Genomic DNA, 55,552 nt, shown 5'->3' with positions numbered 1-55,552 from the left:
CACTGGCCTGCTGACGCTTTATGGCCGCGACTTCCTGATCCCGATCTTCGGCAAGGAAGGCTTCGCCACCATCGCGCAGGGCTGCAAATGGCTGCACAACAACCTCGCCTGGGCCTTCATGCTGGGCTTGATCATCGTCACCGTGAACTGGATCGCCCATAACATTCCCAACAAAACCGACCTGAAATGGCTGGCCGCCGGAGGGGGATTGTTCACCAAAGGCAGCCACCCGCCCGCCAAGAAATTCAACGCGGGCCAGAAGATCATCTTCTGGGCCTGTATCCTGCTGGGTATCTCGATCAGCCTGTCCGGCCTGTCGCTGCTGTTCCCGTTCGAGCTGCCGATGTTCGCCAAGACCTTCTCTATCGCCAACTCCACCGGCATTCCACAGGCGCTTGGTCTGAACCTGCCCGTCCAGATGTCGCCGCAGGAGGAAATGCAATACGCACAGGTCTGGCACGTCATGGTGGCCTATGTCTTCATCGCCATCATCATCGCCCATATTTACCTCGGCTCGGTCGGGATGGAGGGCGCGTTTGACGCCATGGGTACCGGCGAGGTGGAAGAGCAATGGGCGCGTGAGCATCACTCGCTCTGGCTGGAAGAGGTGCAGGAAAAAGAGGCGAGTAAAGCAGCGGCCTCTCCCGCTGAATAGATGCGCTGGCTCGCCGTCGCGCTGGCCCTGATCCCCCTGCCCGCGTGGTCCGAGTTCTTTACGCTCAAGGGCCATGGCGGGCCGATCATGGGTATTGCAACCGCACCTGACGGGCGGATCGCCACGGCCAGTTTCGACAACTCGGTTGGCCTGTGGTCGGATCAGATGCCCGAATGGCTGGAAGGCCACGAAGCCGCCGTCAACTCCGTCGTCTTCAACGGCACCGCCATCTACTCCGCCGGAGACGATTTCACCCTGCGCCGCTGGCCGGGCGGAGAGGTCGTGGGCCAGCACAAAGGTAAAATCGTGGGCCTAGCAGCTTCAAAAACCCATGTGGCAACAGCCAGTTGGGACGGCACGATAGGGTTGTGGCCGGTAGACGGCTCCGCCCCGCAGATGCTGGGCCCGACTGGTGGCGGTGTGAACGCGGTGGTGTTTTCACAGGATGGAACCCGGCTGTTCTCGGCAGGCGTGGACGGCAGCCTACGCGAATGGGACGTGGCCAGCGGGCAAGAAACCCGGCGCGTGGTCGAACATGGCTTCGGCATCAATGAACTGGCCCTGAACGAACAAGACGGCTGGATCGCCTACGGCGCTGTGGACGGCGTCACCCGTATCCGCGACCTGAGCACGGATGAAGAGAGGGATTTCACCCTGGACCGACGCCCCATTCTGGCGCTGGCCCTCAGCCCCGATCGCAGCCTATTGGCCGTCGGGGATGGCGAAGGTTACATCATGGTGATCGACACGGTGGACTGGCGTATCGCCCAAGATTTCCGCGCTACGCTACGGGGGCCGGTCTGGGCGCTGGCGTTCTCGGCCGACGGCCAGAACATCCACGCGGGGGGAATTGATGAGGCCATGTATAGCTGGCCCGTAGCCGCCCTGAGGGATCAGGAGCAGATGGCCGCGTCAGAACCCAGCTTTTTGAAAGACCCCGACCAGATGAGCAATGGCGAACGGCAATTCGCCCGCAAATGCTCGATCTGCCACAGCCTGACACCGGACGGGCAGCGCCGTGCAGGGCCGACACTCTACGAAGTGTTCGGACGGCAAGCCGGAACCCTGCCCGGTTATTTCTACTCGGAAACGCTGCAAGACTCTGATATCATTTGGAATGACGAGACGATAAATGCCCTTTTTGATGAAGGGCCGGATCACTACATTCCAGGATCAAAGATGCCGATGCAGCGGATCACGCAAGAACAGGACCGGGACGACCTGATCGCATTTCTGCGCCGCGCAACGGTCGATCCGAACTGAACCGGAGGAAACGATGAAAGCCTTTCTTGCCGCCGCAACTGCAATGGTCGTCATCACTGTTGCCGCCCCCTTTGCACTGAACCAGATCGGCTTCAGCGCGGAACAGGCGACCTCTGGCCCTGCTGTGCGCCTCGACTGAATGTCCGAATACCTGACGACGAAAGAGCTGGCCGACCTGTTGCGGATCGGCGAGCGGAAGGCCTATGACCTCGCCTCCTCGGGTGAGGTGCCCTGTGTCCGCGCCATGGGCAAGCTGCTGTTTCCCCGCTCCGAGGTGATTGCGTGGCTTAACGCCTCCCGCTCCGGTCCACAGGTAGCGGAACCGCCCCTGCCTCCGATCGTTGCCGGTAGCCATGACCCACTGCTGGACTGGGCATTGCGGGAGAGCGGATCTGGTCTAGCGACCTACTACGATGGCTCATTCGACGGTCTTATCCGCCTTGGAAGTCGCAGCGCGCAGGCAGCAGCGCTGCATATCCATGAGGAAAACGGCTTCAACACCCAATCCCTGCGCGATGCTTTGGGCGAGGCCCCTGTGGTTCTGATCGAGATCGCGCAGCGACAACGCGGGCTTTTGCTGTCTCCCGAGACCTCGGACATTGCCGGTTTTGACGACCTCAGAGGCCGCCGCGTCGTCCTGCGCCAGAACAGCGCCGCCAGCCAACGCTTGTTTGATGCCGAACTCACAACCCATGGCCTGACCCGAGACGACCTGACCGCCCTACCCACCTGCGCCCGCACCGAGGAAGAGCTGGCCATCACTTTGCACGACAACAAAGCCGAAGCCGGGTTTGGTCTGGGCGCGCTCGCCAGCCTCTACAACCTGCGCTTCGTACCGACCCACTCGGAACGGCTGGATCTGGCAATCTGGCGACGGGCCTATTTTGACGAACCAATGCAGAAACTGCTGCGCTTCATACGGTCGGATCAGTTCCACACCCGCGCATCCGAGTTTGGAGGCTACGACCTGACCGGCTTGGGCCAGGTCCACCAAAACGGCGCCAGCGGCTAGCGCTTCATCTTTTCAAAATACTCTCGCCGAAGGCATTGGCCGCAGGCCAACCTATTGGGCGTTAGGGAAAAACACCTGCTGTCCTTCCAGCCGGAAATCCGCAATCGCCGCCTGACCGTCCGGCCCAATCAGCCAATCAATGAACCTCTGCCCGGCAGTGGCGCGCGTTTTCGGATGCCGCTCGGGATTCACCAAGATCACGCCATATTGGTTGAACAGCCGCGGATCGCCCTCGACCAGAATCTCCAGATCGCCTCGGTTGCCAAAGGACAGCCACGTGGCCCGGTCGGTCAGCGTATAGGCCCCCATGCCGCTGGCAATGTTCAAAGTGGCCCCCATGCCAGATCCGGTCTCGCGATACCATTCACCCGACGCTTCGGTCGGATCCAAACCGGCATCCGCCCAGTGGCTCATCTCGGCCTTGTGCGTTCCGCTGTCATCCGCGCGCGAGGCGAATACGGCCTCAGCCGCCTCGATCGCAGAAAGCGCGGACAGGATATCTGCCCCCCCTTTGACGCCTGCCGGGTCCGATTTTGGCCCGACCAGAACAAAGTCATTATACATCAGATCCAAACGCTCAACGCCCCAACCATCCGCAACGAACTTCTCTTCCGCAGGCTTGGAGTGAACCAGCAACACATCCCCATCGCCATTCACCGCATTGCGAATGGCCTGACCAGTGCCAACGGCCACGACGCGGACATCAATACCACTTTCCGCCTCAAAGCCCGGCAACAGATAGTCCAGCAACCCCGAATTCTGGGTCGAGGTCGTGGATTGCACCACGATAAACGGCTCTTCCGCTGTGGCTACGCCAGCCATCATCCCAAGCCCAAGCGCCACTGCGCGCAAAATTGCCCGTCTCATCACATGCTCCAATGTTTTTGTTATGTCACCAATGCACCCGAGAGATAGCGGCGCGATGCGTCGCTTTCTGGGGCATCCAGAACCTGTTTGGCCGGTCCGTGTTCCACCACACGCCCGCCTTGCATCATGACAATATCCGCAGCCAACCGCCGCGCTTGCCCGATATCATGTGTCACCATGACGATCCGCACCCCACGCGCCGACGCCCGCAGGATCATACGCTCAATCATCTGCACAGCACTTGGGTCCAGCGCGCTGGTCGGCTCATCCAGAAACAGGGTCTCAGGGGTCATCGCCAAGGCCCGTAAGATCGCCAGCCGTTGCGCCTCCCCGCCCGACAAAGACCGCGCGGGCTGGCGGGCTTTGCTCTCGAGGCCACCTTCGGCCAACAGCTCGGCAATCCGAAGTTTGCGCGCGCGACGCGCCAGCCCCTGCCGTTTTAGCACGAAATCCAGATTGGCGGACACCGATCGACGCAGAAGAACGGGCTGCTGGAACACCATCGCCTGCCGCGCTGTATGAGAGGCATTCAGCGGAGAACCATCCTGCACAACCTGCCCCTGATCTGGTGAGATCAACCCATGCAGACACCGCAAAAGCAGGCTTTTACCCGCGCCGTTCGGACCCAGCAACAGTGTTGGCCCCGGCCCGTCCAACGTCAGGTCGGCCACATCCAACAAGGCCTGCCCATTGCGCCGAATGACCAGATCACGAACCTGCAGGAACTGTGTCATATCAAAAGTCAGATCACGCATGACGCAACCCCTCACGTTCGGCGCGGAGGCTGGCGGCACTGACCATGGCGTTCACAGCCACCGCGATGCCGATCAGGATCGCCCCCAACGCCAGCGCCAAAGCCAGATTCCCTTTCGAGGTCTCAAGCGCGATTGTCGTCGTCATGACCCGCGTGACGTGATTGATGTTGCCGCCCACGATGATCACGGCGCCCACCTCGGCAATGGCCCGTCCAAACCCGGCCAAAAGCGCAGTAATCAAAGCCAGGCGCGCATCCCACAACAACACCGGAACCGAGGCCAGTCGCGACACCCCAAGTGAACGGAGTTGTTCCGAGTATTCCTCGGCCAACATCTCAACCACCTGCCGGGTCAGCGCGGCGACGATGGGCGTGACCAAAACCACCTGCGCGATGATCATTGCGGTAGGTGTATAGAGCAGCTCCAACACCCCCAAAGGCCCCGAGCGTGACAGCATCAGATAAACCAGAAGGCCGACCACCACCGGCGGAAACCCCATCAGCGCATTCATCAGCACGATCAACGCACGGCGACCGGGAAAGCGCGCCACGGCCAGCGCTGCCCCAACGGGCATCCCGATCAGCGCCGAGATCAGCACCGCGAAAACGGATACTTTCAGAGAAAGAAAGACAATCGACCATAGCTCTGCATCCCCATTGAGGATGAGAGAGAGGGCGTGACTGAATTCTCCTGCAAATCCTTGCATTTTATCCCTGCGAATGCACCTGTATGGATGATTTGCGTTAATTTACAAGGAAATACTACTATAGATTCACCAAGAGTACATACACGAAACCGACAGTCGAAACAGAAAACGCGGCCCCGATTTTGGGACCGCGTCTTTGCGTCAGAAATGTCTGACTGGTTTAGTTCAGCGCCGCGTCGGTCACCTGATGTGTCCACGCCCCTTCCGGCTTCGCGGTGATGACCGGATCGGACCCACCTGCGAGCAGCGTGCTGACCGTACGCTCAAAATCAGCCGGGTCCAACGCCCCGTTCGATCCTGCGGTCAGTTTAGCAATCTCGCCCATCATGCGTTTCTGATGCTCTTCGGTCTGCGCGCCGGTGGCGTCATTGTCGAGAACGATCAGAGCCGCCTCATCCGGGTTCTCTTCGGCATATTTCCAGCCCTTCATCGAGGCCCGCACAAAGCGCTGCATTTTCTCAACAAAGGCTTCATCACTCAGGTTCTCTTCCAGCACGTAAAGACCATCTTCCAGCGTTGCCACGCCCTGATCTTCGTACTTGAAGGTCACCAGCTCATCCGGGTTCACGCCTGCATCAATGACCTGCCAGTATTCATTATAGGTCATGGTGCTGATGCAATCGGCCTGACGCTGCAACAGAGGATCGACGTTGAAGCCCTGCTTCAGCACCTCTACACCGTTTTCAGCCTTGCCGCCTGTGTCGATGCCCAGCTGGCTCATCCAGCTCATAAACGGGAATTCGTTGCCAAAGAACCAAACGCCGAGGGTGCGGTTCTTCAGATCCTCGGGCGAGGAAATCCCCGCATCCTTCCAGCAGGTCAGCATCATGCCCGAGCTTTTGAAGGGCTGTGCGATATTGACCAGCGGCAAGCCTTTTTCCCGCGCGGCCAGTGCGGCCGGCATCCATTCGACGGTCACATCCGCACCGCCACCCGCGATCACCTGAGTGGGCGCGATATCGGGGCCGCCCGGCAGGATGGTCACGTCCAGATCTTCTTCCTCGTAGAACCCCTTGTCCTTCGCGACGTAGTAGCCTGCAAACTGCGCCTGCGTGACCCATTTGAGCTGCAACGTCACCTCATCGGCGGCCAGTGATGCACTGGCGGCCAGGCTAAAGGCGGCAACCGCCCCGCTGAGTAGCTTTTTCATCTTCATCTTCTCCTTGTTACGAATTGTGCCCCGTTTTCGGGGTCTGGTTGGTCTTGTTATCTGCGTTGTGAGGGGTGCCAAAAGGTTACCATTTTTTCGAGCCCAGCCACCAAAGCATAGAACACTGTTCCGGCGACTGCTGCTACTGCGATTTCGGCCCAGACGAGGTCGATCGACAGGCTGCCCACCCCGGTTGAGATTCTAAAGCCCATGCCGCGTGTGGGTGAGCCGAAATATTCGGCTACAATCGCCCCGATCAGCGCCAATGTGGTGGCGATTTTGAGGCCATTGAATATGAACGGCATGGCCGCAGGCAGGCGTAGCTTGATCAGCGTTTGCGTATAGCTGGCCGCATAGGTCCGCATCAGGTCGCGCTGCATCGCATCCGCCTCACGCAGGCCTTGCACTGTATTCACAAGGATCGGGAAGAACACCATCACCACGACCACAGCCGCCTTGGAGTGCCAGTCGAACCCGAACCAACTGACCAGAATTGGGGCGATCCCAACGATGGGCAGTGCGGCCACGAAGTTACCGATTGGCAGCAACCCTCGGGTCAGAAAGACGGACCGGTCGATCAGAACGGCCGTCAGAAAGGCAGCAGAGGCACCGATTGCGAAGCCAGTGAACGCGCCTTTGAACACGGTCTGTTTGAAGTCCTGCCACAGAATATCGGTCGAATTCACAAAGGTCTGCGCCACCATCGACGGCGGCGGCAGGATTACGGGCGAGACGCCCAGCCCTTGCACCAGCCCCTCCCACAGGATCAGTAGCGTGACACCAAAGAGCACGGGCACAAAGACGCGCACACCTTTGGAGTCCCGGTAGATCGACCGCGCCAGCCATGCGTTCAGCCACCAGGCACCGGCCCAGAAGACGAGTGAAAAGATCAACCAGCTCATGCGCTCATCCCCATACGTTTCAGGGTCACTCGCTGCAGTATGTCCAGTAAGGTCACCAGAATGCCCGCCAGAATGGCCGCTGCGAACAACGCCGCCCAAATGGCCAAAGGCGTACCGAACTGATCTCCGATCAGAATGCGTGCGCCGAGGCCCGAGATCGCTCCGGTAGGAAGTTCACCCACAATGGTCCCGACCAGGGCCGCCGCGATACCCACCTTCAGCGATGTAAACAGATAAGGCACCGAGGACGGCAGGCGCAGTTTCAGAAACGCCTGCAACCCAGTCGCGTTGTAGGTCTGAAGCAAATCCAGCTGCGAAACAGCTGGCGAGCGCAGCCCTTTAACCATCCCGACCAGCACGGGGAAATAGCATAGGTAAGCCGAGATAATCGCCTTGGGCACCCCGCGCCCTTCGATCCCTAGCTGAGAACTCAGGACGATGATCATCGGAGCCAGCGCCACGATCGGCACCGTTTGGCTGATGATGGCCCATGGCATCAGGCTCATATCCACAACACGGGAATAGACGATGGCCACGGCCCCCAGGATACCAACCGCCGTGCCCAGCACAAACCCCCAGAGCGTGGATTGCAGCGTGATCCACCCGTGATAGATCAACGAGCGTTTCGACATCGCCCGGCCCCTCATCACCATTTCGCCGGTAGTTTTCCAAAGCTCCTGCCCGACTTGAACGGGCGTTGGCAGGCGCGGCCGGTCCAGCTCATAACCACGTGCAATATGCGACGGGTTTTGCACCATCAGAACCCAAACCGAGACCTGCTGACGATCCCTCGACGCCTCGGGCGTCACGGTTTCCCCTGCCCGTTCCGCCTGATCGAGCGAGACACGAACATTCATTGGTGCGACCGCCAGATACCACAGGACCGCAATGGCCAGCAGCACAGTCAGAACCGATAAGACCTGCTTCATGCGTGCCACTCCATCCGGTAGACCGGCACGGTGTCCGGGGGCACGGGAGGCTCTTCGCTTGTTACCTCGAACCCTTCGCGTTGATAGAACCGTTGCGCCGCGGTGTTCGGCGTGTGTGTCGTCAGCCAAAGAAACGCGCGTCCCTCTTTGGCCTTGTCGACAAAGCGCTTGCCTATGCCCTGACCGGTCCGCCTGCAATAAAGTGCGCCGATCTTCTGCTCATTCGGATCTACGGACATGTAGCAATCGACCGGGTTGCCCGTGACCCAGATCTCACGATGATCGAATGCCTCTTCGATCATGGCCGTCAGTTGTTCAACTGGCAGCTCTTCCGGCATCCAATCCGTCTGGCAAGCCCAATCATGGATCACTTGGGCACAGGCCGGCACGTCCTGCAACGTTGCGCGCCTGATCATATCCGAGGCCTTATCAGTCATCATAGGAATGCCCCGCCCGCAGGCCGTCCCGCACCCGGTGTGCTACCTCAATAAACTCAGGCGTATCGCGGATATCCAAGGGCCGCTCCTTGGGCAGAGGGCTGTCGATCACATCCGTAATCCGCCCGGGCCGAGGACTCATCACCACGATCTTGGTGCTGAGATACACGGCCTCAGGGATCGAGTGCGTGACGAATCCAATCGTCTTCTCGGTACGCGCCCAAAGCGCCAGAAGCTGCTCGTTGAGGTGATCGCGCACGATTTCGTCCAACGCGCCAAACGGTTCGTCCATCAGCAGGATATCCGCGTCAAAAGCCAAAGCCCGCGCGATACTGGCCCGCTGCTGCATACCGCCCGAAAGCTGCCATGGGAATTTCCCTCCAAATCCAGCAAGATCAACAAGTTCGAGAACTTTGGTCACGCGCTCTTCCTGATCGGACGCGGAATAACCCATGATCTCAAGCGGCAGCTTGATGTTCTTGGAGATGGTCCGCCACGGATACAGACCCGCCGCCTGAAACACATAGCCATAGGCCCGCTTGCGCCGCGCCTCATCCGGGGTCATGCCGTTGACGGTCAACGTACCGCCCGTCGGGGTCTCCAAAGCCGCGATGCAGCGCAGAAAAGTGGTCTTACCGCAGCCCGAGGGGCCGATAAAGCTGACAAAGTCGCCTTTGTCGATCGTCAGGTTCACATCTTTCAGCGCATGAACCGGGCCGTCATTCGTCTGGAAGGTGAGATCCAGCTGCCTTGCCTCGATCACAGGCTGGGTCGTAGAGTCAGTGTTCATTCCATAGCCTTGAAAAATTTGATTGCGGGCCGCCCGACAAGCGGCCCGAATGCGTCAGACACCCGTCGCCGGAATCCCCGTCCGCTCCACCGGGCGCGGGGCGGTCAGTTCTTTCCAGGTGCTCAGCGCTTTGTTCACATGGGTGTTGGCCTCACGCGCCACGAACTTCCCGTGCCCTTCCTGTGTCTGGATCTCGCCATCATGCACGGCAACCGAACCACGGGTCAGCGTGAACCGGGGCAACCCGCGCACTTCTTTACCCTCGAACACGTTGTAGTCGATCGAAGACTGCTGTGTTTCAGCCGAAATCACCTTGGCCTTGTCCGGATCCCACACCACCAGATCAGCATCTGCACCAACCAAAACTGCACCCTTTTTCGGATAGCAATTCAATATCTTGGCGATGTTTGTTGAAGTAACGGCTACGAACTCATTCGGCGTCAAACGCCCTGTATTCACCCCATAGGTCCATAGCATCGGCATCCGATCCTCCAACCCTCCGGTCCCGTTCGGGATCTTGGTGAAATCCCCCACGCCATACCGTTTTTGCTCGGTCGTAAAGGCGCAATGGTCCGTGGCGACCACGCTCAACGTTCCCGATTGCAGGCCGTTCCAAAGGCTGTCCTGATGTTGCTTGTTCCGGAACGGAGGGCTCATGACCCGCCGCGCCGCATGTTCCCAATCGTGGTGGAAATACTCGCTTTCATCCAAGGTCAGGTGCTGGATCAGAGGCTCTCCCCAAACCCGCTTGCCCTGCATCTTTGCGCGCCGAATGGCCTCATGTGCTTCTTCGCAGGAGGTGTGCACCACGTACAAAGGCACACCAGCCATATCGGCAATCATGATCGCGCGGTTGGTCGCTTCTCCTTCGACCTGCGGCGGACGGGAATAGGCGTGTGCCTCGGGGCCGGTATTGCCCTCGGCAAGCAGTTTGGCACTCAACTCGGCCACCACGTCACCGTTCTCAGCATGTACCATCGCGGTGCCGCCCAACTCGGCCAGGCGTTTGAACGAGGCAAACAACTCATCGTCATTCACCATCAACGCGCCTTTATAGGCCATGAAATGCTTGAACGTGTTGATGCCGCGCGTTTCGATCACCGTCTTGATGTCATCAAACACCTGCTCACCCCACCAAGTCACCGCCATGTGGAACGAGTAGTCACAATTCGCCCGCGTTGATTTGTTGTCCCAACGCTTAAGCGCATCCAGCAAGCTTTCGCCCGGATTGGGCAGCGCGAAATCCACAACCATCGTCGTGCCACCGGCCAAAGCCGCGCGCGTGCCGCTTTCGAAATCGTCGCTGGAATAGGTCCCCATGAACGGCATCTCAAGATGCGTATGCGGATCAATCCCGCCCGGCATGACATAGCAACCGGTCGCATCCAATTCTTTGTCGCCGCGCAGGTCCGGCCCAATCTCGGTGATCACGCCCCCCTCAACTTTTACATCCGCCTTATAGGTCAGATCGGCGGTTACGATGGTCCCGTTCTTGATGACAGTACTCATTTCAAACTCCCTGTTGCGGTCTGCGCCGCTTGCTTAATCTGGCTAAAAATATCCCGGGGGAGTCGCCCCATGGGCGACGGGGGCAGCGCCCCCTATTCCACGATCTCCGCCGTCTCAACGACCGCATGCAGCAAAACATCCGCCCCGGCAGCCGCCCAATCTTTGCTGATCTCTTCAGCCTCGTTGTGGCTCAGGCCATCTACGCAAGGGCACATCACCATCGCGGTCGGCGCGACCCGGTTGATCCAACAGGCATCATGCCCAGCACCCGAGATGATGTCCGTATGGGAATACCCCAGCCGCTCTGCCGCGTCGCGCACGGCGGCCACACAGCCCTCGTCGAATTTGACCGGATCAAATCCACCGACCTTTTCGAATTCAATCTGAAGGCCCATTTCGTTCACGATATCCTCTGCCGCCACACGCAGGCGGTTTTCCATATCAGTGATCACATCCAACTCGGGCGAGCGGAAATCGACCGTAAACACCACCTTGCCCGGAATCACATTGCGAGAGTTCGGGTACACATCGATATGCCCCGCAGCCCCAACCGCATGCGGCGCATGTGACCAGGCAATCTCATCCACTTTCTCAAGAATACGCGCCATCGCCAGACCCGCATTCTTGCGCATCGGCATCGGGGTCGAGCCGGTATGGGCATCCTTGCCGGTTACCGTGATCTGGGTCCAACTTAGCCCCTGACCGTGGGTGACGACGCCGATATCCTTGTCCTCGGCCTCCAGAATCGGCCCTTGTTCTATATGCAGCTCAAAGAAGGCATGCATCTTGCGCGTGCCGACCTCTTCCTCGCCGCGCCAGCCGATACGCTGCAATTCATCGCCGAATTTTTTACCCTCGGCATCCTCGCGGTCATAGGCCCAATCCTGCGTGTGCATCCCGGCAAACACGCCCGAGGACAGCATCGCGGGGGCATAGCGTGTGCCCTCTTCATTGGTCCAGTTGGTCGCCACGATCGGATGTTTGGTTTTGATTCCCAAATCGTTCAGCGTGCGGATGATCTCCAACCCGCCAAGCACCCCTAGAACCCCGTCGTATTTCCCGCCGGTCGGCTGTGTATCCAGATGCGAGCCGACATAAACCGGCAGCGCCTCCGGGTCCGTGCCCTCTCGTCGTGCGAACATGTTACCCATCTGATCCAAGCCCATGGAACAGCCCGCGTCCTCGCACCAGCTTTGGAACAGCGCGCGCCCTTCGGCGTCTTCATCGGTCAGCGTCTGGCGGTTGTTGCCGCCCGCAACGCCGGGGCCGATCTTGGCCATCTCCATCAGGCTGTCCCACAACCTGTCGCCATTGATCCTGAGATTCTGCGCCGGAGCTGCCATAGTCTTCTTCCCTGTTGCTTGCGATTGGCTCGCTTTTGGTGTCTTGATTTGACCATCTGGTCAAACTCACGCTATCACGGGTTCGACATCAGTCAAGAAATTGCGCGCCATCGCTGGAGTTTTCAGCAAAATCCCCTATGAACTGGCGCAAAAACAGACACGTTGGATACATGCCGAAAGACCGCGCACCCACCAGAATACAAAAGAAAAATCGCGCTGCGATTCTGGAAGCCGCGCTCGAGGTCTTTTCGACCCACGGGTTTCGCGGGGCCACCGTGGATCAGATCGCGTCCGCTGCCGGGCTGAGCAAACCCAACCTGCTCTATTACTACCGCAGCAAAGACGCGATTTATGCCGCCCTGCTCGAGCGTCTTCTGGACACGTGGCTAGACCCGATGCGTGCTATCGATCCCGATGGCGACCCTCTGACCGAGCTGTTGGGATATATCCACCGCAAACTGGAAATGAGCCGCGACTACCCGCGCGAAAGCCGCCTGTTTGCCAATGAGATCATTCGCGGTGCCCCGCATATCTATGACGTGCTGTCCACAGATCTGAAAGCACTGGTTGATGAGACCTCGGCCCTGATCCGCCGCTGGATGGCCGAGGGGCATATCGCCGAGGTGAACCCCTATCACCTGATTTTCTCGATCTGGTCTTTGACCCAACATTATGCGGATTTCGACGTCCAGATCCGCGCCGTTCTGGGCGAGGATGACGCCGATCCCTACCCCGAGGCGAAAATCTATCTTGATCAGGTTTTCACGCGCCTTCTGACGCGGTAACCGCTATTTCGCGGGTTTCAGCGCCAGAATACGGCGCAAAAGCACGATCAACATAGCGATCAGAATGGTCAGGTCGCCCATGGTTTTGACCGTATTGATCTTGGGCACCTTTCCGGCATCCTTGACGATCGCGGTGTACATTTTCGGCTGCTGCACCCCATCCATGTGATCCTTGGCCGAGGCCTTCACATAGGCGTCAAAATTCTGCAGTGCCTTGACCTTTTTAACCACCTGCCCAAGGAAGCGTTGGTCCAACTGACGCTCTTCCTTCAGCTTCGCCATCATCTCTTCGAGAGAGCGCTTCAGCTTCTCAAGGCTGTCCACGTCACGTTTGATCTGCTTTTGATGCTGAAGAAAATTCTTGGCGGCCATCGCATCACGTTGCTTGGCCTTGGAGAGGGCAACGTTCTTTTTGGACGTGTCACGGTCAAGCTTGGTGACCTTGTTGCCGCCCTTGCTCCGGCCCGGTGGTGCCGCTGGCATGACATTCTCCTTTGATCCTGTCTGTCAGCGGCAGTGTAGCACCGAACCGGCTATTTAGGGATGAGTGTTTCCCTTACTCCGCCGCTTTCGCCATCGGATTGTTCGGATGCGAGGTCCAGTTGGCATAGTCCGGCTGCACAGTTTTGCCAGTACGCGGATCGACCGCGCCTGCTGCCATCGGCTCCATTGTGATGCAGCCTTCGATCGGACAGACATCGACGCAGAGGTTACAGGCAACACACTCGTCATCCATCACCTCGAACACCCGATCATCAGACATCGAGATCGCCTGGTGGCTGGTATCTTCACAAGCCGCATAGCACCGGCCGCATTTGATGCACTGGTCCTGATCAATCTTGGCCTTGGCCACATAGTTCAGGTTCAGATACTGCCAGTCGGTGACATTGGGCACCGCACGACCAATAACCTGGTCGACGCTGGTATAGCCCTTCTCATCCATCCACTCGGACAAACCCGCCGTCAGTTCATCAATGATCTTAAACCCGTAGGTCATCGCAGCGGTACACACCTGCACATTGCCACAGCCAAGCGAGATAAACTCGGCCGCGTCGCGCCAGGTGGTCACGCCACCAATGCCTGAGATGGGCATACCATGCGTGGCCTCAGCCCGCGCGATTTCGGACACCATCGACAGGGCAATCGGTTTGACCGCCGGACCGCAATAGCCGCCGTGGCTGCCTTTTCCGTCAATCGAGGGCTCAGGGCTGAAAGTGTCCAGATTGACGCTGGTGATCGAGTTGATCGTGTTGATCAGTGACACCGCATCTGCGCCACCATTACGTGCTGCCGCCGCAGGTTTGCGGATATCGGTGATGTTCGGCGTTAGCTTCACGATGACCGGGCGGTCATAGTATGTCTTGCACCATCGGGTCACCATCTCGATGTATTCTGGCACCTGCCCCACGGCAGACCCCATGCCCCGCTCGCTCATGCCATGCGGGCAGCCGAAGTTCAGTTCGATCCCGTCCGCGCCTGTCTCTGCCACGCGCGGCAGGATGGCTTTCCACGCCTCCTCCTCGCAGGGCACCATGATCGAGGCGATCAGCGCGCGATCCGGATATTCCGCCTTGACCCGCGCCATTTCCTCAAGGTTCACCTCTAGCGGGCGGTCGGTGATCAACTCGATGTTGTTCAGGCCCAGCAACCGCCGATCCGCGCCGTAGATCGCGCCATAGCGCGGCCCGTTAACATTCACGACCGGAGGGCCTTCGGCCCCCAGTGTTTTCCAGACAACGCCGCCCCATCCGGCCTCGAACGCGCGGCGGACGTTGTATTCCTTGTCCGTCGGCGGCGCAGAGGCCAGCCAATAAGGGTTAGGGCTGGAAATGCCCAGAAAGTTTGTCGTCAGATCGGCCATAGCTTCTCCCTTCCCGGCTCAGCCGGTTTTTTTGAATATCATTTCAGTCGGGCGAATGCGCCCGGCCTGTAGGTTTGTTACGTAGTTTTGGAACTTCTCAGGTGCCGTCTCGCCCATCATCAGGTGGATGCCCAACGCGGGCGGGCCGCTTTCGGCCATGCGCGCAAAGGCTTCCTCAAAGAAAGCTAGCGCGAACTCCGTGCGGTCAGTCTCAGTCACCAGTTCCAGGCCCGCGGCGCTTGCGGCATCGCGGTAGACATCGGGCGTGTGGACGAAGGACGTCTCGGCCACGGTGGACCATGGCAGAGGAAACGCAAGCGGCTCAGCCGCCTCACCGCCCATCACGTCGAACAAGGCAAATGTTCCGCCTGTCGCCAAAGCCCGAGAGACTTCGGCGAACAATCCCGCCTTGTCTTCGATGTTCATGCCAACATGGAACATCACGGCCAGATCGAACCCGGCGTCGGGAACCGGCATGTCGAGGGCGCTGCCAACCAGAAACTCCGACTTGTCGGAATGTCCGACAAGATCACTGAGCGTCTTGGCCGTTTCGACAAACTCAGGCGTCAGGTCGACCCCTGTGACCGTCGAGTCATACCGATCCACAATATAGCGCGATGTCCCGCCGATACCGCAGCCAACGTCCAGCACACGCGTTGCGTGGGTGGGTGAGAGCTGAGCGAACAGGTTATCGGTCGCCTTCACACCACCCGTATGAAACTCGTCCCCGGCCTTGAGGTCGGCAACGGTGGCTGCATCCGGGTCAATACCACTGGCCTCAAGCGCCGCGCGGACGCGTTCGGTCAGGGCACCGGTTGTGTAGTGTTGGGCAACAGCTTGTTCGATCTGGGACATGACGATACCTCAGCAGCAATAAAAATGGGGTGAATACCCCATCCTATCACGAAACGAGCGTTGCGTGGATGTCCATCGCCGCATCACGGCCTTCGGCCACGGCTGTTACGGTCAGATCCTCGCCACCTGCGGCGCAGTCGCCACCCGCCCAGACACCGTCCAGAGAGGTTCGCCCTGCCCCGGTGACAGCGATCTTGTTGCCGTCCAGCGCCAGACCTTCGGGCGCGCCTTCCAGGGTTTGACCGATGGCCTTGAGGACCTGATCAGCCGGAAGCCGGATCATCTCGCCCGTCCCTTCTAGCCTGCCGTCCCGAGTGGTGGTGTATTCCAGTTCGATATCGACCGCCGATCCATTGCCGTAAACGGCAACCGGCTGCACATTCGTCAGAATCCGCACCCCGTGCGAGGCGGCGAGGTCCTGTTCATACCGGCTAGCACCCATCGCATCGCGCCCTCGGCGATAGGCAATCGTAACATGCTCAGCGCCCAGCAGTTTTGACTTCACGGCAGCATCCACCGCCGTCATACCTCCACCGATCACGACCACATTCCGCCCGACCGGCAAGTGAGCCAGATCTTCGGCCTGACGCACATCCGAAATGAAATCCACAGCAGCCCGCACACCGTCCTTTTCGGTGCCTTGCGCACGCAGCGCATTTACACCCGCCAGACCGATCGACAGGAACACGGCATCATAGTTCTCGACCAACCCGTCCAGTGAAATCGTATCGCCCAGAACCGAGCCCGTCTCGATCGCAATGCCACCAATCTTCAGAAGCCAATCCACTTCGGCCTGAGCGAAGTCATTGGTCGATTTGTAGGCAGCGATCCCGTATTCGTTCAGACCGCCGGGTTTCGGCTTGCACTCGTGAATCACCACGTCATGCCCCAGCATCGCCAGACGGTGCGCACAGGCAAGACCAGCAGGCCCTGCCCCAATCACGGCAACCGTTTTGCCGGTAGGCGCGGCGCGTTCGAAGGGGTGATCGCCCGCTTCCATAACGGTATCAGTCGAGTAACGCTGCAAGCGACCGATCTCGACCGGTTTGCCTTCGGCGGCTTCGCGAACGCAAGCTTCCTCGCACAAAGTCTCGGTCGGGCAAACGCGGGCGCACATGCCACCCAGAATGTTTTGCTCGAGAATCGTGCGACCGGCTGCTTGCGGCTGACCAGCCTGGATCTGGCGAATGAACAACGGAATATCGATATCCGTCGGACAGGCCGTCACACACGGCGCGTCATAGCAGAAATAACAGCGATCTGCCGCCACGGCGGCCTCATGTGGGGCCAAAGGCGGATGCAGATCGGTGAAATTCGAGGTCAGCTCATCGCTGGAAAGCCGCCCTGGGACAATCCCGGGTGCCATCTGGCCCTGTGCCATCACTCTACTCCCTGTAGATATGTTTGTTGTGAGGCTCAGCTTGCCACAATCTGATTTTTTATCAATTGGTAAATTTTATCACCCGGTCAAAAAATGAAAAATCCGGGCATTTCACCCGGATTTCACTGATTTTGCCCAAAATTGATGCGGGATTGGGTCAGATCATGCCCGTCAAGTGCCCGGATTTCATCCAAACACGCGCGCCATCCGGCCCCGCAACGGCCTGTGAGCGCGATCCGGGAGGCAGGCGTAGCCAGTCCCACGCAGCGAATGACTCACCGCCTTCGTCAAAGCTGCCGGTGATAACAAACACCTCAAGCCCGCCTTCAGCGTTCAGATCAATAGCCTCACCCGCGGCCCATTGCGCGATACGCACATCCTCATGCTCATCCTTAAACAGGCGCAGATCGCCCTGACCGTTGATCGAGCGTTTGACCTCGGTCCGGTCGGAGGGGTCGAATTGATGCAGCTTGACCAGAATGGTCGCCCCGTCGGCCGCCGAAGGCGTATGGGACGAGGTCGGAGGGTTGCGAACATAGCTGCCCACCGGGAAGTCTCCGGTCTCGTCCTGAAAGACGCCATCCAGAACCAGATACTCCTCCCCACCATCATGGGTATGGGCCGCGAAGGCACTGCCGGGGGCGAAACGCACGATCGTGGTGGCGCGGGCGACTTCCTCACCGATGCGGTCCAGCATCTTGCGCTCGACCCCGGCCGCTGGCGATTGCACCCACTCGGTCTGATCAAAATGCACCGCGGCGCGTTTGGTGAAATCCGCGTTGATCCTCATGGCGGCCTCCTGCTTTGAGTTTCCTGCGTGAGATGGGATGGAGAACGCGAAAATCAATCCAACAGTTTTGACGCCCCCTACGGCTTGCTGTAATCCCAAGGAAAACGGGCGACAGGAACAGGCACGAATGGCTTCGCAGAAATTCAACATTGTCGTCATCGGGCAGAACAACCGCCTGCAATATGAGGCCCTTCTGTTCGCCGCCTCGCTGCGCCACTGTTCCCCCGGTTTTGACGGCAAGCTGTATGTCGCCACGCCAAACCCCGGCCCTCGTTGGAAACAGAACCCCAGCCTCCAGAACGAGGATGTGCGCAAGGCGCTGTCTCAGCTGGACGCCGAGATCCTGCCCTTCGACAACCATGTCTTCGGTGAGAGCTATCCGCATGGCAACAAGATCGAGGCCCTGCTGGCCCTGCCCGAGGGAGAACCCTTTGTCTTCTTCGACAGCGATACGCTGATCACTGGCGATCTGACCTCTGTCCCGTTTGATTTCGACCGCCCCGGCGCCTCGCTCAAGGTTGATGGGACTTGGCCGAAACCCACCCTCTACGGGCCGGGGTTCGAGGGGATCTGGAGCGCGCTCTATCACCGCTTCGGGTTGGATTTCGACAGCTCGATTGATGACAGCCAGCCCAAGGAGCACTGGAAGCGGTTTCTGTATTTCAACGCAGGCTATTTCTTCTACAAATGCCCGCGCCAATTCGGCGAGCGGTTTCTGGACTATGCGAAAACCATACGCGACGAAGAGATCCCCGAACTGACCGGACAGAACCTTGATCCCTGGCTGGATCAGGCCGCTTTGCCGCTGGTGATCCACTCCTTCGGTGGCGGGCGCGATGCCTTGCCAGACGGCTTGCTGGATGGGTCGGTCAGCTGTCACTACCGCCTGTTTCCGCTGCTCTACGCCCGTGAGAGTGACCGCGTGATTGAAGTGCTCGAGACCGTCTCAGCCCCTAACAAAGTCAAGAAAGTCCTCAAGGCCTATGACCCGATGAAGAGGCTGATTTTCCAAGGCAAAGGCCACAAAATCCGCGAGATGTTCGACCAGAACGCCCTGCCCGGGCGCGAACAGGCCATCCGCAAGGCGATCAAGGCCAAAGGTCTTTGGCTGCGCTGACAGGATCGCCCAGAGGATCCCCCAGAGGATCGTTGTGCAAGGGCCTGCAATAGCCTACAGATTCGCCAACGCACATTCCAACAGGAGATTTTCACGATGTCTGACGGCCCTACCTACGGTTTCGACACTCTGCAGATACACGCGGGCGCACGCCCCGATCCCGCAACCGGCGCGCGCCAGACTCCGATCTATCAATCGACGGCTTATGTCTTTCGCGATGCGGACCACGCGGCAGCGCTGTTCAACCTGCAGGAAGTGGGCTTTATCTATTCGCGCCTGACCAACCCGACCGTCGCCGTTCTGCAGGAACGTGTCGCGACGCTTGAGGGCGGCGTTGGCGCGGTGTGCTGTTCCTCGGGCCATGCGGCACAGATCATGGCGCTGTTCCCGCTGATGGGACCGGGCTGCAACGTGGTGGCCTCGACCCGTCTGTATGGCGGCACGGTCACGCAGTTCAGCCAAACCATCAAGCGCTTCGGCTGGTCTGCCAAATTTGTCGACACCGATGATCTGGAAGCCGTGAAAGCCGCTATTGACGAAAACACGCGCGCGGTATTCTGCGAATCCATCGCCAACCCCGGCGGCTATGTCACCGATATTCGGTCGCTAGCGGATGTCGCGGACGGCGCAGGCATTCCGCTGATCGTCGACAACACCTCGGCCACGCCCTACCTGTGCCGCCCAATTGAACACGGCGCGACTCTGGTCGTGCATTCGACCACCAAATATCTGACCGGCAATGGTACCGTCACCGGCGGCTGCATCGTGGATTCGGGCAAGTTCGACTGGTCGGCGAATGACAAATTCCCCTCACTCAGTCAGCCCGAGCAGGCCTATCACGGGCTGAAATTCCATGAGACCTTCGGCCCGCTGGCCTTCACTTTCCACGGCATTGCCATCGGGCTGCGCGATCTGGGCATGACGATGAACCCGCAGGCGGCACACTACACGCTGATGGGGATCGAAACCCTGTCGCTGCGGATGGAGCGCCACGTCGAGAACGCCCAGAAGATCGCCGCCTGGCTCGAGGCGGATGACCGGGTCGACTACGTGACCTATGCGGGCCTGCCCTCGTCGCCCTACTCCGATCGGGTCAAGGCGCAGTATCCGCGCGGAGCTGGGGCGCTGTTCACCTTTGCGGTCAAGGGTGGTTATGACGCCTGCATTAAACTGGTGAACGCATTGGAGATCTTCAGCCACGTTGCAAACCTCGGCGACGCGCGCTCACTGATCATTCACTCGGCGTCGACCACGCACCGCCAGTTGACCCCCGAACAGCAAGAGGCCGCGGGCGCAGGCCCCAACGTTGTGCGTGTGTCGATCGGGATCGAGGATGCCAACGACCTGATCGCCGATCTGGATCAGGCTTTGGCCAAAGCCAGCGCATAAAGCCATGAGCGGACACGACACCAACGCACTTGGTCAACCCATCGGACGGCCGGTCACGGGCGAGTTCCCTCGCCCGACGCCGCCTTATACCCCGATGGAGGGCCAGTATTGCTCGGTCGTGCCGATTGATGTGAACAGACATGCGCCCGGATTGTTCCGGGCGTTTGCCAATGATGCCGATCACCGGAACTGGACCTACCTGCCCTATGGGCCGTTTGAGTCTGAGCAGGAATTCGAAACCTGGGCGCGCGCGACCTGCATGGACGCCGACCCGATGTTTCATACGGTTCTGGATGCCAACGACGTACCCCTCGGCATGGCATCATACCTCAGGATCGAACCGGCCGCCGGTGTGATCGAGGTCGGACACATCCACTTCTCGCCTCTGCTGCAGCGCAAGCCGCAATCGACCGAGGTCATGTATCTGATGATGCGCCGTGTGTTCGATGAGTTGGGCTATCGCCGCTACGAATGGAAATGCGACGCGCTGAATGCGCCCTCTTGCAGTGCGGCCCAAAGGCTGGGCTTCACCTATGAGGGCACGTTCCGCCAAGCGACCCACTACAAGGGGCGCAATCGCGATACGGCATGGTATTCGATCCTCGACAGCGAATGGCCACGTATTCGAGATGCGTTTGAGGACTGGTTGTCCCAGGATAATTTTGACGAAACGGGCCAGCAACGAAAACCGCTGATGGCCCGCACGAGTGCTTGAGCCTATTCTGAAATCTCGAACTCCATCGTGACACTGACAGAAACCGAGATCTCTCCGCCGGCAACTGGCACTCCGCCTGCGTCGGCCATGGCCATGTTCCGCATCTCGGCCATCGGGCGCACACCGCCCCCACGTTCCGAGATTGTCTGAACTGGCCCCAACGTGACATTGGCGGCTTGGGCAAGTTGCTCGGCCTTTGCAGTTGCTTCGCTCACAGCTTTTGCACGGGCCTGAACCTCAATCGGTTCAGGGTCTTGCAGACCAAAGCTCAACCCGCTGAAATCGTTGGCCCCATCCTGAATGACCGCATCCATGACCTCACCCAGTTGCGTCAGATCACGCACCCGCACGAACACTCGGTTCGAGGCGACAAATCCGGTGATCTCAGGTGGTTCCCCGTTTTGCTGGTTTCGATTCGACCAGATGGGCGACAAAGACAGGTCACGGGTTTGCAAATCCCGCTCGTCGATGCCCATTTCACCCAACCGCGCAAGCACTTGCGCCACAGCGTCCGAGGTGGCTTTCATGGCCTCGGTTGCCTCGGGGTTTTGATGTGTCACACCCAGGGTGATCGTCGCCATATCGGGGGCAACCTGAACGGTTCCGGTGGCATCCACGTTGATGCGACGTTCTTCCGCATGTGCCAGCCCGGCGGTAGTTGCGGCCATCATCGCGGCCAGAAAAGCGAATGTCTTCAAGGTGATCCCTCCAACTTACTCTGCCTCAACATGGGTCCGAGGGGCATACACGCACAAGGGGAAGTCCCGGCTTTTTCTTTCCCTCGGCGGGTTCCTGCTTTAGTATCACCCTGCGAATACAAAGGTATTTGCGTTGATATGGTTAACTGTGGTTCCTCCGGATTATGAAACCCGCTTTTGCGCTGACCTTTTCTGCGACCGGAATTTCCCTTCAACACCATTCGGATGGTGAATGGTACGATATTGGCGAAGTGCCTTTGTCGGCCCCGGATCTGAGTGACCAGATCAAAGCCCTGCACGACAAGGCGTTTGCACTGGAAAACGACCTGAGCTGCAAACTGGTGCTGCCCGCAGATCAGGTGCGGTATCTTGCCCTGCCCACGGAAGGCCAAAGCGAAGATCAGATCGCGTCCGAAGTTCAAGCCGCAGTCGCCGAGGCTACGCCCTATGAGTTGGCCGATCTGTCCTACGACAGCGCAACCGAGGGGTCGACCACCTTTGTCGCCGCCGTCGCGCGCGAGACGCTGGATGAAGCGCAGGCCTTTGCCGCGCAGCACGGGTTCCTGCCGGTCACATATAGTGCAGCCACGACTGAGGCCGAATTTCCGCGCGAGCCTGTATTTGACCTGACCAGCGAGCCGCAGGTCGCTGCGCCTTCACCCGAGCCCGAGCTAGAAAGCCCCCCGGTTCACGCCATAGCGGATGACGCGGCGCCTACGGCGTTCCGCTCTCCCGAACCTGCTACGACCGCAATCTCGTTGCCTCCCGCATCGAACAAGGGACAACGTTGGGCGTTTCCCGCGATTGCCGCGCTGATCTGCGTTGGGGTAGGTGTATGGGCGTGGTCTCTGATCGGGGCAGGCCCAGACAACGACACGTCTACCGAAAACGATACGGCCGAACTGTCTGCACCGCAGTCTCAGGACGCTTCACCGCCTGATACGGATCCAGAGCCTGAAACCGAAATCGCGGTGGCACCGGCAGCGGAAGAAGTACCAGAACCTGAAGCCCAGCCAGAATTGTCCCCGACAGATGCGGCCATTCTCGAAGCGCTGAAAGTCGCGCCGACGCCTGTGGAGCAGATTGCACAGGACCCCGAGGCCCAAAGCGACGTCGAAGAGGTCGCGGGCACCCTAGTGGAGCCCCCCGAAGCGCCGATTACCCCGGCATTGATTTCCGAAGATGACCTCTACCTCGCGTCTATTCACAACTCGGATCTGTCCAGCGACGCGATCGCCCTGCCCGACCAAAGCAGTTTCGACACAGATGCCGCCTTTGAGCGCATTCCCGGCCCCGCAATCGCAGGCGCGCAATACGAGCTGGACGAACGCGGGTTGGTCGTACCGACCGCAGAAGGCGCGTTGTCGCCCGAAGGGGTCGTGGTCTATTTGGGTCGCCCCTCCAAAGTCCCGCCCGAAGTACCGGTGCGGTTCGAGGAAGAACCCGTGGTCGATGAGGTCAACCAGAGGCTGGCCGAACTCCGCCCCCGGTCCCGCCCCGGCAATCTGGTCGAGAATTTCGAACGCACGCAATTGGGTGGGCGCAGTCTTGAAGAGCTTGCGGTCGTACGACCCAAATTGCGGCCCGAAAGCCTACAGGTAGCGCCCGAGGTCGACGACACGCCCACCGCCTTGGCCGTTGTTCGCGTCCCGCGCCCCAAATTGCGGCCTGCGCGGGCCGTGGCCTCGGCCAGCGCGAGCGGATCAAATCTGGGATCCACCGCAGCAGTCGCGTCCAACAATGACGACGCCGGATCCTTCCAGCCGAAATCCGTGGCCCCGAAAATTCCGACAACGGCCTCGGTCGCGCGGCAGGCCACAATCGACAATGCCCTGAACCTGCGCAAGCTGAACCTGATCGGCGTCTACGGCACACCCGCAAATCGCCGTGCCCTCGTCCGGCTTCCGAGTGGTCGGTACAAAAAGCTCAAGATCGGAGACCGGATTGACGGCGGCAAGGTAATCGCCATCAGCGACAGCGAATTGCGGTATGAGAAGAAGGGTCGCAACCTGACTTTGAAAATGCCGCGTGGCTGAGGACCTGTATTTTCAGACAGTCAAAGCTGGGTACGAACACGCGGCCACCCACTTGATCCCGGCCTATGACAGCCTTTCTCCTACCGATGTCCTGCGCCCCGTTTTGGATCACTTGCCGGATACCGGGGCGAGCGTTCTGGACGTAGGCGCGGGCACTGGAACGGTGGCGCGATGGCTGGCCAAACGAGGCTGCGACGTGACGGCGATCGAGCCAGTCGACGCCTTTCGCAACCACGCGATGCGCGGTGATGGCGCGCTATCCGTCAAATGGCTTGATGCTTGTCTGCCCAGACCAAGCGCCCTGCCAGACGGTGCCGCATTCGACACCATTCTGGTCGTCGGCGTCCTGCACCATCTTCCCCCGCGCGATCAACACGCGGCGATCAGTGTTCTGTCTGAACGCTTGCGGCCGCAAGGGCAGATGATTTTGTCGCTCAGACATGGCCCTTGCCCGCCGGACCGACCCGGTTTTAAGATTTCGGACGACGCCATCGTTGATCAAGCTGTAAGCTCGGGCCTGCAGGTGCACCACAGGTCCCGAGCCAACTCGATACAACCAGCCAACCAGCGCGCTGGTGTGACATGGACTTGGCTTGTTTTCGGCACAGCCTAAGCCGCCGAAATCTCACCGCTTTCGATCTGCTCGCGTTCGATGGATTCGAACAGGGCCTGGAAGTTACCCTCACCGAACCCATCATCCCCTTTGCGCTGGATGAACTCGAAAAAGATCGGGCCGATCACGGTTTTTGAGAAGATCTGCAGCAGAATCCGTGTCTCACCCCCATCCACAACGCCTTCGCCGTCGATCAGAATGCCGTGCTTCATCATCCGATCCAGCGGCTCATCGTGGTCCGTTACACGGTCTTTGGACATGTCATAGTAGGATTGGTTCGGACCCGGCATGAACTTCAACCCGTTCTCGGCAATGGCGTCGGTCGAGGCATAGATGTCCTCGCTGCCCACCGCGATATGCTGAATGCCCTCGCCCTTGTACTTTTTGAGGTAAGAGACGATCTGACCCGTTTCGCCCCGATCCTCGTTGATGGGGATGCGGATGCGGCCACAGGGCGATGTCAGCGCGCGGCTATAGAGACCGGTGAACTTGCCCTGAATATCAAAGAACCGGATTTCACGGAAGTTGAACAGGTCGCCATAGAACTTGAACCACTTGTCCATATTGCCCCGGTAGACATTGTGGGTGAGGTGATCGAGATAGTAGAATCCCTCGCCGCGCGGTTTGGATTCCTTGATCCACGCAAATTCCTCATTGTAGGGCGAGGTATCGTAATACTGGTCGATGAAGTAGATCAGCGATCCGCCAATCCCCTTTATGGCCGGGACATTCATCGTCTTATCCGCACCGTCATACGGCTCTGCGCCTTTTGCGACGGCATGGTCGTAGGCTTTCTGCGCGTCCACAACGCGCCAGCCCATCGAGGGCGCACAGGGGCCGTGTTCCGCGACGAACTTGTCGGCATAGCTTTCGGGATCAGCGTTCAGGATATAGGTGACATCGCCCTGCTGCCACAGCTCGACCAGCGGTTTGATTTTGTGGCGGGCCACCAGATCGAAGCCCATTTTTGCGAACAGATCACGCAGCTCCTGCGGTTCGGGATGCGCGAACTCGACAAACTCAAACCCGTCGGTACCTGCCGGGTTTTCAGGGCTGATGACAGATTTCGGGGCGTTGTGCGGGAAAGGACCCATGGCGCGTCTCCTTCGAAAACAGGAATTTCTTTGCTGATTCCAAAATACGCCTTAAGCAGTGCTGTTTCCGCGCATTGTTTTCATGTAAACTTCATAAATACGCGCAATATACGCATGAATAACCTAAAATATGAGATCTTGCCGCATATGCTTGATGCAACCGATACACGCCTGCTCTCAGCGCTGCAAAAGAACGCGCATCTGACCGCGCATCAATTGGGTGAGCTGCTGAACCTCTCCCCCAGTCAGGCAGGCCGCCGCCGTCAGCGCCTTGAGACCGAGGGTTACATCACCGGCTACGCGGCCCGGTTGGATCCGCTGAAACTGGGCTTGCAGGTTCAGGGCTTCGTTCAGGTCCATCTTGGCACACACGGCCCCGATCAATCCGCCAGCTTTGCCCGGATGGTCGACACTCAGCCCGAGATCACAAGCGCTTGGACAATGACGGGCGAGGCGGACTACCTGCTTCACGTCTATTGTGACGATCTTTCTGCACTCAACAGCTTGCTTCACGAGGTGATCCTGCCGCATCCTGCAGTGGCACGGGTACAAAGTCAGATCGTGATGGACCAACTCAAACGCGACGCACCCCTGCCAACCTGAGCGGGCAACGAGGACATAGATGGACGATTTCCTTTACCAGGCTTCTATTTATCTGGCTGCGGCCGTGATTGCCGTGCCCTTGTCGGCGCGGTTGGGCCTTGGCTCGGTTCTTGGATACCTGGCGGCGGGCCTGATCATCGGCCCCGTCCTCGGCCTTGTTGGCGCCGAGACCGAAGACCTGCAACATGTCGCCGAGTTCGGCGTGGTCATGATGCTGTTCCTCATTGGACTCGAGTTGGAGCCGCGCGCCCTGTGGGATATGCGCGACAAGCTGTTGGGTCTTGGCGGGCTTCAGGTTCTGTTGTCTACCGCCGTGATTGCCGGTGTCGCGATGTACGCGAACCATCCTTGGTCCGTCGCACTGGCGGTCGGTTTGACCCTGTGTTTGTCCTCGACCGCGATCGTGCTGCAAACCCTGTCTGAGAAGGGCTTGATGCAAACGAACGGAGGCCGCGCGACGTTCTCAGTTCTGCTGACGCAGGACATTGCCGTCATCCCGATTCTGGCCCTGCTGCCGCTGCTCGCGCTGCCTGCCACGCCGCATATTGAGGCGGACGGCTCCATCGACCGCGGCGCAGAGCACTTGCATGACGCCGGGCATCACAGCCTGTCTCTGGTCGAAGGGCTGCCGGGCTGGGCTGTCACTCTGGTCACCATCGGCGCGATTGCCTTTGTCATTCTGGCCGGCGTCTACCTGACCCGGCCGCTGTTTCGGTTCATTCACGCAACCCGCCTGCGTGAGATGTATACCGCGCTGGCGCTGATGATCGTGGTCGGGATTTCGTTCCTGATGACACTGGTGGGCCTGTCCCCCGCCCTGGGGGCGTTTCTGGCGGGCGTGGTATTGGCCAGCTCGGAATTCCGTCATGAAATGGAAAGCGACCTTGAGCCGTTCAAGGGCCTGTTTCTGGGGCTGTTCTTCATTACGGTCGGAGCCGGGATCAACGTTGGCTATTTCTTCAACGACCCATTCGACTTGATCGGTCTGGCCCTGCTGGTCATCCTCGTTAAAGGCGTCATCCTCTATCTCGTTGGCAAGGCCTTCAAGCTCAAGGGCCGGGATCACTGGCTGTTCACCCTTGGACTGGCCCAAGCGGGTGAGTTCGGCTTTGTCCTTCTGGCGTTTTCGACGCAGCAGAATGTCATCCCGCCGGACCTGTCGCAAAAGTTGCTGATGATCATTGCGCTGACCATGCTGATCACCCCGCTTTTGTTCATCATCTACGACCTTCTGTCCCGCAAGATGGCCGACACCAGCGCTACGCCAGAACCCGATGAGATCGACGAAAAAGGCCCTGTAATCATCGCTGGGATCGGTCGGTTTGGTCAGATCGTCAACCGGCTGGTTCGCGCCAGCGGCTTCAAAACCGTTGTTCTGGACCACGATATCGAGACGATTCAGCTGATGCGCCGGTTTGGCGTCAAAGGCTTTCTGGGTGACCCGACTCGGCCAGAGCTGCTGCGCGCTGCGGGGCTTGAAAAAGCCTCGGTGCTGGTGGCCGCGATGGATGATCGAAAGACGGTGACCCGCTTGGTCGGATACGCCCGTCGCCAGCGCCCCGATCTGCATATCATCGCACGGGCGCATGATCGGACGCATGTGTATGAGCTGTATCAAGCCGGGGCCAATGACATCGTGCGCGAAATGTTCGACAGCTCTCTGCGCGCGGGCCGCTATGTGCTGGAGAATATCGGGCTGAGCGAATACGAGGCCGCGCAAGCCGAGCAGACCTTCTATCACCATGACAGGACGTCCGTGCGCGATTTGGCGGAGTTGTGGATTCCCGGCATGCCCACGTCCGAAAACACGAAATACATCGAACGCGCGCAAAAGCTTGAGAAGGATCTGGAAACCGCTTTGCTGGAACTGGCGGAGCAGCACGCCAAGGATTCCGCCTGACCGAAGCAATTAAAGCGTTTTGCGTTTTATCTGAGGTAAAGTTATCGAAATGCGTGTTCGACCATAGGAAGAGGCAGCGTATTTCGTTTCAAATCAAACGCAAAGCGACCTCGCCCCGGTCAGGCGCTTAGGTTACCCGTCCGAGACGCCCGCCTCGGCAAAGGTTGCCATGCCCGAGTGGCAGGCAACTGCACTTTTGAGAATGTTGATCGCAAGCGCACCGCCGGATCCCTCACCCAGACGCAGGCCGAGGCTCAGCAGCGGCTCCTTGCCCAGTTTTGACAGCATCGCAGCATGCGCGCCTTCTGCGCTTTGGTGCCCCGCAACGGTATGATCCAGAGCTGAGGGCGAGATACGCGCCAGACAGGCCGCGGCCGATGTACAGATGAAGCCATCCAGAATGACGGGAATGCGTAACATACGGGCCGCCGCAATCGCTCCGGCCATGGCCGCGATCTCGCGCCCGCCGAGGCAGCGCAAAACCTCCAACCCGTCTTCACTGCCATGCAGCGCAACACCTTCGGCGACCACGCGGGTCTTGTTTGCAAGGCCCGCATCGTCGACCCCTGTACCGCGTCCGGTCCAATCGGCGGCCTCACCTCCGAAAAGGGCGCAGGCGATGGCAGCAGCGGGCGTAGTGTTGCCGATCCCCATCTCGCCGACCACCAGCAGGTCGGACTTAGGATCCACAGCCTGCCAGCCAGTTTGCAGTGCGCTCAGCAACTCGGCTTCACTCATGGCCGGGGCTTGGGTGAAATCTGCCGTTGGATGATCCAGATCCAGCGCGTGGACATCCATCTTTGCGCCAGCCGCCTTGGCCAGCTGGTTGATCGCCGCGCCGCCATGTTCAAAATTCATCACCATCTGAACGGTCACTTCGGGCGGAAAGGCCGAAACGCCCTGCGCCGTGACCCCATGGTTGCCCGCAAAGACAATGACCTGAGGGGCCGCAACCTGCGGTCGCGCGTCCCCACGCCACGCCGCGTACCAGATCGCCAGATCCTCCAGCCGCCCCAGCGCGCCCGGAGGTTTGGTCAACTGACCGTTGCGTTCAGCCGCGCCATCCGCCGCCGCCATGTCCGGCCCTTCGGCGCCGGTCAACGCGTCGCGGAACGTGTTCAAATCATTCAGTTCAGGCAGCATCAAAGCCTCATTGCATCAGAGTGGTCCTGTGTGTTTAACCGAAGCACTGAAACCAACAAGGCCTCGAAAGGCGCTGAAGTGCAAAAAAACGACACCAATCCGGTTTCCGCATGGGATATCCCGCTGGCTCTGGTCCTGTTGACGCGCCTGCCCCTGCCCCGTTTGCCTGAGAAGGTCTTTGCCCGGCAGGCGCAGGCGGCTTGGGCCTTTCCGGTGGTCGGCCTGGTGATTGGTACATTGGCTTGCGTCATCGGGTGGCTTGCACTGACATTATCGGTTCCGCCTTTCGTGTGCGCCGTTTTACTCGTGGCGACCATGACCATGACAACGGGCGCAATGCATGAGGACGGGTTGGCCGATACGTTTGACGGCCTATGGGGCGGGTTCACGCGGGAACGCCGGATGGAGATCATGAAGGATAGCCACATCGGCACCTACGGCGTGCTGTCCCTGATTGCGTCGCAGCTGATGCGGGTGACAGCCGTCGCGACCCTTTTGTCAGCCGGTGCGTTTCTGGCGATCATTGCCGCCTGCGTGGTGTCACGCGCGTTCATGCCCTTGCTAATGGCTGCATTGCCCAATGCGCGTAAATCGGGTCTCAGCCATTCTGTTGGTGCTCCGCCAGTGGGTCCTGTCGCGGTTTCGCTCGCTCTGGCTGGCTTGACGGGAGTATTGCTGCTCGGTGGGCAGGTCATTTTGCCCGCCCTATGCGCCGCGCTCGTTGTGGGTGCTCTGGCCCTCGTGGCAAAGACCAAGATCGGCGGCCAGACCGGAGATATCCTAGGCGCTTCTCAGCAATTGGCTGAGATCACCTTTTTGATCGCAATGGCAGCGCAGCTTTAAGACACACCACCCGTCTCGATCCGTAGAGTGCAGCCGCAATGCTTGCAATGCACCGCGTCCGGATCATGCCGGAACAGCCCGCAGCTGGGGCATTTGTGGCGCACTTTCTGCGGCATAAAAATCGCCTGCGCGAGGCGCACGAACAAGGCAACTCCGACCACCATGATAAACACCGAAAACAGCTTGCCCCACGGCGTCGACAGGGTGATGTCGCCAAATCCCGTCGTTGTCAGGGTCGCCATGGTGAAATACAGCGCGTCAATATAGGGGTTCTTAGCATCTTCGGGGATGAAAAAGACAAGAACCGCTGTCGAAGTTGCGAACACAAAGACCAGCAGATTGATGGCTGCGATGACCGCATCTTCGTGTGTGCGGAAAAAGGTACTGTCGCGCCGCAAGTCCCAGAGCAGATGGTACGAGTGGATCAGCCGAAGGGCGCGCAGGATACGCAGGAACGCGAGATTGCCGGTTAAAAACGGGTCGAGGATCAGCGACACGATCACCACGATATCCGCCAGCGTGTAAATCTTGCGCAACAGCTTCCAACGATCTTTGGCGATCCACATTCTGGCCGAAAAATCCAGAAGGATCAGAAAGCCAACCACCCAACTGATCCCTGTCACCCATGGGCCATGCGGAAAATGCGCGGTGGCGACAAAGAAGATGATCGTGACCACATCGAACAGGATCAACCCATAGCGGAACCAGACCGAAATCGGGTCTTTGCCGATATAGAGGAACTTGACCGCCTTCTTCATGCCGAACCGGTATCTGCTTGCATCTACAGCAAAACTAACCGGTTTTCGCCAATCCACCAAACAACGAAAAAGGCCGCCCCGATGCCGGAGCGGCCTTGCTATTTCAATCGTCGCGCCCTCAAGCGGCGGCGGCGCGTGAGGTCAGAACATCATCGACCTGCTTGGCGGCAGAAATCTCTCCGTCTCCGGACACGGCGGCAACTTCGCGGGTCAGGCGCTCCAGCGCGGCTTCATACAGCTGACGTTCGGAATAGCTTTGCTCGCGCTGGTCATCGGTGCGGTGCAGGTCGCGAACCACTTCGGCGATCGAGATCAGATCACCCGAGTTGATCTTCTGTTCATATTCCTGCGCCCGGCGCGACCACATAGCCCGTTTGACCTTGGCCTTGCCCTTCAGCGTCTTCATCGCCTGAGAGATCACATCCGGCGAGCTGAGCGAACGCAGACCGGATTCGGTCACCTTGTTTGTCGGCACGCGAAGGGTCATCTTGTCTTTCTCAAATGAGATGACGAACAATTCGAGCGAAAATCCAGCGACGTCCTGCTCTTCGATCGAGATGATCTGACCCACACCATGGGCGGGGTAGACAACATAGTCGTTCGGGCGGAACTCAAGCTTTTTCGACTTCGACATTCAATTCATTCCTTGGTTTTGGACCGGGACGCGAACAACAAAAAAACCACGCTCGGTGCCTATTGTGGCCCCGGCAGGCGGTCTGTTTGTCGCAAATTCAGAACTCCAAAGCGAGCATACTTACGGAGTACATCCCAATCTCAGTCATCATGTAGGGATAGAGTATATCACAAAAATGAGACACTCAAAAGTTTCCCTAGGGGAATTTTTTTATAAACGGCCTGCAATCAAGGGATTAGTCTTTGAAGACCGCTTTTCTTTGCCATCCAAATGGGGTGCGAATCACTTACCCGCCTTCACCCGGAGCTTCGGAGAAATACTTCTCCATTTTGCCTTCCTCGCCATCGCGCTCTTCCGCCTCGGGCAACGGGTCTTTTTTGGTGACAATGACCGGCCACATTTCCGAGTATTTGCGGTTGAACTCGACCCACGTTTCCATGCCCGGCTCGGTGTCGGGACGGATTGCATCAGCCGGGCATTCGGGTTCACAGACACCGCAGTCGATGCATTCGTCGGGGTGGATGACCAGTGTGTTTTCACCTTCGTAGAAACAGTCCACAGGGCACACTTCCACACAGTCGGTGTATTTGCAGCCGATGCAGTTTTCGGTAACGACGTAGGTCATGTTCAGAATCCCATTCAGGTTTGGCGTCTAGCTAGTTCAGTCCGGGTTTGGCTTCAAGATGTGGGGCCGTTTGGCGTGCGAGAAAGATCAAGCGCGCGCCGATCTTTCTTGGTTGGGCGACCTTTTCCCTCATATGACGGGTTTTTGGGCGGTATGTCCTTCTTTTCCGTCATATCGAAGTACAATGTTTGCGCTTCGGGGGCCGGACCGCGGCGCTCGCCGAGTTTTTCAACGCGCACGACGCGGATGATTTTGCCCTGTGGAAAGGTCAGAACGTCGCCTGGGGCTACCGTCTGGGCAGGTTTCAGAACCCGGTTGCCGTTCAGCCTGACATGGCCGCTGCTGACCTGTTTCGCCGACAGGCTACGGGTCTTGAAGAACCGCGCCTGCCAGAGCCATTTGTCGATCCGCAGCTTGGCCTGATCCATGACGGATCAGTTGCCGCCCTTCAAACCCATCAGCGCTGCTGCAAACGGGTTGTCGGGGTCGATCGCCTTTTCCTTTTTCGGAGGCCGGGACGAGAAGGACTTTGCGCCCTGCGGCTTGCCGCCCTTCTTGCCTTGCGGCTTGCGACCGTCCTGAGGTTTCCCACGCGGCTTGCCTTTGCCCTGCCCCTGCTCGCGGCGCGGGCCGCGATTTTGCTGGCGCTGACGGCCCCATGTGAAGGTGTAGAACACCTCGACCTCGGGTTCGTCATTTGCGGGCTCGGCGGCCGGAGCCTCGGCTGCCGCCTCGGTGCTTTCGGTGGCCTCGGCTGACGCCTCGGCGGGTGCTCCGACCTCATCGGTCGGAACCTCAGCTACCGGGGTTTCTTCGGTGGCGGGTTGTTCTGCCGCTTCAATCGCAGGTGCCTCAGCCGGTACGGCTTTGACCTTTTCACGCTCGCCGCGTTCGGCCTTGTAGCCCAGACCCTGCATCAGGTCCGCGAACTGATCCAACGTCATGCCTGTGATCGAAAGCATGTCAGGTTTCGCTTCAAAGCCGCCCCGGCTGTCCTCAGAGCGCAGCATATCGGCCAGACGTTCCAGCATGTCGATGCGGATCGAGCGTTCGCCCGCATCGCGGTAGCCACACATCGTGTCATAGCCCTGCGGCGCATCCTTTGCGACCGGCACAGTGACCAGACCCGGAGGCGGTGCCTCGGGGAACTCCTGCAGACCACTGGACAGCGCCCACAGCACCAGACGCAAACGTGTCGGAGCGGGTTTCAGCAGCAGCGGCATGAAAATCGTGAACTGACCAAAACGAATGCCGTGCTTGCGCAGCGCGCCGCGAGCGTCCTGATCCAGATCCTTGACCTCTTGCGCGACCTGCGCGCGGGGCAGCACGCCCAGCGCCTCGACCATGCGGAAGGCAAAGCCCTTGGCCAGACCGGACAGTTCCTCGTCCCGCGACAGGTTCAGCAGCGGCTCAAAAAGCGCGGCCACTTTGCGGTCGATGAAGTGTTGCAAACGGCGCTGCACCTTCTGTTCGACGTCCGGTCCCGCGGCCTCATCCACGAAAACTTCGACCATCGGCTTGAGGGGCTCGGCCCCGGCAACCAGTTTGCCGACAGCGTATTCGCCCCACATCAGGCCGCCCTGATCAGTGAAATCAATTTCGGTATCGGGTGCATTGTAGAAACGATCGGCACGCAGATGGAATTGCGGCGCGAGGGCTTGCAGCGAGGCCGACTTGAGTGCTTTCGCCTCAGCCCCTTGCGCGCTTTTGTCCGGTGTAAACCGGAACCCTTCCAGACGACCGACGAATTCGCCTTCGACGGTCACTTCACCCTTGTCATTTACTTCGGCCAAAAGGGCCTCCTTCTGTTTGAGCCGGCGCAACAACACCGAGGTGCGCCGGTCCACAAATCTTTGAGTCAGACGATCATGCAGAGCGTCCGACAACCTGTCTTCTACAGTGCGCGTTTCCTCACGCCAATGCGATTCGTCACGGACCCAGCCGTTTCGTTGCGCAACATATGTCCAGGTGCGAATATAAGCCAACCTTTTGGACAGCGCATCAATATCTCCGTCCGTGCGGTCGATCCGGCGGATTTGCCGCGCCATGAAGTCGTCCGGGATCGCGCCGCGTTCGTGCAGGTGGCCGTAGATCACCTCGAGCAGATTGGCATGTTCCGAATGGCTAATGCCCCGAAAATCAGGAATTCGGCACACGTCCCATAGCAAACGGATCGACGGGCCATCGCTGGCGCGGGCTGCGACCTCAGTCACCTGGGACAGCGATTTCAACACGTTCAGGTCGTCTGCAGGGCGGGCCTTGGTCAGATGTTCATCATTCGGACTGACTTCTAGCGAGTCGATCAGCGCATCCACCGAGCCGAAGCGAAGGGCGGCATTCCGCCAGTTCAGCTTTTTCATCGGCGTAAAGCGGCTGTCCATGATGGCCTGCGCAACGCCTTCGTCCAACGGCGGGGCCTCGCCGGTCACTCCGAAGGTGCCATCCGACATGCCCCGGCCTGCCCTGCCCGCGATCTGGGCCAGCTCATTCGGGGCCAAGGGGCGCATCCGACGGCCGTCGAATTTGGTCAGGGACGAAAACGCCACGTGGTTCACATCCAGGTTCAGGCCCATCCCGATAGCATCGGTGGCCACCAGATAGTCGACCTCTCCATTTTGATACAGGTCGACCTGCGCGTTCCGCGTGCGCGGGCTGAGCGCGCCCATCACCACGGCCGCCCCACCCTTTTGACGCCGCAGCAGCTCGGCGATGGCATAGACGTTTTCGACCGAGAACCCGACAATGGCGCTGCGCGGGGGCATTCGGCTGATCTTTTTCGACCCCGAATACACCAGCTGAGACATCCTCTCGCGCCGGACAAACTGCGCCTCGGGCACCAGTGCCGCAATCGGGCCGCGCATGGTGTCGGACCCCATGAACAGCGTCTCGCTCGTTCCCCGCGACCGCAGCAGCCGGTCGGTGAAGACGTGTCCGCGTTCGGGATCCACGCAAAGCTGAATTTCATCAATCGCGACGAAATCGGCGCCCATGCCTTCGGGCATCGCCTCGACCGTGCAGACCCAATACTGCGTGCGCGGTGGTACGATCCGTTCCTCGCCCGTCACCAGCGCCACGACCGAGGGGCCGCGAATGGCGACGATCTTGTCGTAAACCTCACGCGCGAGCAGCCGCAGAGGCAGGCCGATAACACCGGTCCGGTACCCCAGCATGCGTTCGATCGCGTAGTGAGTTTTACCTGTGTTCGTTGGGCCAAGTACGGCCACTACTCGGGATGACCCGCTCACCTTTGCCCCCTGCGCCTTCCGACTTACAGCGCCTTGCCTTCAACCTGAGGCTTCAGCCGATTCACGGCATTGGTTACTTCTTCATGATGGGGATGTATAGCCAACGCGCGGGAATAGGCCTCAAGCGCCTGATCGGGTTTGCCGACCACCTCGAAGATCAGAGCCAGGCCGTAAATAGCCTGATAGTTGTTCGGGTTGAGGGTCAGCGCGTGTTCCAGATCAGCCGCTGCCATTCCAAACCGGTCGATGACGAAAAAGGCCGAGGCCCGCGCGTGCCATCCTTCGGCAAACTCGGGCGCGTGATCGGTCAACGCCGTAAGGTGTTCGATCGCGGCCTCGATATCGCCGTCATCCAGCGCTTCGCGCCCCCGCTCAAGCAAAAGATCCGCCGAGGCTGAGCCCGATTGCGACCAGAGCGCCTGCAACTGTCGATCCAGACCGACGGCTTGTTCTGGCGATGCCTGCGCAAGTTGCCGCAACAGCGCATCTTCGTCGCGGGAATCCGCTTGTTGCGCTCCACCACTGGTGGAAAACATGACTAGAACGGCAATTGCCGCGACGGTACCTTTGAGATTGTTGATTGCAATACGCATAACAATGGTCAGTGTAGCGTAGCGACCGGGGATGTCCATTCACGGCGCGTTAACAATATGAGGAAAAGCATGAGCGAGATTCTTGAAAAGGCTGCGGCCGCGCTGAACGAAAAGCTGGCCGGCGGTGGCTTTGATGCGTCCGCCAAGTTTGCAATCGCCGATCTGGGCGCAATTGTTCTGGACGGAGACGGCGCCCGCGTCAGTGATGACGACGCAGACGTGACACTCAGCGCGGATGCGGATACGTTCGAACAGATTCTCAGCGGCGATCTGAACCCGACCGGCGCGTTCATGTCCGGCAAGCTCAGCGTTGACGGTGACATGGGAATCGCCATGCAGCTTGCATCGGTTCTGGCCTGATGGAGTACTCGCCGGCCCCCTTCTATGATGACGTGGCCGGCGACCCTGCCGGCGGTACAGCCCATTGGCTCCACACCGCCGACGGCAAACGCATCCGTGTCGGGCATTGGCTGCCCGAGGATGCAAAGAACGGCACGGTCTTCCTGTTTCCGGGCCGTACCGAATATATCGAGAAATACGCGAGCACCGCAGGGGAATTCCTGAATCGCGGATTTGCCGCCCTCGCCGTCGACTGGCGCGGACAGGGCTTGGCCGAGCGCCTGCTGGACGAACCCCGCATCGGGCATGTCGATAAATTCACCGACTATCAGCATGACGTCGCAGTGGTGCTGGAGCTGGCTGAGACACTGGACCTTCCACGCCCGTGGTATGTGATCGGGCATTCGATGGGCGGTGCCATCGGCCTGCGCGCGGTCATCCAGAACGATTGTTTTGCTGCCTGTGCATTTACCGGGCCGATGTGGGGCATTTTCTTTGTCCCTATCATGAAGCCCCTCAGCCGTCTGACCGCCTATTGGGGCACGGCGCTTGGATTGGGGGAACGCACCCCGCCGACCACTTCTTTGACCAGCTATGTTCTGGCGGAACCGTTCGAGGGCAACTCGCTGACGCGTGACCCGGACATGTTCAAGATGATGCAGGATCAATTGAAGGCGCACCCCGAACTGGCCCTTGGAGCCCCGTCCAACCAGTGGTTGCGTGAGGCACTCAGCGAATGTGAATGGCTGATGGAGCAACCTGCGCCGGACACCGCGTGCCTGACCTATCTGGGCAGCCACGAGCAGATCGTTGACCGCAAGGCGATCCGCGCACGGATGGCCAACTGGCCCAATGGTCGCCTGGTCGAGATCCCCGATGGTGAGCATGAGGTGCTGATGGAGGCCCCCGAGGTTCGCAACCCGGTTATGGACGAGTTGACCGCGCATTTCCTGGCAAATCGCCCCTAGGACGTCCGCACGGCACTGATCTTGACTGGTGGCTTGTGATCCGGGCGCGCCAGCCCTAGATGTTTGGCAACAAAGCTAATCAGAGGTGTTCCATGCGCGACCTGCCCTTTCCCGTCCGTGATGCAAATGCAGTCGGCGGTTCCGATAACCTTGGCAACCTGCCCGAATGGGACCTGACCGACCTTTATGCCTCGGAAGAGGCGGCCGAGCTGACGCGGGATCTGGACTGGCTTGAGGGCGAATGCGCGTCATTCGCGGCGGACTACGAAGGCAAACTGGCCGATCTGGACGCCGAAGGCCTGCTGACCTGCGTGCATCGCAACGAGAAGATCAACGCCATCGCCGGTCGGATCATGTCCTTCGCCGGTCTGCGCTACTACCAACTGACCACTGACGCCGATCGCGCCAAATTCCTGTCGGACATGCAGGAAAAGATCACCGTCTTCACCACCCCTCTGGTGTTTTTCACGCTCGAGATCAACCGCATCGAAGACGACGTTCTGCAGGCGCATTTTGCGGCCAATGCTGATCTTGCGCGTTATGAGCCCGTCTTCCGCCGCATTCGCGCGATGAAACCCTATCAACTGTCTGACGAGCTTGAGAAATTCCTCCATGACCTGGGCGTTGTTGGTGACGCGTGGGAGCGTTTGTTCGACGAAACCATCGCGGGCCTGACCTTCACCGTCGACGGCGAAGAGCTGAACATCGAAGGCACCCTGAACCTGCTGACCGAACAGGACCGCAGCAAACGCGAGGCGGCCTCGCGCGAGTTAGCCTCAGTGTTTCAGGAGAACATCAAAACCTTCGCCCGCGTTCACAACACGCAGGCCAAGGAAAAGGAAATCGTCGACCGCTGGCGCAACATGCCAACCGCTCAGACCGGTCGCCACCTGTCGAACGACGTCGAGCCCGAAGTGGTCGAAGCCCTGCGCGAAGCAGTGGTCGCCGCCTACCCCAAGCTGAGCCACCGGTACTACGAACTCAAACGTAAATGGCTGGGTCTGGACGTGATGCAGGTCTGGGACCGCAACGCGCCGCTGCCCATGGAAGACACCCGCATCGTCGGCTGGGACGAGGCCGAAAAGACGGTTATGGATGCCTATAACGCGTTTGATCCGCGCATGGGTGAGATCGCCTCGCCCTTCTTCTCGCAAGGTTGGATCGACGCGGCGGTGAAGCCGGGCAAGGCACCGGGTGCGTTCGCCCATCCAACCGTCACCGATGTCCATCCTTACGTGATGCTCAACTATCTGGGCAAACCACGCGACGTGATGACCCTGGCACACGAACTTGGCCACGGTGTTCATCAGGTACTGGCGGCAGACCAGGGCGAGATGCTGTCCTCGACCCCGCTGACACTGGCCGAGACCGCTAGCGTGTTTGGTGAAATGCTGACTTTCCGCAAAATGCTGGACAAGGCCGAAACCAAGGAACAGCGCAAAGTCCTACTGGCTGGCAAGGTCGAAGACATGATCAACACGGTCGTCCGCCAGATCGCCTTCTACGATTTCGAATGCAAGCTGCACGCCGCCCGCCGCGAGGGCGAACTGACCCCGGATGACATCAACGCCCTGTGGATGAGCGTTCAGGCAGAAAGCCTTGGGCCGTCATTCGAGTTCATGGAAGGGTATGAAACGTTCTGGGCCTACATCCCCCATTTCGTGCATTCCCCCTTCTACGTCTACGCCTATGCGTTCGGAGACGGCCTCGTGAACGCGCTCTATTCTGTCTACGAGAGCGGTGCAGAGGGGTTCGAGGACAAGTATTTCGAGATGCTGCGCGCCGGTGGATCGAAACACCACAAAGACCTGCTCGCCCCGTTTGGCCTAGATGCCAGCGACCCCAAGTTCTGGGACAAAGGCCTGTCGATGATCTCGGGCTTCATAGACGAGTTGGAAGCGATGGAAGACTAACAAGAGCGCCCGGGCTGGCTACGGCCCGGGCCTTCACCTAAGGGCGTCAAACGCCTTTCAGGGCCTTCAGGCTCCGCTCTATGTCTTTGATCGCCACATCCAGATATTTTCCACGCCAATCGCCGCCATTGTAGCCCAGATACAGTTTCTCCCACTGTTTGTTCAGGCTTTCGATCTGCGGGACCAGCTTTTTCGCTTTCGCTGGGTCCGTTTTTACAGACTTATCGAACAGCTCGATCTGCGCGGCGAGTTTCTTGGCGACCTCCACCCGTTGATGCGCGGCCTTCACATCGACCTCAAGCGCCTTTCGGGTTGACGCAAACTTCTTGTTTGCAGAAGTGACCACCCCTTCGAACTGCGCGATGGCCTGATTCACGTCTTTGGCCAACGCTGGCTTACGGGCCCCGCCTCTGACATCGAATTTGACGTCCTCTTCAAACATAATCTCGGGCCGTTTCGGCAGCGGGCCACCAAATTTCAAAGCCGCCCAAGTATTGTCTCCGATTTTGCCATCAGCCGACAGCTTGGCCTTTTTCTGGAACGCGCGCGCTTGTTTTTCGGTCAGAGGACCAAAATCGCCGTCCTCTTCCAGCTTGGGTTTTGCGCCCGCTTTATTCAGCAGCTTCTGCGCCTCGGCGACGTCTTTTCCCTTGGAGCCCTTTTTCAAAACAGCCATCTGAATGCACCTTTTAAACCAATTTCGAACAGATCAATGCGGTTTAGGGTGCCTATTCTTGACGGTTTTGGCAAGTTTTTGGCCAAAACCGAGTGCAATCACTTCAACTGGCTGTCTTTTGAACCGCGCCGGTTGATGCCTGCCCGTTGCTGATACGTCCCGTCCCTGTCTTGCTGGCAGTCCAGACACAGCTTGACGCCGGGCAGCGCTTGGCGGCGTTTTTCGGGGATGGGTTCCTCGCATTCCGCGCAATGGGTCAGGCTTTCGCCTACGGGGCGTTTTTGCGCCTGCATGCGGGCCAGTTCGTCGGAAATCGACGCCTCGATCTGTTCGCTGACCGCACCATCGCGGGCCCAACCTCCGGCCATGATACCTCTCCCTTTTATGGATGCAGCACAGAATACGCGCGCCGGGCGACTGCTGGCAAGTCAGAGAGGAACGGCATCCGCAAACACGCGATCAATCATCTCTTGCGTCCCGCGCGAAAACTCCAGCGGGCAAGGATAAGCCGCCCCGTTGCGAACCGAGCGGCAGAAGGCCTCAACCTGCAGTTTGTAGTGATCGTCGCCGGGGAAGCGGGTCACCTGAACCTCAAGCCCCGGTCGATGCAGCTCGACCCGCGCCTCGCCGAACACCCGCGCGTTGAACGGAGCGGTCAGGCGGATGACACCGCCTTCGCCGTGAAACACCATCTCTTGATGCGGATGCATTCGGATCGAGACATAGGCCGAATAGGTAAAACCCGGAAATTGCGCGCGAATTTCGGTGAACGTGTCGATGCCGTCCTGCCAACGGATCGCGGACTGCACTTCAGACGGCTCCTGCCCTGTGGCGAACCGCGCGCTACCGATGACATATACCCCGATATCTCGCAGCCCGCCCCCGCCGGTTTCTGCGCGATTGCGAATGTTCGTGGTTTCCTCACGATTGTCGAAACTGAACGCGCCTGTCACATGGACCAGCTTGCCAATCGCACCATCGGCGATGAGTTTCTGTACGAACTGCCATTGAGGGTGATGCACGATCATATAGGCCTCAGCCGCCAGCAAACCTGTCTGATCGCGCTTTTCGATCAGCGCGTCGAACTCAGCTGCCTGCATCGTCATGGGCTTTTCACACAGCACATGTTTGCCCGCGTCGAGCGCCTTCAGGCTCCATTCGACATGCAGGTGATTTGGCAGAGGGATATAGACCGCCTCGATCTCGGGATCGTCCAGCAGCGCGTCGTAGCTATCATAGACCGTCAGATCCGGGCAGAAGGCCTGAAACGGCTCGGCCTTCACCGCGTTCGAAGTCGCAAGCCCCGCCAAACGTGCCCCGTCTGCCGCATGGATCGCCGGAGCCATATATTGCCGCGCAAATTTGGCGGCCCCCAGAACACCAAATTGAACCGGTTTCTGCATCGCTCTCTCCCTGATCAGGCCATTTAGATGTGACGCAGACTCAAGACGCAGGCGAGGCAAGTGTCAACACACGATGAAAGGAGGATGAGGTATCCGGCGCAGTGCGCTGATTACTATCGAAAAAAGCCCGCAAATATCTGCGGGCTGTGCGTTCCTTGGATCTAGCGGGTTGCAAGCATTCCCTTTTCACGGGCCAGATCGCGCATTTTCTTTTGAAGTTTCTCAAAAGCGCGGACCTCGATCTGACGAATACGCTCGCGGCTCACATTATATTGCGTGCTGAGCTCTTCCAAAGTCACCGGCTGATCCATCAAGCGGCGCTGGGTCAGGATGTCCTTCTCGCGGTCATTCAGCACCTCAAGCGCAGCGGCCAGCAACTCACGCCGAGCGTCCAGTTCATCACGAGCTTCGTAGTCACCCGCCTGATCGGCGTCTTCATCCTCAAGCCAGTCCTGCCATTGCATGGTGCCTTCGCCCTCGGACCCGACGGTCGCGTTCAGCGAAGCATCGCCACCCGACATACGGCGGTTCATGCTGATGACTTCTTCCTCGGTCACGCCAAGGTCATTGGCGATCTGAGTGACGTTTTCAGGGCGCAGGTCGCCCTCTTCCAGCGCACCAATACGGGCCTTGGCCTTGCGTAGGTTGAAGAACAGCTTTTTCTGCGCCGAGGTCGTGCCCAGCTTCACCAGCGACCAAGACCGCAGGATGTATTCCTGGATCGAGGCGCGAATCCACCACATTGCATAGGTCGCCAGACGGAAGCCCTTTTCCGGGTCGAACCGTTTGACCGCCTGCATCAGGCCCACATTGGCCTCGGAAATAACCTCGGCCTGCGGCAGACCGTAGCCGCGATAGCCCATGGCAATTTTGGCCGCCAGACGCAGATGCGACGTGACCATCTTATGAGCGGCCTCGGTGTCCTGCTCTTCGACCCAGCGCTTGGCCAGCATGTATTCTTCTTCCGGCTCCAGCAGAGGAAACTTGCGAATTTCCTGCATATAGCGGTTGAGGCCGCCCTCAGGCGTCGGCGCGGGGAGATTTGCGTAATTTGCCATTTTGATGTCCCTCCGACAAATGTTTAGCTCTTTAACATACGATATGGGTAAGGAACCCATCCCTTTCAAGAGGTACCGTTAACAGTTTGAAATTAAGCTTGGGTAAAGGAAAGCTAAGAATCTCTTACTCACAGGAGTTTGCGTATTATGACAGAGGGGTGCGCAGCGTTTCAATCAGGTCCTGCATGTCCTGCGGCAGATCCGCTTCAAATCGAAGGTTTTCGCCGGTTACCGGGTGTTCAAAGCCCAAAACGGCGGCATGTAACGCTTGACGCGGAAACACACGCACCGCCTCGGAGGTTGCCGCACTGAACGCTTTCGCTGCCAATTTACGTTTGCCGCCATAGACCGGATCGCCCACCAGACCATGACCTGCATGGGCCATATGCACGCGAATCTGATGGGTGCGCCCTGTTTCCAGCCAGCATTCGATCAATGCCAGCCCAGCCGGGGCACCGAATGTTTCAACCACACGCGCTCGCGTCACCGCGTGCCGCCCTCCGTGAAACAGAACCGCCTGTTTCTGACGGTCGGTCTTATGCCGAGCAAGCTGAGTGGTCAGGCGCATGATGTTGCCCGGCTCGAAACTGACACCTTTGACACCCCGCAAGCGCGGATCATTGGCATCCGGCACCCCGTAGCAAACCGCTCGGTAGTAGCGTTCAACACTATGCGCCTCGAATTGCGCCGCAAGCCCGTGGTGAGCTGCATCCGACTTGGCGACTACTAGAAGCCCACTGGTTTCCTTGTCGATCCGGTGGACAATGCCGGGTCGTTTAACCCCGCCAACCCCGGACAAGTCTGCCCCGCAATGATGAAGCAGCGCATTCACGAGCGTTCCACTCGGCGAGCCCGGCGCAGGATGCACGACCATCCCCGCAGGTTTGTTCACCACAATCAGGTTGTCATCCTCGAAGACCACGTCCAGCGGGATATCCTCGGGGCCGATATGGCTGTCTTCAGCCTCAGCGACCATGATGACCACCGTGGCGCCTTCCGCCACCTTGGCCTTCGGATCGCGCACCTCAGCGCCCTCGACCAGAACCGAGCCCTCTTCGATCAAACGCGCCAAACGGGTGCGTGACAGGTTTTCCTCGGCTGGCACATCCCGCGAAAGCGCCTTATCAAGGCGAGGCGGCGGAGCGGCCGCGATCTGAAACTCAACCTGTCGGGTGCCCATGACTGTCCCTTCCGAACCCCAAGAAGAACCGCAGGAAACGCCGCAGCTGAGGCTGCTTCGGCGCATGGTCATGCTACTGACCGCGGTGATGATTGGCGGGGTTCTAGTGACATTCGCACTGATTGTCATCCGGCTATCGGACCGAACCCCAACCCTGCCCGATCAGATCGAGCTGCCGGATGGCGCAAAAGCACAGGCTGTGACGATCGGGAACAACTGGTACGCCGTCGTCACTGACGACAACCGCATCCTGATCTTCGACAAAACCACCGCGAAACTGCGGCAAGAAATAGTGCTGGAACCCTAGGCGTTGGCTTGTTCGAAGACTTCCGCAAAGGTCTTTTGCAGGGCAGTATCCACATTTGCCATGGTCACCGGCAACCCCAAGTCAACCAGCGATGTCACCCCGTGCTCCCGAATGCCGCAGGGCACAATGCCCGAGAAATGGTCCAAGTCAGGCTCAACATTGATCGAGATGCCGTGAAAGCTGACCCATTTGCGCAGGCGCAGGCCGATAGCGGCGATCTTGTCTTCCGCGGGTTGTCCGGTGATTGTCAGCGGTTTGTCGTCTCGTTGCACCCACACACCAACGCGCCCGTCGCGAATCTCTCCTTTGACGTTGAACTCATCCAATGCGGCGATCACCCAGGTTTCGAGCTGTTTAACGAATAGGCGCACATCGCGGCCTCGCTTGTTCAAGTCGAGCATGACGTAGGCGACGCGCTGACCGGGGCCGTGATAGGTGTATTCCCCGCCGCGCTTGCTCTCATAGACAGGGAACCGGTCAGGGTCAGTCAGATCCTCGGGTCGCGCAGACGTCCCTGCCGTGTAAAGGGGCGGGTGTTCCAACAGCCAGACGCATTCATCGGCCTCGCCTGCCGCAATAGCCGCCACGCGCGCCTCCATAAAGGCGACGGCCTCTTGGTAGTCAGTCAGCCCGTCTGAGATCTTCCATTCCATGCTTGCCTCATACCGTGCCGGTCGGTTGGGGGAAAGAGGTCACGCGGCCTCTTCCAGGCATTGCTTGAGGACATTGGCGTATGTCTCGACCCCTTGCGCTCCTGTGGTCAGGTATTTCCCGGCGAACACCATCGAAGGCACGCCGGAGATCCCGCGACTGGTCCAGAATTGCTGTTTCTCCCGCACCGAGGCCTGATGATCCCCGGATGCCAAAGCCGCCCGCGCGGCTTGCGGGTCCAACCCTACCGCCTCAGCCGCGTCTGCCAGTACATCGATGTCAGAAGCATCCTTTTGATCCGTAAAATAAGCCTGGAAAAGCGCAAGCTTCAGGGGATGCTGCCGCCCTTGACCCTCGGCCCAGTCCAACAACTGATGCGCCTGGAACGTATTCACCATGCGGCTGTCGTCTGTGAAATTGAAAGCAAAGCCAAGCTCTGCCCCAATCGAGGTCAGCCTCTCGCGCGCCTGTGCGCTTTGTTCGGCGGTGCTGCCGTATTTCTCCATGATGTGTTCGCGCAGGTTCTGCCCCTCGGCTGGCATCTGCGGGTTCAGCTCGAACGGATGCCACCTGAGCCGCGCCAGCACGTTTTGCTGCTGCAACGCCTGATCAAGCTGTTTGAAGCCAACGATACACCAAGGGCATACGACATCAGAGACAACATCAATCTGAACAACGGGACGGGTATCCGGGGTGGTCATCGGGGGCTCCTACAGGGTGGTTGGCTGCTAAAGATATGAATGCCGGTGCTGAATTTAAACCGACGCGCTTTTGCCTCTTCACATCCGGGTTTTAAGGGTCTATACGCCGCGCTACCAAGTCATTGGCAGTGCGGTCGTGGCGGAATTGGTAGACGCGCAGCGTTGAGGTCGCTGTGGGGTAACTCCCGTGGAAGTTCGAGTCTTCTCGACCGCACCAACAAAAACAATAGCTTGGCTATTTACCCTCAATGCCGCGACTATTCTAAGCAACTGAAGAGCAGCTTTTCCTCGGTCTTTGACGGAACAGCATTACCGTGCCCAAGCTTTCTACCTTTTGCAAATGAGAACCACTTGTGCGCCAAGAAGGTTGTTTTGTTCGCCTCGAAAAGCGATCTTGTTTGGCAGGCTGAATGACTGGCAGCGCGTGGTAATAAGGTACATCAAGCGCCCCAAGACGTTCCTGTTCGCAATCGCATTCGTCGCACTCTTTTCCTATTGGCTATTGCTCTTGAGCCTAGCGCGTCAAATGCCCTGATCGAATCGCCGAGTCGCCCAAATCCACGTACAATCCCTACGCACGCGCCCCTCTGTTTCCAAGCTGCAGCCATAGGTCATTTCAACCCTGCAATATTCGACAGCAATTGTGGCCATTTAAGTAAAAGCTTAACCAAATTTCACTAAACCGGCATACATTCGCCCGGTTACAGAGTAACATTGTCCTACCAGTCTTGAGTGAGTGGTATGTTAACCGGTAACCCGGATCTGCTCCGGTGACCCGTGAAGTGTATGGGTACGAGTCTGCCGTTCCGACCCCAAATCGGAACGGCAATTTCGTTTCCTGACTATGCTTCAAGCGGTTCGGACGAGCCAATACACGATTTCATACAGCCGAGAAGCCTATAGCGCAGCCTTGATCTGTTCGGCGTGTTTGGCGATCTCTTCGAAATCCCCCATCTTTCCGGGCGCACGCAGGGCCTCGCCTTCATGCCGGGGCAGAATGTGGAAATGCAGGTGGAAGACCTCCTGCCCGCCTGCGGCTTCGTTGAACTGCTGAATGGTCACCCCACCGGCGTCAAACGCCCGCTTGGCAGCGCGGGCCAGTTTCTGAACGGTCGCCATAACGGCATTCAACTGCTCGGGAGTGGCGTCCAGCACATTGCGGCACGGGGTTTTCGGGATGACCAGCAGATGACCATCGGCGCGCGGCATGATGTCCATGAACGCCAGCGTCTCATCATCTTCGTATACGCGGGTCGAGGGGATTTCTCCGCGCAGGATTTTGGCGAAGATGTTCTCCGGATCATATGCTGACATGTCGGGCCTCTGAATTTGCAATGGGTTCAAAGGAGTTCTGCGGTTCGAACGTGCGTCGGTCAAGGCGGAACTCGGCCGATTCAGGCTGACGAACCTGCGTGACCTCTTGAAAGCTGGGATGAAATAGCCAGATTCGACCCATTGATGATCTGAATTCGCGGCGCAGCCCCCTGCCCGCGACAATTATTCTTGATCCAGATCAAACTCGGCCATTGAAGGCAACCTCAACGCAATCTAAAACCAGCAGTAATCCTGCGCACCGGAGAGGTCTGGTTGCGCGGCGTAGTTGCAACAGGAGGCACCTAAAATGGCAGACGCAGCCATTCATGGCCACGATCATGAAGACGAGCGCTCGTTCTTTCAGCGCTGGTTCATGTCGACCAACCACAAGGACATCGGGATTCTCTACCTGATCTTCTCGGCTATCGCCGGGTTCATCTCGGTGGCGATGACCGTTTACATGCGGCTTGAGCTGATGCACCCCGGTGTTCAGTACATGTGCCTGGAAGGCTTCATGGCCGATCCATGTACCCCCAACGGACACCTGTGGAACGTGATGATCACCTATCACGGTGTTCTGATGATGTTCTTCGTTGTCATCCCTGCCCTGTTTGGCGGATTTGGCAACTATTTCATGCCGTTGCAGATCGGCGCGCCGGATATGGCGTTCCCGCGGATGAACAACCTGTCCTTCTGGCTGTATGTCGCTGGTACCTCGCTGGGTGTGGCCTCGCTGCTGGCTCCAGGTGGGGGAACTTATCCCGATGGTTCGGTTCAACCCGGCTCGGGAGTTGGTTGGGTCCTCTACCCACCGCTGTCAACAACCGAAAGCGGCATGTCCATGGACCTTGCGATCTTTGCCGTGCACGTATCGGGTGCCTCCTCGATCCTCGGCGCGATCAACATGATCACCACCTTCCTGAACATGCGTGCCCCGGGCATGACCCTGTTCAAGGTGCCGCTGTTCAGCTGGTCGATCTTCGTCACCTCGTGGCTGATTCTGCTGTCGCTGCCGGTTCTGGCGGGCGCGATCACCATGCTGCTGATGGACCGCAACTTTGGCTTCACCTTCTTTGATCCGGCCGGTGGCGGCGATCCGATCCTGTATCAGCACATCCTATGGTTCTTCGGCCACCCGGAAGTGTATATCGTGATCCTGCCCGGTTTCGGCATCATCAGCCACGTGATTGCGACCTTCGCACGCAAGCCGATCTTCGGTTACCTGCCGATGGTCTGGGCGATCATCGCGATCGGTGTGCTGGGCTTCGTCGTGTGGGCGCACCACATGTACACCGTTGGCATGTCGCTTCGTCAGCAGGCCTACTTCATGCTGGCCACGATGGTCATCGCGGTTCCAACTGGTGTTAAGGTCTTCTCGTGGATTGCGACCATGTGGGGCGGCTCGATCGAGTTCAAGACACCGATGCTGTTCGCCTTCGGCTTCCTGTTCCTGTTCACCGTTGGTGGTGTGACCGGTGTGGTTCTGTCGCAGGCCGGTATCGACCGTGCCTATCACGACACCTACTACGTTGTGGCGCACTTCCACTATGTGATGAGCTTGGGTGCCGTCTTCGCGATCTTCGCTGGCGTCTACTTCTACTTCTCGAAGATGACCGGTCGTCAGTATTCCGAGTTCTGGGGCAAGATCCACTTCTGGATGTTCTTCATCGGCGCGAACCTGACCTTCTTCCCGCAGCACTTCCTGGGCCGCCAGGGCATGCCGCGCCGCTATATCGACTACCCTGAGGCGTTCGCTCAGTGGAACTTTGTTTCGTCGATCGGTGCATTCGTGTCCTTCGCTTCGTTCCTGCTGTTCTTCGGCATCGTGATCTACGCCCTGCTGCGTGGCGCGAAAGAGACACGTCCGAACCCGTGGAACGAATACGCGGATACACTGGAATGGACCCTGCCGACCCCGCCGCCCGAACACACGTTCGAGCAGCTGCCAAAGCAGGAAGACTGGGACAAAGGCCACGCGCACTAAGCCCCGGCTGAGAAACCAAGAAAACCCCGCCATCCCGGCGGGGTTTTTCTTTGCGCTCTCACCTTTTCTAACAACACATCGCCAGATCGGGCAAAATAGGCTATTCTGGTAAGGGAAACTCATCCGGCAATCCGGGGAGGGTCCAGATGCCCGAAATTGACTTTTGGTATTCGATCGGCAGCACATACAGCTTTCTGACGATCATGCGCCTTGATGATTGGTGCGCCGAAAACGATACCTCAGTGCGCTGGCGTCCGTTCAACGTGCGCAGCGTGATGTCCGAACAGCAGAACGTACCCTTCGCCGGCAAGCCTGTGAAATCTGCCTATATGTGGCGTGATATCGAGCGCCGGGCCGCCAAGTATCATATCCATGCCACGCTGCCTGCGCCTTACCCAATTTCGGACCTGCCTCTGGCCAATCAGATCGCTCTACTCGGGATGAGTGAAGGTTGGGGCAAGGATTTCACCCAGAACCTCTATCGGATCTGGTTCGAAGACGGTGTCGAAGCAGGCAGTGAGACCGCACTGTCCGAGGCCCTATTGCGGTGCCAGCAAGATCCCCGCCTTGTCCTTTCCCGCGCGCGCAGCCCTGATGCCGTTGCGGCGTTAGAGGCAGAGACCGAACACGCAAAACGCCTCGGGGTTTTTGGCGCGCCCAGCCTTGTCGTCAGGGGCGAGGTTTTCTGGGGCGATGACAGATTAGACGATGCGCTGTCCTGGGTCCGGGTTGGCCACGTGGTGTGATCTTTAACCTTAGACAGCACATAACTTTGCGCTAGTTTTCCACTATGCCCTATCAATGGAATCATACCTCGGACACCGAACAGGAATTGCGCCTCTGGCCGCATAACTCATTGCCCCCGCGCGGCGCGATGATCGTGATCCTGTCGGTCTTCACGTTCGGCCTTATTCCCATTCTGGCCATGCTGGGCTCGGTTGTCCTGTGGGGGTTGCTGCCCTTCCTGTTGCTGACAGTTCTGGGCCTGTGGCTCGCGATCCAGACGAACTACCGCGCGCGCAGCGCGGTCGAGATTCTGACCCTCAGCGGCTCACAGGCGCGACTGGTCCATCAGTCTCCGGGAAAACAGCGGCAGGAATGGTCTTGCAACAGGTATTGGGCGCGCCCCGAAATGCACGAAACCGGTGGGCCAGTGCCGCACTACGTGACCCTGATCGGAGCCGGTCGCGAAGTCGAAATTGGCGCGTTTCTGTCCGAGGATGAACGGATCACCCTCTATGACGACCTGATCGCAAAACTGCGCGGACCGGCCGCGCAGTAGAGGTTCAGCCTCAGCAGTCTCCGTTTGAGGCGGCGCACAGATGGTCTTTGACCATTGGGCCGACCTTACCGAAATCCATCTGACCGGTGTATCGCGTCTTCAACTCGCCCATCACCTTGCCCATATCGCGGATCGAGCCCGCGCCAGTCGCAGTGATAGCGGTCTGAATCGCTTTCGAGACCTCATCTTCATCCAGCTGCTTGGGCAGGAACTCCTCGATCACCGAGACTTCCAGCAATTCCCGTTCCGCCAGATCCAGACGTCCGCCCTCTTCATAGGCTCGGGCGCTTTCCTTGCGCTGCTTGGTCATTTTACCAAGAATTTCAAGAACCTCGGCATCACCGCAGCCCTTGGCCTCTTCGTTTTGCGAGCCGCGCGCGGCGATATCGCGATCCTTGATCGCAGCATTAATCAACCGCAGAGTCGACAGCCTCTCGGCCGCCTTGTCTTTCATCGCTTGCTTCAGGGCGGCATTCACCCGTGATCGCATGTCCATATGGTTTGTCCATCCCCATGACAAAGGAACCCCGAACATATCCAAACAAAAAGCGTGACACAACAGGGGGTGAATACCGCTAACCTATTGAAAAACAAAGATAGCCTAAAAAATGATCAGACTTGACCCGAACGTATAACCCCCTTAGGTATGCGCCGATTTACCTGCAGGAGAGTTGCGCCATGGCCCAGAACGCCCCGTCCAAGCCCACCGCATGTCTGGCTTTGGCCGACGGAACTTTGTTCTACGGAATGGGCTTCGGCGCCACCGGACAGACCGTGGCCGAGCTGTGCTTCAACACCGCCATGACCGGTTATCAAGAGATCATGACCGACCCCTCTTATGCCGGGCAGATCGTTACCTTCACCTTCCCGCATATCGGCAATGTCGGTGTGAACCCTGAAGACGATGAAACCGGTGATCCAGTAGCTGCGGGCATGGTCGTCAAATGGGACCCGACAGAGCCGTCAAACTGGCGCTCGGCTGAAGAGCTGAAGGGCTGGCTGGAGCGTCGTGGCCGTATCGCGATCGGTGGCATCGACACCCGCCGCCTTACCCGCGCAATCCGCCAGCAGGGTGCGCCGCATGTCGCATTGGCCCACGACCCCGAAGGTAACTTCGATATCGAAGCGCTGGTGTCCGCCGCACGCGGCTTTGCCGGGCTTGAAGGGATGGATCTCGCGAAAGACGTCACCTGCGCCCAAAGCTACCGCTGGGATGAGATGCGTTGGGCCTGGCCAGACGGCTATCAACGGCAAGAGGCCCCTGCCCACAAGGTTGTCGCCCTTGATTTCGGCGCCAAGCGCAACATCCTACGCTGCCTGGCGTCGGCCGGATGCGACGTGACCGTTCTGCCCGCAACCGCGACAGCGGCCGAGGTTCTGGCCCATGAGCCCGACGGCGTCTTTCTGTCCAACGGCCCCGGCGATCCGGCGGCTACAGGCGAATATGCCGTGCCGATGATCAAGGAGATACTCGACACCACCAAGCTGCCGGTTTTTGGCATTTGCCTTGGTCACCAGATGCTGGCCTTGGCGCTTGGCGGGCAGACCGTCAAGATGAACCACGGCCACCATGGCGCAAACCACCCGGTCAAGGATCTGGAAACCGGTAAGGTCGAGATCACCTCGATGAACCATGGCTTTGCGGTCGATGCGCAGTCGCTGCCCGACGGCGTTGTGGAAACGCACCGCTCGTTGTTTGACGGCTCCAACTGCGGCATCCGCATGACCGACCGCCCGGTGTATTCGGTTCAATACCACCCCGAGGCGTCCCCCGGACCGCAGGACAGTTTCTACCTGTTCGAGCGCTTTTCCAGCGCGATGGCGGATACAAAAGCACAGGCATAAACACCAAAATTCCTGTGTGTTTATCAGAGTTAACCGCGCGTTAACCTTAGTCGTTCAACCCTGACGCCAACAAAAGGCGTCGGGGTTTTTTCTTTTATGGTTGATTTGAACGCACAAAAAGCCGCTGCAACACATCCGATCCCGTCTTCTGAGCTTCGCAAACCCGTAGGTGCATGTCTGGTTGATGCCGGAGTGATCACGCAGGACCAGCTGGATCGTGCGCTGGACCTTCAGGCCCGTCAGAATGCTCCGCTCGGAGAAATTCTGGTGAGTGAAGGCTGGGCCAGCCGCAAAGATGTTCTGGCCGCTTTGTCCGCGCAAACCAACCTGCAGATCGCCGATCTGGTGCAAACCCCGCCTTCTGCTGAGCTAAGCGCTCTCAAACCCATGGAGTTCTGGCTGCGGCACAATGTGATCCCGTGGCTGCGGATCGGTCCGTTTCTGTTTGTCGCCACCGCGCGCCCGGATCGCTTTGCCACGGTGTCGGCCGAAATGGCGGGCTGCGACTTGACCATCGTACCGGTTGTCGCGGCCGCCGATCAGATCGACCGCTCGATTGCGCAGATCTTCTCGGATCAGTTGGCCGAAAACGCCGAGGCCCGCGTGACCGAAGATCAAAGCTGCCGCACCTGGACCGCCTGGAGTCGGACCCGCAGCGCGAGCATTGTGGCGCTGGCGCTACTGGCCTTCGTCTCGTTTCCGCTGACGGGGATGGCCGTTCTGGCGACGGCGGCAGTGGTGTCGCTTCTGCTGTTCATGATCATGAGGTTCTCGGGCCTCTTGGCTTTTGCCCACCAAAACTTGCGCCCACAGCCAGCCCCCTCCTCGCCGGTGACCGCTCTGCGGCAGCCCTGCGTGTCGATCATGGTACCTTTGTACAAAGAGCGCGAGATCGCAGGCGCGCTGATCCGGCGCCTGCAGCGCCTGACCTACCCCAAGGCGCTGCTGGATGTGATTTTGGTGCTGGAGGAAAAAGACGATGTCACGCGGGACACATTGTCAAAGGTCGACCTGCCCAGCTGGATCCGAACCATCGAAGTGCCCGAGTTGAACGGCCTGACCACCAAACCCCGCGCCATGAACTACGCTTTGGATTTCTGTCGCGGCGACATTCTGGGGGTCTGGGATGCCGAAGACGCCCCACAACCCGACCAGATTGAGCGGGTCGTTGATCATTTCACACAGGCTGCACCCGAAGTCGTCTGCCTGCAGGGTGCGCTGGACTACTATAACCCGCGCACCAATTGGCGCTCTCGCTGCTTTACCATCGAATACAACAGCTGGTTCCGTGTCATTCTTCCGGGGATCGCCAAACTGGGCTTCGTGGTTCCTCTGGGCGGCACGACCTTCTTCTTTCGCCGCGATAAACTGCTGGAGCTTGGCGGATGGGACGCCCATAACGTGACCGAGGACGCCGATCTGGGCGTGCGCCTCTGCCGCGCCGGCTACCGGACCGAGATCGTGAACACCACTACTTTTGAAGAGGCCAACTTTCGCGCCTGGCCTTGGGTCAAGCAACGCTCGCGCTGGCTCAAGGGGTTCATGGTCACCTATCTTGTCCATATGCGTGCGCCATTGCGCCTGCTGCGGGATCTGGGGCCGCTTAAATTCATCGGCATTCAGGCGTTTTTCATGGGTACGGTCGGGCAGTTTTTGCTGGCCCCTGTCCTGTGGATGTTCTGGCTGACCACGCTGGGGCTGAACAACCCGTTCCTCCAGGTGATCCCGATGCAGACCTTCAAAACCCTGATCTGGCTGTTTCTGGCCGCAGAAGCGTTAAACTTCATCATCGGCGTCATCGCCGTCTGGGCGAAAGAGCGGCGCTTTCTACTTCCGTGGGTGCCTACGATGATCCTATATTTCCCGCTCGGGGTCGTGGCGGCCTACAAAGCGCTGTGGGAACTGGCCGCCAAACCCTTCTTCTGGGACAAAACCCAACACGGGCAAGCATCTGAGGACCTACCGCTGCAGGACACCTAGCCGTCGCGCCGGATCGCGTCCTGCTTCAGACGGGTCATGAACGCGACCGAGATATGCTCTTTCAGCGCTTTCGCCGCGCCCTCTTCGTCCCGCGCGGCGATGGCTTCGACGATGCCCTTATGTTCGCTCTGCGCGATTTCACTGCGCCCTTGCGCCGCCAGAGACGTGGTTGCCATCAACGCCATGGTCCGATGCACAAGGTCCAGTTGCTGCACTAGATATCGGTTGTGCGAGGCCAGATGGATCTGCTCATGAAACCGTCGATTCGCCCGCGAAAGTGCCGCCGGATCATCGACCAGCGCATCATCCTCGGCCACCATCTCCTGCAATACGCGAATTTCTTCCTCGGTCGCATGTTTGGCCGCGAGGCTTGCGGCCAACCCCTCTAACTCGCGCCGCACGATGTAAAGTTCGGCCATTTGGTTGTGGTTCAGGGAAGCCACGATCAGCGATCGCCCGTCCCGTTCCAACAGAGACTGCGTTTCCAGACGTTGCAACGCCTCGCGAATGGGGGTGCGGGATACGCCGAACCGTTCGGCCAATTCGCTTTCAACCAGACGATCTCCGGGCTTGTAGATACCGACATCAATGGCGTCGAGTATCAGCGTATACGCGTCTTTGCTGGGGTGTCTGGATTGGGGCATGGGGCGATTGGTCTCCTCGTTCGAACCTGTCTATCCGTCCTAACCGCCTGCAATCAAGTGCGGCATTGAAAACCCGCCCGCAGCGCCCTACACCCAAGGCATGGTCAAACCGTCCTTCAGCCACGTCACGCAATGGGTGTTCGATCTGGACAACACCCTCTACCCGCCGCAGATGCGCCTGTTCGATCAGATCGAGGTGTTGATGACGGATTATGTCGTGCAAGCCATCGGTGTCGACCGGGCCGAGGCTGACCGGCTGCGGGGGCATTACTGGCGCGAGTACGGGACGACTCTGGCCGGTTTGATGGCCGAGCATAATCTGGATCCCGACCCTTACCTGCATGCGGTTCACCAAGTCGACCTGAGCCACATGGACGCGGACGCCGAACTGGCCGACCACATACGCGCGCTGCCCGGTCGCCGCATCGTCTACACCAATGGCAGCGCGCCTTATGCCGAGCGTGTCCTTGAGGCGCGTGGGCTGACCGGTCTGTTCGATGCCATCTACGGGGTCGAGCATGCCGGATATCGGCCCAAACCCGAAAAGGCCGCGTTCGAGGCGATCTTTGCGCAGGACGGAATCACAACCGAAACGGCCGCGATGTTCGAAGACGACCCGCGCAATCTGGCCGCCCCGCATGAGATGGGAATGCGCACGGTTCATGTCGCGCCCGACCCTCATGACGCCGATCATATCCACCACCACACCGACGATCTGACCGCCTTCCTCGCCCGCCTGCGATAGGCTGTCACACTGCGACGATCTGCATATTCTGCAGCTGCAAAATCATCCCTATATGCCGGGCTGCGACGAACAGAACGGAGACCCCGATGACCGCGACAATGATGCCGCAGCGCCTGCCGATTTGGCAGCGCCTCCTTTTTGCAATTCCCCTCTTTGGCCGGATGGCCCGCGACGTGGCCGATGGCCGCCCCGAAGATCTGGGCTATACCGCCGCTGCGATTGTCAGCATGTGGGGCTGTTCGGCATTGCTGTTTGGTCTGCCGGGCCTATACATCCCCGCATTGATGATGGTTCCGGTGATGTTTCTGGTCCTCATCCTGATTTCGCGGGGCTGACACGCGGGACAGGATGTCGCTTGGCGCAGAGGCATGAACCGAACTAGGTTTTGCCGGGAACGGAGAATGCGCCATGACTGACAGCTGTGATATCCTGATTTCCGGCGGCGGCATCGCTGGTCTGACCGCTGCCGCCGCATTCGGCGCCGCTGGGTTCAACGTGGTCTGCGTGGACCCAACACCGCCGATCACCGAACGCGACGTGGATGGATCCGACCTGCGGACCACAGC

At 59.1% G+C, this 55,552-nt stretch carries 59 protein-coding genes and 1 tRNA gene (2 of these 60 cut by a window edge); 26 read left to right on the top strand and 34 right to left on the bottom strand.

Annotated elements, in window-relative coordinates; translation table 11 throughout:
- The 4 genes in view from J7394_RS01945 to J7394_RS01935 are tightly spaced (at most 13 nt apart) and all read left to right on the top strand, a layout consistent with a single transcriptional unit that may run on beyond the window.
- Positions 1-655 carry the 3' portion of a formate dehydrogenase subunit gamma gene (locus J7394_RS01945; protein WP_209250717.1) on the top strand. 551 nt of this gene lie to the left of the window's left edge, so only the last 655 of its 1,206 coding nucleotides appear in the window; its start codon lies beyond the left edge, outside the window; it ends in the stop codon at positions 653-655.
- Complete coding sequence (locus tag J7394_RS01940) at positions 656-1,918, top strand: c-type cytochrome (RefSeq protein ID WP_209250551.1); 1,263 nt, start codon at positions 656-658, stop codon at positions 1,916-1,918.
- Between the two features lie 13 nt (positions 1,919-1,931).
- Positions 1,932-2,057, top strand: a complete 126-nt coding sequence (locus tag J7394_RS23000; protein ID WP_256439764.1) for a hypothetical protein — start codon at positions 1,932-1,934, stop codon at positions 2,055-2,057.
- On the top strand, positions 2,058-2,930 hold the full coding sequence (locus J7394_RS01935; protein WP_209250550.1) for a helix-turn-helix transcriptional regulator: 873 nt from the start codon (positions 2,058-2,060) through the stop codon (positions 2,928-2,930).
- 51 nt (positions 2,931-2,981) lie between these two features.
- On the opposite strand, the gene J7394_RS01930 is transcribed toward J7394_RS01935, so the two are convergent.
- The 10 genes from J7394_RS01930 to J7394_RS01885 all read right to left on the bottom strand — a co-directional run bounded on the left by J7394_RS01930 (position 2,982) and on the right by J7394_RS01885 (position 12,318).
- The gene (locus J7394_RS01930; protein ID WP_209250549.1) at positions 2,982-3,797 is read right to left on the bottom strand and encodes a substrate-binding domain-containing protein; all 816 of its coding nucleotides are present in this window, start codon (positions 3,795-3,797) and stop codon (positions 2,982-2,984) included.
- Positions 3,798-3,817: 20 nt separating this feature from the next.
- Positions 3,818-4,552: an ATP-binding cassette domain-containing protein gene (locus J7394_RS01925; protein WP_209250548.1), complete on the bottom strand. Its 735-nt coding sequence runs from the start codon at positions 4,550-4,552 to the stop codon at positions 3,818-3,820.
- Complete coding sequence (locus J7394_RS01920; protein WP_209250547.1) at positions 4,545-5,258, bottom strand: ABC transporter permease; 714 nt, start codon at positions 5,256-5,258, stop codon at positions 4,545-4,547. The genes J7394_RS01925 and J7394_RS01920 overlap by 8 nt, the downstream gene beginning before the upstream one ends.
- 160 nt (positions 5,259-5,418) lie before the next feature.
- Positions 5,419-6,408, bottom strand: coding sequence for an ABC transporter substrate-binding protein (locus tag J7394_RS01915; RefSeq protein ID WP_170376562.1), 990 nt, complete (start codon positions 6,406-6,408; stop codon positions 5,419-5,421).
- A 56-nt stretch (positions 6,409-6,464) separates the two neighbouring features.
- On the bottom strand, positions 6,465-7,310 hold the full coding sequence (locus J7394_RS01910) for an ABC transporter permease (RefSeq protein WP_170660395.1): 846 nt from the start codon (positions 7,308-7,310) through the stop codon (positions 6,465-6,467).
- Complete coding sequence (locus J7394_RS01905; RefSeq protein WP_209250546.1) at positions 7,307-8,239, bottom strand: ABC transporter permease; 933 nt, start codon at positions 8,237-8,239, stop codon at positions 7,307-7,309. Before J7394_RS01905 ends, J7394_RS01910 begins: the two co-directional genes overlap by 4 nt.
- Positions 8,236-8,679: a GNAT family N-acetyltransferase gene (locus J7394_RS01900; RefSeq protein WP_371811911.1), complete on the bottom strand. Its 444-nt coding sequence runs from the start codon at positions 8,677-8,679 to the stop codon at positions 8,236-8,238. The genes J7394_RS01905 and J7394_RS01900 overlap by 4 nt, the downstream gene beginning before the upstream one ends.
- Positions 8,669-9,466: an ABC transporter ATP-binding protein gene (locus J7394_RS01895; protein WP_209250544.1), complete on the bottom strand. Its 798-nt coding sequence runs from the start codon at positions 9,464-9,466 to the stop codon at positions 8,669-8,671. The genes J7394_RS01900 and J7394_RS01895 overlap by 11 nt, the downstream gene beginning before the upstream one ends.
- A gap of 54 nt (positions 9,467-9,520) precedes the next feature.
- On the bottom strand, positions 9,521-10,975 hold the full coding sequence (hydA, locus tag J7394_RS01890; protein WP_209250542.1) for a dihydropyrimidinase: 1,455 nt from the start codon (positions 10,973-10,975) through the stop codon (positions 9,521-9,523).
- A 92-nt stretch (positions 10,976-11,067) separates the two neighbouring features.
- Positions 11,068-12,318, bottom strand: a complete 1,251-nt coding sequence (locus J7394_RS01885) for a Zn-dependent hydrolase (protein WP_209250540.1) — start codon at positions 12,316-12,318, stop codon at positions 11,068-11,070.
- Positions 12,319-12,488: 170 nt separating this feature from the next.
- Between J7394_RS01885 and J7394_RS01880 the strand changes: the two genes are divergently transcribed.
- Positions 12,489-13,103, top strand: coding sequence for a TetR family transcriptional regulator C-terminal domain-containing protein (locus J7394_RS01880; RefSeq protein ID WP_209250539.1), 615 nt, complete (start codon positions 12,489-12,491; stop codon positions 13,101-13,103).
- A 3-nt stretch (positions 13,104-13,106) separates the two neighbouring features.
- Here J7394_RS01880 and J7394_RS01875 read toward each other — a convergent pair whose 3' ends face one another.
- The 5 genes from J7394_RS01875 to J7394_RS01855 form a co-directional block, all read right to left on the bottom strand.
- On the bottom strand, positions 13,107-13,586 hold the full coding sequence (locus J7394_RS01875) for a hypothetical protein (RefSeq protein ID WP_209250538.1): 480 nt from the start codon (positions 13,584-13,586) through the stop codon (positions 13,107-13,109).
- Positions 13,587-13,659: 73 nt separating this feature from the next.
- Positions 13,660-14,964: an NAD-dependent dihydropyrimidine dehydrogenase subunit PreA gene (gene preA / locus J7394_RS01870; protein WP_209250537.1), complete on the bottom strand. Its 1,305-nt coding sequence runs from the start codon at positions 14,962-14,964 to the stop codon at positions 13,660-13,662.
- Positions 14,965-14,982: 18 nt separating this feature from the next.
- On the bottom strand, positions 14,983-15,819 hold the full coding sequence (locus J7394_RS01865; RefSeq protein ID WP_209250536.1) for a class I SAM-dependent methyltransferase: 837 nt from the start codon (positions 15,817-15,819) through the stop codon (positions 14,983-14,985).
- 46 nt (positions 15,820-15,865) lie between these two features.
- Positions 15,866-17,200: an NAD(P)-dependent oxidoreductase gene (locus J7394_RS01860; RefSeq protein ID WP_209250535.1), complete on the bottom strand. Its 1,335-nt coding sequence runs from the start codon at positions 17,198-17,200 to the stop codon at positions 15,866-15,868.
- A gap of 157 nt (positions 17,201-17,357) precedes the next feature.
- On the bottom strand, positions 17,358-17,990 hold the full coding sequence (locus J7394_RS01855) for a cupin domain-containing protein (RefSeq protein ID WP_209250532.1): 633 nt from the start codon (positions 17,988-17,990) through the stop codon (positions 17,358-17,360).
- Positions 17,991-18,117: 127 nt separating this feature from the next.
- Between J7394_RS01855 and J7394_RS01850 the strand changes: the two genes are divergently transcribed.
- The 3 genes from J7394_RS01850 to J7394_RS01840 all read left to right on the top strand — a co-directional run bounded on the left by J7394_RS01850 (position 18,118) and on the right by J7394_RS01840 (position 21,211).
- Entirely contained in the window at positions 18,118-19,107 is a 990-nt protein-coding gene (locus J7394_RS01850) for a hypothetical protein (protein ID WP_209250530.1), read from the top strand.
- A 96-nt stretch (positions 19,108-19,203) separates the two neighbouring features.
- On the top strand, positions 19,204-20,496 hold the full coding sequence (locus J7394_RS01845; protein WP_209250528.1) for an O-acetylhomoserine aminocarboxypropyltransferase/cysteine synthase family protein: 1,293 nt from the start codon (positions 19,204-19,206) through the stop codon (positions 20,494-20,496).
- Positions 20,497-20,500: 4 nt separating this feature from the next.
- Positions 20,501-21,211, top strand: a complete 711-nt coding sequence (locus J7394_RS01840) for a GNAT family N-acetyltransferase (protein ID WP_209250527.1) — start codon at positions 20,501-20,503, stop codon at positions 21,209-21,211.
- A gap of 2 nt (positions 21,212-21,213) precedes the next feature.
- Here J7394_RS01840 and J7394_RS01835 read toward each other — a convergent pair whose 3' ends face one another.
- A complete protein-coding gene (locus tag J7394_RS01835; protein WP_209250526.1) occupies positions 21,214-21,909 on the bottom strand; it encodes an SIMPL domain-containing protein in 696 nt (231 codons plus the stop codon).
- A 164-nt stretch (positions 21,910-22,073) separates the two neighbouring features.
- Here J7394_RS01835 and J7394_RS01830 point away from each other — a divergent pair, with 164 nt between their 5' ends.
- Positions 22,074-23,945, top strand: coding sequence for a hypothetical protein (locus tag J7394_RS01830; protein WP_209250525.1), 1,872 nt, complete (start codon positions 22,074-22,076; stop codon positions 23,943-23,945).
- The gene (locus tag J7394_RS01825; protein ID WP_209250524.1) at positions 23,938-24,558 is read left to right on the top strand and encodes a class I SAM-dependent methyltransferase; all 621 of its coding nucleotides are present in this window, start codon (positions 23,938-23,940) and stop codon (positions 24,556-24,558) included. Before J7394_RS01830 ends, J7394_RS01825 begins: the two co-directional genes overlap by 8 nt.
- On the opposite strand, the gene hppD is transcribed toward J7394_RS01825, so the two are convergent.
- Positions 24,555-25,652: a 4-hydroxyphenylpyruvate dioxygenase gene (gene hppD, locus J7394_RS01820; RefSeq protein ID WP_209250523.1), complete on the bottom strand. Its 1,098-nt coding sequence runs from the start codon at positions 25,650-25,652 to the stop codon at positions 24,555-24,557. The genes J7394_RS01825 and hppD overlap by 4 nt on opposite strands.
- Before the next feature lie 147 nt (positions 25,653-25,799).
- On the opposite strand from hppD, the gene J7394_RS01815 reads away from it, so the two are divergent.
- Both J7394_RS01815 and J7394_RS01810 read left to right on the top strand, forming a co-directional pair.
- The gene (locus tag J7394_RS01815) at positions 25,800-26,255 is read left to right on the top strand and encodes an Lrp/AsnC family transcriptional regulator (protein WP_209250715.1); all 456 of its coding nucleotides are present in this window, start codon (positions 25,800-25,802) and stop codon (positions 26,253-26,255) included.
- A gap of 19 nt (positions 26,256-26,274) precedes the next feature.
- Positions 26,275-28,155 carry a monovalent cation:proton antiporter-2 (CPA2) family protein gene (locus J7394_RS01810; protein WP_209250521.1) on the top strand — a complete coding sequence of 627 codons (1,881 nt, stop codon included), beginning with the start codon at positions 26,275-26,277 and terminating at the stop codon, positions 28,153-28,155.
- A 132-nt stretch (positions 28,156-28,287) separates the two neighbouring features.
- Here J7394_RS01810 and cobT read toward each other — a convergent pair whose 3' ends face one another.
- Entirely contained in the window at positions 28,288-29,298 is a 1,011-nt protein-coding gene (cobT, locus tag J7394_RS01805; RefSeq protein ID WP_209250520.1) for a nicotinate-nucleotide--dimethylbenzimidazole phosphoribosyltransferase, read from the bottom strand.
- A gap of 78 nt (positions 29,299-29,376) precedes the next feature.
- Here cobT and cobS point away from each other — a divergent pair, with 78 nt between their 5' ends.
- Positions 29,377-30,141: an adenosylcobinamide-GDP ribazoletransferase gene (cobS, locus tag J7394_RS01800; RefSeq protein ID WP_209250519.1), complete on the top strand. Its 765-nt coding sequence runs from the start codon at positions 29,377-29,379 to the stop codon at positions 30,139-30,141.
- On the opposite strand, the gene J7394_RS01795 is transcribed toward cobS, so the two are convergent.
- From J7394_RS01795 to J7394_RS01770, 6 genes are all read right to left on the bottom strand, one after another.
- Positions 30,138-30,899 carry a potassium channel family protein gene (locus tag J7394_RS01795; RefSeq protein ID WP_209250518.1) on the bottom strand — a complete coding sequence of 254 codons (762 nt, stop codon included), beginning with the start codon at positions 30,897-30,899 and terminating at the stop codon, positions 30,138-30,140. The genes cobS and J7394_RS01795 overlap by 4 nt on opposite strands.
- A gap of 118 nt (positions 30,900-31,017) precedes the next feature.
- Positions 31,018-31,533, bottom strand: coding sequence for a CarD family transcriptional regulator (locus J7394_RS01790; RefSeq protein WP_170376497.1), 516 nt, complete (start codon positions 31,531-31,533; stop codon positions 31,018-31,020).
- A gap of 286 nt (positions 31,534-31,819) precedes the next feature.
- Positions 31,820-32,158, bottom strand: a complete 339-nt coding sequence (gene fdxA, locus J7394_RS01785; RefSeq protein WP_170469959.1) for a ferredoxin FdxA — start codon at positions 32,156-32,158, stop codon at positions 31,820-31,822.
- Positions 32,159-32,211: 53 nt separating this feature from the next.
- Positions 32,212-32,586 carry an RNA-binding S4 domain-containing protein gene (locus tag J7394_RS01780; RefSeq protein ID WP_209250517.1) on the bottom strand — a complete coding sequence of 125 codons (375 nt, stop codon included), beginning with the start codon at positions 32,584-32,586 and terminating at the stop codon, positions 32,212-32,214.
- A 6-nt stretch (positions 32,587-32,592) separates the two neighbouring features.
- Positions 32,593-35,403, bottom strand: coding sequence for a helicase-related protein (locus tag J7394_RS01775; RefSeq protein WP_209250516.1), 2,811 nt, complete (start codon positions 35,401-35,403; stop codon positions 32,593-32,595).
- A 23-nt stretch (positions 35,404-35,426) separates the two neighbouring features.
- Entirely contained in the window at positions 35,427-36,035 is a 609-nt protein-coding gene (locus J7394_RS01770; protein ID WP_209250515.1) for a tetratricopeptide repeat protein, read from the bottom strand.
- 30 nt (positions 36,036-36,065) lie between these two features.
- Between J7394_RS01770 and J7394_RS01765 the strand changes: the two genes are divergently transcribed.
- The 3 genes from J7394_RS01765 (at position 36,066) to J7394_RS01755 (ending at position 39,216) form a co-directional block, all read left to right on the top strand.
- Entirely contained in the window at positions 36,066-36,356 is a 291-nt protein-coding gene (locus J7394_RS01765; protein WP_170457946.1) for an SCP2 sterol-binding domain-containing protein, read from the top strand.
- Positions 36,356-37,303: an alpha/beta hydrolase gene (locus J7394_RS01760; protein ID WP_209250513.1), complete on the top strand. Its 948-nt coding sequence runs from the start codon at positions 36,356-36,358 to the stop codon at positions 37,301-37,303. Before J7394_RS01765 ends, J7394_RS01760 begins: the two co-directional genes overlap by 1 nt.
- Positions 37,304-37,395: 92 nt before the next feature.
- Positions 37,396-39,216, top strand: coding sequence for a M3 family oligoendopeptidase (locus tag J7394_RS01755; protein WP_209250511.1), 1,821 nt, complete (start codon positions 37,396-37,398; stop codon positions 39,214-39,216).
- A gap of 46 nt (positions 39,217-39,262) precedes the next feature.
- Here J7394_RS01755 and J7394_RS01750 read toward each other — a convergent pair whose 3' ends face one another.
- The 5 genes from J7394_RS01750 to J7394_RS01730 all read right to left on the bottom strand — a co-directional run bounded on the left by J7394_RS01750 (position 39,263) and on the right by J7394_RS01730 (position 43,533).
- Entirely contained in the window at positions 39,263-39,892 is a 630-nt protein-coding gene (locus J7394_RS01750; protein ID WP_209250508.1) for a peptidoglycan-binding protein, read from the bottom strand.
- Positions 39,893-39,990: 98 nt separating this feature from the next.
- Positions 39,991-40,260, bottom strand: a complete 270-nt coding sequence (locus J7394_RS01745) for a DksA/TraR family C4-type zinc finger protein (protein ID WP_170457942.1) — start codon at positions 40,258-40,260, stop codon at positions 39,991-39,993.
- A gap of 60 nt (positions 40,261-40,320) precedes the next feature.
- Complete coding sequence (locus J7394_RS01740) at positions 40,321-41,295, bottom strand: Gfo/Idh/MocA family protein (RefSeq protein WP_209250506.1); 975 nt, start codon at positions 41,293-41,295, stop codon at positions 40,321-40,323.
- Between the two features lie 161 nt (positions 41,296-41,456).
- Positions 41,457-42,353: an RNA polymerase sigma factor RpoH gene (gene rpoH, locus J7394_RS01735; protein WP_209250504.1), complete on the bottom strand. Its 897-nt coding sequence runs from the start codon at positions 42,351-42,353 to the stop codon at positions 41,457-41,459.
- A 145-nt stretch (positions 42,354-42,498) separates the two neighbouring features.
- A complete protein-coding gene (locus tag J7394_RS01730; RefSeq protein WP_209250502.1) occupies positions 42,499-43,533 on the bottom strand; it encodes an RluA family pseudouridine synthase in 1,035 nt (344 codons plus the stop codon).
- On the opposite strand from J7394_RS01730, the gene J7394_RS01725 reads away from it, so the two are divergent.
- Positions 43,532-43,840: a DUF6476 family protein gene (locus J7394_RS01725; RefSeq protein WP_170487624.1), complete on the top strand. Its 309-nt coding sequence runs from the start codon at positions 43,532-43,534 to the stop codon at positions 43,838-43,840. The genes J7394_RS01730 and J7394_RS01725 overlap by 2 nt on opposite strands.
- Here the strand turns inward: J7394_RS01725 and lipB are convergent.
- Positions 43,837-44,493 carry a lipoyl(octanoyl) transferase LipB gene (gene lipB, locus J7394_RS01720; protein ID WP_209250500.1) on the bottom strand — a complete coding sequence of 219 codons (657 nt, stop codon included), beginning with the start codon at positions 44,491-44,493 and terminating at the stop codon, positions 43,837-43,839. The genes J7394_RS01725 and lipB overlap by 4 nt on opposite strands.
- 39 nt (positions 44,494-44,532) lie before the next feature.
- Entirely contained in the window at positions 44,533-45,192 is a 660-nt protein-coding gene (locus tag J7394_RS01715) for a DsbA family oxidoreductase (RefSeq protein ID WP_209250499.1), read from the bottom strand.
- A gap of 130 nt (positions 45,193-45,322) precedes the next feature.
- On the opposite strand from J7394_RS01715, the gene J7394_RS01710 reads away from it, so the two are divergent.
- Positions 45,323-45,409, top strand: a tRNA-Leu gene (locus J7394_RS01710).
- 680 nt (positions 45,410-46,089) lie between these two features.
- Here J7394_RS01710 and J7394_RS01705 read toward each other — a convergent pair.
- The gene (locus tag J7394_RS01705) at positions 46,090-46,506 is read right to left on the bottom strand and encodes an HIT family protein (RefSeq protein ID WP_209250498.1); all 417 of its coding nucleotides are present in this window, start codon (positions 46,504-46,506) and stop codon (positions 46,090-46,092) included.
- Between the two features lie 307 nt (positions 46,507-46,813).
- Here J7394_RS01705 and ctaD point away from each other — a divergent pair, with 307 nt between their 5' ends.
- The 3 genes from ctaD to J7394_RS01690 all read left to right on the top strand — a co-directional run bounded on the left by ctaD (position 46,814) and on the right by J7394_RS01690 (position 49,772).
- Positions 46,814-48,490, top strand: a complete 1,677-nt coding sequence (ctaD, locus tag J7394_RS01700) for a cytochrome c oxidase subunit I (protein WP_209250497.1) — start codon at positions 46,814-46,816, stop codon at positions 48,488-48,490.
- A gap of 146 nt (positions 48,491-48,636) precedes the next feature.
- Complete coding sequence (locus tag J7394_RS01695) at positions 48,637-49,236, top strand: 2-hydroxychromene-2-carboxylate isomerase (protein ID WP_209250496.1); 600 nt, start codon at positions 48,637-48,639, stop codon at positions 49,234-49,236.
- A 44-nt stretch (positions 49,237-49,280) separates the two neighbouring features.
- On the top strand, positions 49,281-49,772 hold the full coding sequence (locus J7394_RS01690; protein ID WP_209250494.1) for a DUF2244 domain-containing protein: 492 nt from the start codon (positions 49,281-49,283) through the stop codon (positions 49,770-49,772).
- Between the two features lie 10 nt (positions 49,773-49,782).
- Here the strand turns inward: J7394_RS01690 and J7394_RS01685 are convergent, their stop codons facing one another.
- The gene (locus J7394_RS01685; RefSeq protein WP_170457931.1) at positions 49,783-50,268 is read right to left on the bottom strand and encodes a GatB/YqeY domain-containing protein; all 486 of its coding nucleotides are present in this window, start codon (positions 50,266-50,268) and stop codon (positions 49,783-49,785) included.
- A 182-nt stretch (positions 50,269-50,450) separates the two neighbouring features.
- Between J7394_RS01685 and carA the strand changes: the two genes are divergently transcribed.
- Both carA and J7394_RS01675 read left to right on the top strand, forming a co-directional pair.
- Entirely contained in the window at positions 50,451-51,617 is a 1,167-nt protein-coding gene (gene carA, locus J7394_RS01680) for a glutamine-hydrolyzing carbamoyl-phosphate synthase small subunit (protein WP_209250492.1), read from the top strand.
- A 96-nt stretch (positions 51,618-51,713) separates the two neighbouring features.
- Complete coding sequence (locus J7394_RS01675; RefSeq protein ID WP_209250490.1) at positions 51,714-53,597, top strand: glycosyltransferase; 1,884 nt, start codon at positions 51,714-51,716, stop codon at positions 53,595-53,597.
- Here the strand turns inward: J7394_RS01675 and J7394_RS01670 are convergent.
- Positions 53,594-54,241, bottom strand: a complete 648-nt coding sequence (locus J7394_RS01670; protein ID WP_170470033.1) for a GntR family transcriptional regulator — start codon at positions 54,239-54,241, stop codon at positions 53,594-53,596. The genes J7394_RS01675 and J7394_RS01670 overlap by 4 nt on opposite strands.
- Positions 54,242-54,341: 100 nt before the next feature.
- Between J7394_RS01670 and J7394_RS01665 the strand changes: the two genes are divergently transcribed.
- The 3 genes from J7394_RS01665 to J7394_RS01655 all read left to right on the top strand — a co-directional run.
- Complete coding sequence (locus J7394_RS01665) at positions 54,342-54,986, top strand: pyrimidine 5'-nucleotidase (RefSeq protein WP_209250488.1); 645 nt, start codon at positions 54,342-54,344, stop codon at positions 54,984-54,986.
- An 86-nt stretch (positions 54,987-55,072) separates the two neighbouring features.
- Positions 55,073-55,321 carry a hypothetical protein gene (locus tag J7394_RS01660; protein WP_209250486.1) on the top strand — a complete coding sequence of 83 codons (249 nt, stop codon included), beginning with the start codon at positions 55,073-55,075 and terminating at the stop codon, positions 55,319-55,321.
- Between the two features lie 73 nt (positions 55,322-55,394).
- A protein-coding gene (locus tag J7394_RS01655) for a UbiH/UbiF family hydroxylase (RefSeq protein ID WP_209250485.1) crosses the window boundary here: on the top strand, positions 55,395-55,552 show its start. The gene runs 1,039 nt beyond the window's last position; only the first 158 of its 1,197 coding nucleotides appear in the window; it begins with the start codon at positions 55,395-55,397; its stop codon lies off the right edge, out of view.

Origin of the sequence: Ruegeria sp. R13_0, from assembly GCF_017743995.1 — a bacterium.
Taxonomy (GTDB): Bacteria; Pseudomonadota; Alphaproteobacteria; order Rhodobacterales; family Rhodobacteraceae; genus Ruegeria.
Note: the sequence above shows the minus strand (reverse complement) of the source record. Positions and strands in the feature narration are given on the sequence as shown.

Bases quoted from the DNA above. Each gene is read 5' to 3' on its own strand.
- J7394_RS01940 (WP_209250551.1), top strand. From the start codon at position 656: ATGCGCTGGCTCGCCGTCGCGCTGGCCCTGATCCCCCTGCCCGCGTGG.
- J7394_RS23000 (WP_256439764.1), top strand. From the start codon at position 1,932: ATGAAAGCCTTTCTTGCCGCCGCAACTGCAATGGTCGTCATCACTGTT.
- J7394_RS01935 (WP_209250550.1), top strand. From the start codon at position 2,058: ATGTCCGAATACCTGACGACGAAAGAGCTGGCCGACCTGTTGCGGATC.
- J7394_RS01930 (WP_209250549.1), bottom strand. From the start codon at position 3,797: ATGAGACGGGCAATTTTGCGCGCAGTGGCGCTTGGGCTTGGGATGATG.
- J7394_RS01925 (WP_209250548.1), bottom strand. From the start codon at position 4,552: ATGCGTGATCTGACTTTTGATATGACACAGTTCCTGCAGGTTCGTGAT.
- J7394_RS01920 (WP_209250547.1), bottom strand. From the start codon at position 5,258: ATGCAAGGATTTGCAGGAGAATTCAGTCACGCCCTCTCTCTCATCCTC.
- J7394_RS01915 (WP_170376562.1), bottom strand. From the start codon at position 6,408: ATGAAAAAGCTACTCAGCGGGGCGGTTGCCGCCTTTAGCCTGGCCGCC.
- J7394_RS01910 (WP_170660395.1), bottom strand. From the start codon at position 7,310: ATGAGCTGGTTGATCTTTTCACTCGTCTTCTGGGCCGGTGCCTGGTGG.
- J7394_RS01905 (WP_209250546.1), bottom strand. From the start codon at position 8,239: ATGAAGCAGGTCTTATCGGTTCTGACTGTGCTGCTGGCCATTGCGGTC.
- J7394_RS01900 (WP_371811911.1), bottom strand. From the start codon at position 8,679: ATGATGACTGATAAGGCCTCGGATATGATCAGGCGCGCAACGTTGCAG.
- J7394_RS01895 (WP_209250544.1), bottom strand. From the start codon at position 9,466: ATGAACACTGACTCTACGACCCAGCCTGTGATCGAGGCAAGGCAGCTG.
- hydA (WP_209250542.1), bottom strand. From the start codon at position 10,975: ATGAGTACTGTCATCAAGAACGGGACCATCGTAACCGCCGATCTGACC.
- J7394_RS01885 (WP_209250540.1), bottom strand. From the start codon at position 12,318: ATGGCAGCTCCGGCGCAGAATCTCAGGATCAATGGCGACAGGTTGTGG.
- J7394_RS01880 (WP_209250539.1), top strand. From the start codon at position 12,489: ATGCCGAAAGACCGCGCACCCACCAGAATACAAAAGAAAAATCGCGCT.
- J7394_RS01875 (WP_209250538.1), bottom strand. From the start codon at position 13,586: ATGCCAGCGGCACCACCGGGCCGGAGCAAGGGCGGCAACAAGGTCACC.
- preA (WP_209250537.1), bottom strand. From the start codon at position 14,964: ATGGCCGATCTGACGACAAACTTTCTGGGCATTTCCAGCCCTAACCCT.
- J7394_RS01865 (WP_209250536.1), bottom strand. From the start codon at position 15,819: ATGTCCCAGATCGAACAAGCTGTTGCCCAACACTACACAACCGGTGCC.
- J7394_RS01860 (WP_209250535.1), bottom strand. From the start codon at position 17,200: ATGGCACAGGGCCAGATGGCACCCGGGATTGTCCCAGGGCGGCTTTCC.
- J7394_RS01855 (WP_209250532.1), bottom strand. From the start codon at position 17,990: ATGAGGATCAACGCGGATTTCACCAAACGCGCCGCGGTGCATTTTGAT.
- J7394_RS01850 (WP_209250530.1), top strand. From the start codon at position 18,118: ATGGCTTCGCAGAAATTCAACATTGTCGTCATCGGGCAGAACAACCGC.
- J7394_RS01845 (WP_209250528.1), top strand. From the start codon at position 19,204: ATGTCTGACGGCCCTACCTACGGTTTCGACACTCTGCAGATACACGCG.
- J7394_RS01840 (WP_209250527.1), top strand. From the start codon at position 20,501: ATGAGCGGACACGACACCAACGCACTTGGTCAACCCATCGGACGGCCG.
- J7394_RS01830 (WP_209250525.1), top strand. From the start codon at position 22,074: ATGAAACCCGCTTTTGCGCTGACCTTTTCTGCGACCGGAATTTCCCTT.
- hppD (WP_209250523.1), bottom strand. From the start codon at position 25,652: ATGGGTCCTTTCCCGCACAACGCCCCGAAATCTGTCATCAGCCCTGAA.
- J7394_RS01815 (WP_209250715.1), top strand. From the start codon at position 25,800: ATGCTTGATGCAACCGATACACGCCTGCTCTCAGCGCTGCAAAAGAAC.
- J7394_RS01810 (WP_209250521.1), top strand. From the start codon at position 26,275: ATGGACGATTTCCTTTACCAGGCTTCTATTTATCTGGCTGCGGCCGTG.
- cobT (WP_209250520.1), bottom strand. From the start codon at position 29,298: ATGCTGCCTGAACTGAATGATTTGAACACGTTCCGCGACGCGTTGACC.
- J7394_RS01795 (WP_209250518.1), bottom strand. From the start codon at position 30,899: ATGAAGAAGGCGGTCAAGTTCCTCTATATCGGCAAAGACCCGATTTCG.
- J7394_RS01790 (WP_170376497.1), bottom strand. From the start codon at position 31,533: ATGTCGAAGTCGAAAAAGCTTGAGTTCCGCCCGAACGACTATGTTGTC.
- fdxA (WP_170469959.1), bottom strand. From the start codon at position 32,158: ATGACCTACGTCGTTACCGAAAACTGCATCGGCTGCAAATACACCGAC.
- J7394_RS01780 (WP_209250517.1), bottom strand. From the start codon at position 32,586: ATGGATCAGGCCAAGCTGCGGATCGACAAATGGCTCTGGCAGGCGCGG.
- J7394_RS01770 (WP_209250515.1), bottom strand. From the start codon at position 36,035: ATGGACATCCCCGGTCGCTACGCTACACTGACCATTGTTATGCGTATT.
- J7394_RS01765 (WP_170457946.1), top strand. From the start codon at position 36,066: ATGAGCGAGATTCTTGAAAAGGCTGCGGCCGCGCTGAACGAAAAGCTG.
- J7394_RS01760 (WP_209250513.1), top strand. From the start codon at position 36,356: ATGGAGTACTCGCCGGCCCCCTTCTATGATGACGTGGCCGGCGACCCT.
- J7394_RS01755 (WP_209250511.1), top strand. From the start codon at position 37,396: ATGCGCGACCTGCCCTTTCCCGTCCGTGATGCAAATGCAGTCGGCGGT.
- J7394_RS01750 (WP_209250508.1), bottom strand. From the start codon at position 39,892: ATGGCTGTTTTGAAAAAGGGCTCCAAGGGAAAAGACGTCGCCGAGGCG.
- J7394_RS01745 (WP_170457942.1), bottom strand. From the start codon at position 40,260: ATGGCCGGAGGTTGGGCCCGCGATGGTGCGGTCAGCGAACAGATCGAG.
- J7394_RS01740 (WP_209250506.1), bottom strand. From the start codon at position 41,295: ATGCAGAAACCGGTTCAATTTGGTGTTCTGGGGGCCGCCAAATTTGCG.
- rpoH (WP_209250504.1), bottom strand. From the start codon at position 42,353: ATGGCAAATTACGCAAATCTCCCCGCGCCGACGCCTGAGGGCGGCCTC.
- J7394_RS01725 (WP_170487624.1), top strand. From the start codon at position 43,532: ATGACTGTCCCTTCCGAACCCCAAGAAGAACCGCAGGAAACGCCGCAG.
- J7394_RS01730 (WP_209250502.1), bottom strand. From the start codon at position 43,533: ATGGGCACCCGACAGGTTGAGTTTCAGATCGCGGCCGCTCCGCCGCCT.
- lipB (WP_209250500.1), bottom strand. From the start codon at position 44,493: ATGGAATGGAAGATCTCAGACGGGCTGACTGACTACCAAGAGGCCGTC.
- J7394_RS01715 (WP_209250499.1), bottom strand. From the start codon at position 45,192: ATGACCACCCCGGATACCCGTCCCGTTGTTCAGATTGATGTTGTCTCT.
- J7394_RS01705 (WP_209250498.1), bottom strand. From the start codon at position 46,506: ATGTCAGCATATGATCCGGAGAACATCTTCGCCAAAATCCTGCGCGGA.
- ctaD (WP_209250497.1), top strand. From the start codon at position 46,814: ATGGCAGACGCAGCCATTCATGGCCACGATCATGAAGACGAGCGCTCG.
- J7394_RS01695 (WP_209250496.1), top strand. From the start codon at position 48,637: ATGCCCGAAATTGACTTTTGGTATTCGATCGGCAGCACATACAGCTTT.
- J7394_RS01690 (WP_209250494.1), top strand. From the start codon at position 49,281: ATGCCCTATCAATGGAATCATACCTCGGACACCGAACAGGAATTGCGC.
- J7394_RS01685 (WP_170457931.1), bottom strand. From the start codon at position 50,268: ATGGACATGCGATCACGGGTGAATGCCGCCCTGAAGCAAGCGATGAAA.
- carA (WP_209250492.1), top strand. From the start codon at position 50,451: ATGGCCCAGAACGCCCCGTCCAAGCCCACCGCATGTCTGGCTTTGGCC.
- J7394_RS01675 (WP_209250490.1), top strand. From the start codon at position 51,714: ATGGTTGATTTGAACGCACAAAAAGCCGCTGCAACACATCCGATCCCG.
- J7394_RS01670 (WP_170470033.1), bottom strand. From the start codon at position 54,241: ATGCCCCAATCCAGACACCCCAGCAAAGACGCGTATACGCTGATACTC.
- J7394_RS01665 (WP_209250488.1), top strand. From the start codon at position 54,342: ATGGTCAAACCGTCCTTCAGCCACGTCACGCAATGGGTGTTCGATCTG.
- J7394_RS01660 (WP_209250486.1), top strand. From the start codon at position 55,073: ATGACCGCGACAATGATGCCGCAGCGCCTGCCGATTTGGCAGCGCCTC.